This is a genomic window from Antarctobacter sediminis (assembly GCF_019218285.1).
Classification (GTDB): domain Bacteria; phylum Pseudomonadota; class Alphaproteobacteria; order Rhodobacterales; family Rhodobacteraceae; genus Antarctobacter; species Antarctobacter sediminis.
Genome location: NZ_JAHUZG010000008.1, coordinates 57,032 through 113,571, shown reverse-complemented (window position 1 = coordinate 113,571; position 56,540 = coordinate 57,032). Strand labels below are relative to the sequence as shown.

General features: G+C 62.5%; 55 protein-coding genes (2 of these 55 running past the window's edge). 37 read left to right on the top strand and 18 right to left on the bottom strand.

Translation table 11 applies throughout. The features are described from left to right. Window positions 1–628, top strand: the 3' end of a protein-coding gene (gene katG / locus KJP30_RS23580; protein WP_218451996.1) for a catalase/peroxidase HPI. Its footprint begins 1,535 nt before the window's first position; only the last 628 of its 2,163 coding nucleotides appear in the window; its start codon lies off the left edge, out of view; the stop codon is at window positions 626–628. A gap of 70 nt (window positions 629–698) precedes the next feature. Here katG and KJP30_RS23575 read toward each other — a convergent pair whose 3' ends face one another. Then, the gene (locus tag KJP30_RS23575; protein ID WP_218451995.1) at window positions 699–1,316 is read right to left on the bottom strand and encodes a TetR/AcrR family transcriptional regulator; all 618 of its coding nucleotides are present in this window, start codon (window positions 1,314–1,316) and stop codon (window positions 699–701) included. Between the two features lie 139 nt (window positions 1,317–1,455). Between KJP30_RS23575 and KJP30_RS23570 the strand changes: the two genes are divergently transcribed. The 12 genes from KJP30_RS23570 (at window position 1,456) to KJP30_RS23515 (ending at window position 13,659) form a co-directional block, all read left to right on the top strand. After that, window positions 1,456–1,920 carry a (2Fe-2S)-binding protein gene (locus tag KJP30_RS23570; protein ID WP_218451994.1) on the top strand — a complete coding sequence of 155 codons (465 nt, stop codon included), beginning with the start codon at window positions 1,456–1,458 and terminating at the stop codon, window positions 1,918–1,920. Window position 1,921: 1 nt separating this feature from the next. Next, complete coding sequence (locus tag KJP30_RS23565; RefSeq protein ID WP_218451993.1) at window positions 1,922–4,102, top strand: xanthine dehydrogenase family protein molybdopterin-binding subunit; 2,181 nt, start codon at window positions 1,922–1,924, stop codon at window positions 4,100–4,102. A gap of 314 nt (window positions 4,103–4,416) precedes the next feature. Further along, on the top strand, window positions 4,417–5,619 hold the full coding sequence (gene pcaF / locus KJP30_RS23560) for a 3-oxoadipyl-CoA thiolase (RefSeq protein WP_218451992.1): 1,203 nt from the start codon (window positions 4,417–4,419) through the stop codon (window positions 5,617–5,619). Between the two features lie 24 nt (window positions 5,620–5,643). Further along, entirely contained in the window at window positions 5,644–6,621 is a 978-nt protein-coding gene (gene paaA, locus KJP30_RS23555; RefSeq protein WP_218451991.1) for a 1,2-phenylacetyl-CoA epoxidase subunit PaaA, read from the top strand. 98 nt (window positions 6,622–6,719) lie between these two features. Then, the gene (gene paaB, locus KJP30_RS23550) at window positions 6,720–7,013 is read left to right on the top strand and encodes a 1,2-phenylacetyl-CoA epoxidase subunit PaaB (RefSeq protein WP_218452013.1); all 294 of its coding nucleotides are present in this window, start codon (window positions 6,720–6,722) and stop codon (window positions 7,011–7,013) included. After that, window positions 7,013–7,774 (top strand): 1,2-phenylacetyl-CoA epoxidase subunit PaaC, encoded by a 762-nt coding sequence (gene paaC / locus KJP30_RS23545; RefSeq protein WP_218451990.1) that lies wholly within the window; start codon window positions 7,013–7,015, stop codon window positions 7,772–7,774. The genes paaB and paaC overlap by 1 nt, the downstream gene beginning before the upstream one ends. Window positions 7,775–7,780: 6 nt before the next feature. Beyond that, complete coding sequence (gene paaD, locus KJP30_RS23540) at window positions 7,781–8,239, top strand: 1,2-phenylacetyl-CoA epoxidase subunit PaaD (protein WP_218451989.1); 459 nt, start codon at window positions 7,781–7,783, stop codon at window positions 8,237–8,239. A gap of 12 nt (window positions 8,240–8,251) precedes the next feature. Beyond that, window positions 8,252–9,319 carry a 2Fe-2S iron-sulfur cluster-binding protein gene (locus KJP30_RS23535; RefSeq protein WP_218451988.1) on the top strand — a complete coding sequence of 356 codons (1,068 nt, stop codon included), beginning with the start codon at window positions 8,252–8,254 and terminating at the stop codon, window positions 9,317–9,319. Between the two features lie 10 nt (window positions 9,320–9,329). Continuing rightward, window positions 9,330–10,091: a Phenylacetic acid catabolic protein gene (locus KJP30_RS23530; RefSeq protein ID WP_218451987.1), complete on the top strand. Its 762-nt coding sequence runs from the start codon at window positions 9,330–9,332 to the stop codon at window positions 10,089–10,091. A gap of 48 nt (window positions 10,092–10,139) precedes the next feature. Next, window positions 10,140–12,176, top strand: coding sequence for a phenylacetic acid degradation bifunctional protein PaaZ (gene paaZ / locus KJP30_RS23525; protein ID WP_218451986.1), 2,037 nt, complete (start codon window positions 10,140–10,142; stop codon window positions 12,174–12,176). A gap of 18 nt (window positions 12,177–12,194) precedes the next feature. Then, the gene (locus tag KJP30_RS23520) at window positions 12,195–12,965 is read left to right on the top strand and encodes a PaaX family transcriptional regulator C-terminal domain-containing protein (protein ID WP_218451985.1); all 771 of its coding nucleotides are present in this window, start codon (window positions 12,195–12,197) and stop codon (window positions 12,963–12,965) included. Between the two features lie 97 nt (window positions 12,966–13,062). Then, entirely contained in the window at window positions 13,063–13,659 is a 597-nt protein-coding gene (locus KJP30_RS23515) for a TetR/AcrR family transcriptional regulator (RefSeq protein ID WP_218451984.1), read from the top strand. A gap of 3 nt (window positions 13,660–13,662) precedes the next feature. Here the strand turns inward: KJP30_RS23515 and KJP30_RS23510 are convergent, their stop codons facing one another. From KJP30_RS23510 to KJP30_RS23465, 10 genes are all read right to left on the bottom strand, one after another. Further along, the gene (locus tag KJP30_RS23510) at window positions 13,663–14,688 is read right to left on the bottom strand and encodes a Gfo/Idh/MocA family protein (protein WP_218451983.1); all 1,026 of its coding nucleotides are present in this window, start codon (window positions 14,686–14,688) and stop codon (window positions 13,663–13,665) included. Window positions 14,689–14,803: 115 nt separating this feature from the next. Continuing rightward, complete coding sequence (locus tag KJP30_RS23505) at window positions 14,804–15,628, bottom strand: 3-methyl-2-oxobutanoate hydroxymethyltransferase (RefSeq protein ID WP_218451982.1); 825 nt, start codon at window positions 15,626–15,628, stop codon at window positions 14,804–14,806. A 15-nt stretch (window positions 15,629–15,643) separates the two neighbouring features. Beyond that, complete coding sequence (locus tag KJP30_RS23500; protein WP_218451981.1) at window positions 15,644–16,417, bottom strand: TIM barrel protein; 774 nt, start codon at window positions 16,415–16,417, stop codon at window positions 15,644–15,646. Window positions 16,418–16,507: 90 nt separating this feature from the next. Then, window positions 16,508–16,819, bottom strand: a complete 312-nt coding sequence (locus KJP30_RS23495; RefSeq protein ID WP_218451980.1) for a MocE family 2Fe-2S type ferredoxin — start codon at window positions 16,817–16,819, stop codon at window positions 16,508–16,510. Between the two features lie 19 nt (window positions 16,820–16,838). Beyond that, entirely contained in the window at window positions 16,839–17,903 is a 1,065-nt protein-coding gene (locus KJP30_RS23490; RefSeq protein ID WP_218451979.1) for a fatty acid desaturase, read from the bottom strand. A 4-nt stretch (window positions 17,904–17,907) separates the two neighbouring features. Further along, entirely contained in the window at window positions 17,908–18,867 is a 960-nt protein-coding gene (locus KJP30_RS23485) for a sugar phosphate isomerase/epimerase family protein (protein WP_218451978.1), read from the bottom strand. Then, window positions 18,864–19,889: a Gfo/Idh/MocA family oxidoreductase gene (locus KJP30_RS23480; protein ID WP_218451977.1), complete on the bottom strand. Its 1,026-nt coding sequence runs from the start codon at window positions 19,887–19,889 to the stop codon at window positions 18,864–18,866. The genes KJP30_RS23485 and KJP30_RS23480 overlap by 4 nt, the downstream gene beginning before the upstream one ends. 92 nt (window positions 19,890–19,981) lie before the next feature. After that, the gene (locus KJP30_RS23475) at window positions 19,982–20,806 is read right to left on the bottom strand and encodes an ATP-binding cassette domain-containing protein (RefSeq protein WP_218451976.1); all 825 of its coding nucleotides are present in this window, start codon (window positions 20,804–20,806) and stop codon (window positions 19,982–19,984) included. 11 nt (window positions 20,807–20,817) lie between these two features. Further along, the gene (locus KJP30_RS23470) at window positions 20,818–21,873 is read right to left on the bottom strand and encodes an ABC transporter permease (RefSeq protein ID WP_218451975.1); all 1,056 of its coding nucleotides are present in this window, start codon (window positions 21,871–21,873) and stop codon (window positions 20,818–20,820) included. Between the two features lie 96 nt (window positions 21,874–21,969). Continuing rightward, entirely contained in the window at window positions 21,970–22,929 is a 960-nt protein-coding gene (locus KJP30_RS23465; RefSeq protein ID WP_218451974.1) for a substrate-binding domain-containing protein, read from the bottom strand. A gap of 385 nt (window positions 22,930–23,314) precedes the next feature. Here KJP30_RS23465 and KJP30_RS23460 point away from each other — a divergent pair, with 385 nt between their 5' ends. Next, entirely contained in the window at window positions 23,315–24,340 is a 1,026-nt protein-coding gene (locus KJP30_RS23460) for a LacI family DNA-binding transcriptional regulator (RefSeq protein WP_218451973.1), read from the top strand. Window positions 24,341–24,356: 16 nt separating this feature from the next. On the opposite strand, the gene KJP30_RS23455 is transcribed toward KJP30_RS23460, so the two are convergent. Both KJP30_RS23455 and KJP30_RS23450 read right to left on the bottom strand, forming a co-directional pair. Next, the gene (locus KJP30_RS23455) at window positions 24,357–25,382 is read right to left on the bottom strand and encodes a sterol desaturase family protein (RefSeq protein WP_218451972.1); all 1,026 of its coding nucleotides are present in this window, start codon (window positions 25,380–25,382) and stop codon (window positions 24,357–24,359) included. Window positions 25,383–25,426: 44 nt separating this feature from the next. Continuing rightward, the gene (locus KJP30_RS23450; RefSeq protein ID WP_246594723.1) at window positions 25,427–26,455 is read right to left on the bottom strand and encodes a sterol desaturase family protein; all 1,029 of its coding nucleotides are present in this window, start codon (window positions 26,453–26,455) and stop codon (window positions 25,427–25,429) included. A 175-nt stretch (window positions 26,456–26,630) separates the two neighbouring features. Here KJP30_RS23450 and KJP30_RS23445 point away from each other — a divergent pair, with 175 nt between their 5' ends. The 3 genes from KJP30_RS23445 (at window position 26,631) to KJP30_RS23435 (ending at window position 29,450) form a co-directional block, all read left to right on the top strand. Then, window positions 26,631–27,662, top strand: a complete 1,032-nt coding sequence (locus tag KJP30_RS23445; RefSeq protein ID WP_224874746.1) for a LacI family DNA-binding transcriptional regulator — start codon at window positions 26,631–26,633, stop codon at window positions 27,660–27,662. A gap of 94 nt (window positions 27,663–27,756) precedes the next feature. Further along, window positions 27,757–28,530: a FadR/GntR family transcriptional regulator gene (locus KJP30_RS23440; RefSeq protein ID WP_218451970.1), complete on the top strand. Its 774-nt coding sequence runs from the start codon at window positions 27,757–27,759 to the stop codon at window positions 28,528–28,530. After that, complete coding sequence (locus tag KJP30_RS23435; RefSeq protein WP_218451969.1) at window positions 28,527–29,450, top strand: glutaminase; 924 nt, start codon at window positions 28,527–28,529, stop codon at window positions 29,448–29,450. Before KJP30_RS23440 ends, KJP30_RS23435 begins: the two co-directional genes overlap by 4 nt. Here KJP30_RS23435 and KJP30_RS23430 read toward each other — a convergent pair. Further along, window positions 29,420–30,109, bottom strand: coding sequence for a DUF1028 domain-containing protein (locus KJP30_RS23430; RefSeq protein ID WP_218451968.1), 690 nt, complete (start codon window positions 30,107–30,109; stop codon window positions 29,420–29,422). The two genes, KJP30_RS23435 and KJP30_RS23430, sit on opposite strands and share 31 nt — an antisense overlap. 104 nt (window positions 30,110–30,213) lie before the next feature. Between KJP30_RS23430 and KJP30_RS23425 the strand changes: the two genes are divergently transcribed. The 4 genes from KJP30_RS23425 to KJP30_RS23410 all read left to right on the top strand — a co-directional run bounded on the left by KJP30_RS23425 (window position 30,214) and on the right by KJP30_RS23410 (window position 35,718). Continuing rightward, window positions 30,214–31,791, top strand: coding sequence for an ABC transporter substrate-binding protein (locus KJP30_RS23425; RefSeq protein ID WP_218451967.1), 1,578 nt, complete (start codon window positions 30,214–30,216; stop codon window positions 31,789–31,791). 146 nt (window positions 31,792–31,937) lie between these two features. After that, entirely contained in the window at window positions 31,938–32,885 is a 948-nt protein-coding gene (locus KJP30_RS23420; protein ID WP_218451966.1) for an ABC transporter permease, read from the top strand. Next, window positions 32,882–34,765: a dipeptide/oligopeptide/nickel ABC transporter permease/ATP-binding protein gene (locus KJP30_RS23415; RefSeq protein WP_218451965.1), complete on the top strand. Its 1,884-nt coding sequence runs from the start codon at window positions 32,882–32,884 to the stop codon at window positions 34,763–34,765. Before KJP30_RS23420 ends, KJP30_RS23415 begins: the two co-directional genes overlap by 4 nt. Further along, entirely contained in the window at window positions 34,762–35,718 is a 957-nt protein-coding gene (locus KJP30_RS23410; protein ID WP_218451964.1) for an ABC transporter ATP-binding protein, read from the top strand. The genes KJP30_RS23415 and KJP30_RS23410 overlap by 4 nt, the downstream gene beginning before the upstream one ends. A 10-nt stretch (window positions 35,719–35,728) precedes the next feature. On the opposite strand, the gene ygiD is transcribed toward KJP30_RS23410, so the two are convergent. Both ygiD and KJP30_RS23400 read right to left on the bottom strand, forming a co-directional pair. After that, on the bottom strand, window positions 35,729–36,553 hold the full coding sequence (gene ygiD, locus KJP30_RS23405; protein ID WP_218451963.1) for a 4,5-DOPA-extradiol-dioxygenase: 825 nt from the start codon (window positions 36,551–36,553) through the stop codon (window positions 35,729–35,731). A gap of 93 nt (window positions 36,554–36,646) precedes the next feature. Further along, window positions 36,647–37,069, bottom strand: coding sequence for a DoxX family protein (locus KJP30_RS23400; protein WP_218451962.1), 423 nt, complete (start codon window positions 37,067–37,069; stop codon window positions 36,647–36,649). 144 nt (window positions 37,070–37,213) lie between these two features. On the opposite strand from KJP30_RS23400, the gene KJP30_RS23395 reads away from it, so the two are divergent. The 7 genes from KJP30_RS23395 to KJP30_RS23365 all read left to right on the top strand — a co-directional run bounded on the left by KJP30_RS23395 (window position 37,214) and on the right by KJP30_RS23365 (window position 44,583). Next, window positions 37,214–38,110 carry a LysR family transcriptional regulator gene (locus tag KJP30_RS23395; RefSeq protein WP_218451961.1) on the top strand — a complete coding sequence of 299 codons (897 nt, stop codon included), beginning with the start codon at window positions 37,214–37,216 and terminating at the stop codon, window positions 38,108–38,110. 203 nt (window positions 38,111–38,313) lie between these two features. Next, window positions 38,314–39,597 carry a metal-dependent hydrolase family protein gene (locus tag KJP30_RS23390; RefSeq protein ID WP_218451960.1) on the top strand — a complete coding sequence of 428 codons (1,284 nt, stop codon included), beginning with the start codon at window positions 38,314–38,316 and terminating at the stop codon, window positions 39,595–39,597. A 58-nt stretch (window positions 39,598–39,655) separates the two neighbouring features. Further along, window positions 39,656–40,996: a substrate-binding domain-containing protein gene (locus tag KJP30_RS23385; RefSeq protein WP_218451959.1), complete on the top strand. Its 1,341-nt coding sequence runs from the start codon at window positions 39,656–39,658 to the stop codon at window positions 40,994–40,996. Beyond that, window positions 40,993–41,625: an IclR family transcriptional regulator gene (locus KJP30_RS23380; protein WP_218451958.1), complete on the top strand. Its 633-nt coding sequence runs from the start codon at window positions 40,993–40,995 to the stop codon at window positions 41,623–41,625. The genes KJP30_RS23385 and KJP30_RS23380 overlap by 4 nt, the downstream gene beginning before the upstream one ends. 23 nt (window positions 41,626–41,648) lie before the next feature. Beyond that, window positions 41,649–42,395, top strand: coding sequence for an alpha/beta hydrolase (locus KJP30_RS23375; RefSeq protein ID WP_218451957.1), 747 nt, complete (start codon window positions 41,649–41,651; stop codon window positions 42,393–42,395). A 93-nt stretch (window positions 42,396–42,488) separates the two neighbouring features. Then, window positions 42,489–44,120: a GMC family oxidoreductase gene (locus tag KJP30_RS23370; RefSeq protein ID WP_218451956.1), complete on the top strand. Its 1,632-nt coding sequence runs from the start codon at window positions 42,489–42,491 to the stop codon at window positions 44,118–44,120. Window positions 44,121–44,151: 31 nt separating this feature from the next. Beyond that, window positions 44,152–44,583: a GlcG/HbpS family heme-binding protein gene (locus KJP30_RS23365; protein ID WP_218451955.1), complete on the top strand. Its 432-nt coding sequence runs from the start codon at window positions 44,152–44,154 to the stop codon at window positions 44,581–44,583. Here KJP30_RS23365 and KJP30_RS23360 read toward each other — a convergent pair. Next, window positions 44,580–45,227 carry a TetR/AcrR family transcriptional regulator gene (locus KJP30_RS23360; RefSeq protein ID WP_218451954.1) on the bottom strand — a complete coding sequence of 216 codons (648 nt, stop codon included), beginning with the start codon at window positions 45,225–45,227 and terminating at the stop codon, window positions 44,580–44,582. The two genes, KJP30_RS23365 and KJP30_RS23360, sit on opposite strands and share 4 nt — an antisense overlap. Before the next feature lie 268 nt (window positions 45,228–45,495). Here KJP30_RS23360 and KJP30_RS23355 point away from each other — a divergent pair, with 268 nt between their 5' ends. The 8 genes from KJP30_RS23355 (at window position 45,496) to KJP30_RS23320 (ending at window position 55,038) form a co-directional block, all read left to right on the top strand. Continuing rightward, on the top strand, window positions 45,496–46,611 hold the full coding sequence (locus KJP30_RS23355) for a sugar ABC transporter substrate-binding protein (RefSeq protein ID WP_218451953.1): 1,116 nt from the start codon (window positions 45,496–45,498) through the stop codon (window positions 46,609–46,611). Between the two features lie 117 nt (window positions 46,612–46,728). Beyond that, on the top strand, window positions 46,729–47,649 hold the full coding sequence (locus KJP30_RS23350; RefSeq protein WP_246594722.1) for an ABC transporter permease: 921 nt from the start codon (window positions 46,729–46,731) through the stop codon (window positions 47,647–47,649). Between the two features lie 11 nt (window positions 47,650–47,660). After that, window positions 47,661–49,163: a sugar ABC transporter ATP-binding protein gene (locus KJP30_RS23345; protein ID WP_218451951.1), complete on the top strand. Its 1,503-nt coding sequence runs from the start codon at window positions 47,661–47,663 to the stop codon at window positions 49,161–49,163. 7 nt (window positions 49,164–49,170) lie between these two features. Then, on the top strand, window positions 49,171–50,112 hold the full coding sequence (locus KJP30_RS23340) for an ABC transporter permease (RefSeq protein WP_218451950.1): 942 nt from the start codon (window positions 49,171–49,173) through the stop codon (window positions 50,110–50,112). A gap of 10 nt (window positions 50,113–50,122) precedes the next feature. After that, window positions 50,123–51,154 carry a zinc-dependent alcohol dehydrogenase gene (locus tag KJP30_RS23335; protein ID WP_246594721.1) on the top strand — a complete coding sequence of 344 codons (1,032 nt, stop codon included), beginning with the start codon at window positions 50,123–50,125 and terminating at the stop codon, window positions 51,152–51,154. 17 nt (window positions 51,155–51,171) lie between these two features. After that, on the top strand, window positions 51,172–51,735 hold the full coding sequence (locus KJP30_RS23330; RefSeq protein WP_218451949.1) for a hypothetical protein: 564 nt from the start codon (window positions 51,172–51,174) through the stop codon (window positions 51,733–51,735). Window positions 51,736–51,787: 52 nt separating this feature from the next. Then, window positions 51,788–53,290, top strand: a complete 1,503-nt coding sequence (locus tag KJP30_RS23325; protein ID WP_218451948.1) for an aldehyde dehydrogenase family protein — start codon at window positions 51,788–51,790, stop codon at window positions 53,288–53,290. Between the two features lie 143 nt (window positions 53,291–53,433). Further along, window positions 53,434–55,038, top strand: a complete 1,605-nt coding sequence (locus KJP30_RS23320; protein WP_218451947.1) for a GMC family oxidoreductase — start codon at window positions 53,434–53,436, stop codon at window positions 55,036–55,038. A 16-nt stretch (window positions 55,039–55,054) separates the two neighbouring features. Here the strand turns inward: KJP30_RS23320 and KJP30_RS23315 are convergent, their stop codons facing one another. Then, window positions 55,055–55,546: a MarR family winged helix-turn-helix transcriptional regulator gene (locus KJP30_RS23315; RefSeq protein ID WP_218451946.1), complete on the bottom strand. Its 492-nt coding sequence runs from the start codon at window positions 55,544–55,546 to the stop codon at window positions 55,055–55,057. 109 nt (window positions 55,547–55,655) lie between these two features. Here KJP30_RS23315 and KJP30_RS23310 point away from each other — a divergent pair, with 109 nt between their 5' ends. After that, a protein-coding gene (locus tag KJP30_RS23310) for a cytochrome P450 (protein WP_218451945.1) crosses the window boundary here: on the top strand, window positions 55,656–56,540 show its 5' portion. It continues 291 nt past the right edge of the window; only the first 885 of its 1,176 coding nucleotides appear in the window; the start codon lies at window positions 55,656–55,658; the stop codon falls past the right edge of the window.

Sequence of the window (56,540 nt, the reverse complement as noted above, 5' to 3'; positions counted from 1 at the left end):
GCCGATCGCGGCAGAGACCGGTGCCTCGGTTGCGGATGTGATCGTGCTGGCGGGTAACGTCGGTGTCGAGCAGGCGGCCAAGGCGGCTGGCGTCGATGTCGAGGTGCCTTTCCTGCCGGGTCGCGGCGATGCCACGGACGAAATGACCGATGCGGCCTCTTTCGACGTGCTGGAACCGGTGGCCGATGGCTTCCGCAACTGGCTGAAAAAGGACTATGCCGTCACCGCCGAAGAGCTGCTGCTGGATCGGGCGCAGCTTATGGGGCTGACCGGGCCGGAAATGACTGTCCTGCTGGGCGGTATGCGGGCCATGGGCACCAACCACGGCGGCACCGCGCATGGGGTCTTTACCGACCGTCCCGGCGCGCTGACCACGGACTTTTTCGTCAACCTGACGGATATGGCCTATAAATGGGTGCCCGGTGGCGACGGCACCTATGCGATCCAGGACCGGGCCACGGGCGAGACCAGGTTCACCGCGACCCGTGTCGACCTTGTGTTCGGCTCGAACTCGATCCTGCGGGCCTATGCTGAGGTCTATGCGCAGGATGACGCGGCCGGGCAGTTCGTGAACGATTTCGTTTCGGCCTGGACCAAGGTCATGAACGCAGACCGTTTCGACGCCTGATCTGAACGCGGTGAAAGAACGAAGGCGCCTCGGGGGACCGGGGCGCCTTTTGCGTTGGGGTCTGTTGGGGTCAGATCGCCGGTGGTGTCACGCCATAGCGACAAAGCATGAAATCGACGCTGCTTTCGACGATTTCGCCCATACGTTCCTCGCTGACCTGGGTGCCCGTCATGACGGCGGGCCAGAAGGCGCGCGACTTGATCAGGGCAAGGAAGTTGCTGGCGGCATCGTCGGGATCGTCGATGTTCAGAACGCCGTCGGCACCGGCATCCCGCAGAAGTTCGGCAAAAACCGGCGAGTGTTCCAGTTTGCCCTGCGCCTCTGCCGCAAGTTCCGGGCTGCGCAGCGTTTCCGAAATGATCATACGCGCCATGGCGATCACGTCCGGGGTCAGCAAAAGCCGCGCCTCGGCCCAGGCCAGATCAGTCAATTGCTGACGGATCGGGCGCCCTCGCACATAACCGAATTCGCAAAGGCCGCTGAACCGTTCCGACAGTTCCGCGACAATCGAGCGGAACAGGTTTTCCTTGCTTTCGAAATACTTATAGAGCGTCCGCTTTGATACTTCCGAGCGTGCGGCGATACGGTCCATGCTGGCCGCCCCGAACCCCTTTTCCTGGAATTCGGCAACCGCCGCCTCGATGATGGCGGCATATTTTCCGGCATGGGGTTTGAAACAATCACTCATGCGACCAGATATATGCCTGCCTCCGGCCAAGCGCAAATTGGTGTCATAAACTTTTGAGTTTACACCCTGTGGGCGCGTCGCTATGGTAAACGCGCCAGTTTACCAACCGTGGCGAACAAGCGCGAACAGGAGATTTCCAATGGCTTTTACCCTGAAGCTGAATGGCACCACCCACGAAGTGGATGCCGAGCCCGGGACACCCTTGCTCTGGGTGATCCGGGATGAACTCAAAATGACCGGAACGAAATTCGGATGCGGGGTTGCCTCGTGCGGGGCCTGTACAGTGCATCTGGATGGCGCGCCGGTCCGGTCCTGCCAGACCTATATCGAAGACGTCGAAGGTGCCGAGATCAGCACCATCGAGGGCATGGCCGACACCCGTGTTGGCGCGGCGGTCCAGAAAGCCTGGGTCGAGCTGGACGTGGTTCAGTGCGGCTATTGCCAGTCGGGTCAGATCATGTCCGCCGTTGGCCTGCTGAGCGAAAACCCCAAGCCGAGCGTCGACGAAATCGACAATTACATGTGGGGCAACGCTTGCCGCTGCGCCACCTACCAGCGCATTCGCGCCGCTGTTCAGCGCGCGTCTGAAATCCTGGAGGCCTGATATGACCCTGAACACTTCCCGTCGCGGGTTCCTGAAAGGGGCCGCTGCCGCCGCTGCCGTTCTGTACATCGGCGCCCGTCCCGATGGTGCGCTGGCCGCCGGTGGCGAACCGTCGATGCTGACGCCATTCGTCAGGATCGATGCGGATGGCCGTGTGACCGCCATCGTCAAGCATTTTGAAATGGGGCAGGGGCCGTCGACCGGCCTGACCACGCTGATCGCCGAGGAACTGGGCGTGACGATGGAGCAGATCGATTTTGATTTCGCGCCGTCGAACCCCGAGCTGTACAACAACCTGTTCTTCGGCCCGTTCCAGGGCACCGGCGGGTCCACTGCCATGGCGAACTCGTTCACGCAGTATCGCACCGCCGGCGCCGCCGCGCGCGAGATGCTGATTCAGGCCGCCGCGAAGGCATGGGGCGTGGATGCCGGTGAGCTGAGCCTGTCGGAAGGCGTGATTTCCGGCGCGGGTCAATCCGCCCCGCTGGGCGAGTTCGTGGCCGCCGCTGCCGCGATGGAGGTTCCCGCCGAACCGCGCCTGAAAGACCCGTCCGAGTTCACACTGATCGGAAACCCGGCGGTCAAGCGCATGGACAACGGGGCCAAGACCACCGGCAAGGCCATGTTTGCCATGGACATGCAGCTGGACAACCAGATGGTTGCGGTGATCCAGCGCACGCCGCGCATGGGTGGCCTTGCGGTCGGCTTTGACGACAGCGGCGCACAGGGGATCAAGGGCTATATCCGTTCGGCCATCCTGCCGAACAAGGCCGGTGTCGTGGTCTTCGCGGAAACCACCTGGGCCGCGTTCCAGGCGCGCGAGGCGCTGGAGATCGAATGGGACGATTCCGCCGCTGAAATGCGCTCCAGCTCGGAGGTGAAGGACCAGCTGATTGCGGCGGTGAACGCCGATCCGGAATACAACGTGACCGGCGCGGACCTGTCGGTGACCTCGGCGGCGCTGGACGGGGCCGAAACGGTTGTCGACCGGACCTACTATTTCCCGCTGCTGGCCCATGCGCCGATGGAGCCGTTGACCTGTACCATCGAGCCGACAGCCGATGGCGGGGTGATCCTGCACGACGGCGCACAGATGCCGACGGGGCCGCATATGGCGCTGTCGAGCATCCTTGAGCTGCCGATGGACAAGGTGCAGGTGCACACGATGTTCGCGGGCGGATCCTTTGGCCGTCGCGCCACGCCGACGGCGGACTATCAGGTCGAGGCGGCGCTGGCCTTTGCGGTCACCGACCGGACGCGCCCGGTCAAGCTGGTCTGGTCGCGCGAGGATGATGTGACGGGCGGATACTATCGCCCCGCAGTGGCGCACCGCGTGCGCGTGGGTCTGGACGCCGACGGCGGCATCGTCGGCTGGGATCACCGCGTCGCGGCACAGTCGATCATGAAAGGCACCTCGTTCGAAGCGATGATGGTACAGGATGGTGTCGACCATTCGGCGCTGGAAAGCCTGCCGGACACGCCCTATGCGCTGCCGGGCATGTTCGTCGGCCTGACCGATGTGGCCAAGGCGACCTCGGTCCTGTGGTGGCGTTCGGTCGGCAACACCCATACGGCCTATGTCATCGAGACGATGATGGACGAGGCCGCAGCCGCCGCCAACCGTGATCCGGTGGCGTTCCGTCTGGACTATCTGAAAGGCGAGGGTGCCGATCAGCGCCGCGTGGCTGGCGTATTGGAACTGGCCGCCGAAAAAGCGGGCTGGGGGGCTGCGCCCGAAGGCCGTGCGCAGGGCATTGCCGTGCACAAGTCCTTTGGCAGCTATGTGGCCGAGGTGGTCGAGATCTCGGGGTCCGCCGACGACGGTGTGAAGATCGAAAAGGTCACCTGTGCGGTGGATTGCGGCATCCCGGTGAACCCGGACGTGATCAAGGCCCAGATGGAGGGCGGCATCGGCTATGGCATCGGTCACATCATGCGGGACGAGATCACGCTGACTGAAGGCGTGGTGGATCAGTACAACTTCCCCGACTACGAGCCGCTGCGGATCAGCGATATCGGCGCCATCGAGGTGCATATCGTGCCCTCGACCGAGGCGCCTTCGGGTGTGGGCGAACCGGGCACGCCGCCGGCAGGTCCGGCGCTGGCCAATGCCATCGCCGCATCAGGTGGTCCACGGGTGCTGGAACTGCCGATGGTGAACTCCGGCGTCAACTTCGTCTGATACGTTTGCGATTGCTTGAAACGAGGCCCGCCCCTGCGAGGGGGCGGGTTTTTTCGTGGCCGGGGGCGGCGCTCCTCGGCGCTATCGCGCCGATATCGCCCGGCCCACCGTCCCCGGAACGGCGCTGGCGCGCCGTTTGGACTTTGCAGCTCGGGCTTGCGTGAACAGGTTTGGCAGGTCAGCGTGAAAGGAAGGGAGGCGCGCAAAGCGTTACAGAAAATCAAGGTTGGCGAATTGCTGTAACTTTTCCTTGCGCGAATCTCCGGTCTGTCGTATTCCGACCGCATGGTCGATTAATGGGAGGAATGTCGCCTATGGATGCTTTCATCTGTGACGGGGTGCGGACTCCGATCGGGCGCTATGGTGGGGCCCTGTCTTCGGTCCGTGCGGATGATCTGGCGGCCTTGCCGATCGCGGCGCTGATGGCGCGCAACCCGTCGGTCGACTGGAGCGCCGTGGACGAGGTGATCTATGGCTCGGCCAACCAGGCGGGTGAGGATAACCGCAATGTCGCACGCATGGCAGCACTATTGGCGGGCCTGCCCGAGGGAGTGCCCGGCACCACGGTGAACCGCCTTTGCGCCAGTGGCATGGACGCGGTGGGTTTCGCCGCACGGGGGATCAAGGCGGGCGACTATGACCTGACCATCGCCGGCGGCGTCGAAAGCATGAGCCGCGCGCCTTTCGTGATGCCCAAGGCCACCAGCGCCTTTACACGCGCCAATGCGGTCTATGACACGACCATCGGCTGGCGTTTCGTGAACCCAAGGATGAAGGCGATGTACGGCACGGATTCCATGCCCGAGACCGCCGACAACGTGGCCGCCGATTTCAACGTCAGCCGCGCCGATCAGGATGCCTTTGCCGCGCGGTCGCAGGCCCGTTGGGAGGCGGCGCAGGCAGCAGGGCTGTTCGCGGATGAGATCGTTCCGGTCGAGGTGCCGCAGCGCAAGGGCGATCCCCTCATCGTCGACACGGACGAACACCCGCGTCCCGGCACCACGGCGGAAAAGCTGGGCAAGCTGAAGGGCGTGAACGGCCCCGACCTGAGTGTCACCGCGGGCAATGCCAGCGGCGTGAACGACGGGGCGGCGGCGCTGTTGCTGGCCTCGGGCGCGGCGGCGGAGGCTCAGGGGCTGACGCCGATGGCACGCGTGCTGGGCATGGCCTCGGCCGGGGTGGCCCCGCGCATCATGGGCATCGGCCCAGTGCCCGCCAGCCGCAAGGTGCTGGACCGCCTTGGCCTGACCATCGACCAGATGGATGTGATAGAATTGAACGAAGCCTTCGCCAGCCAGGGGCTTGCCACGCTGCGGGACCTCGGCGTTGCCGATGACGACCCGCGCGTGAACGCGCAGGGCGGTGCCATCGCGCTGGGCCATCCGCTGGGCATGTCGGGCGCACGCCTTGTCCTGACCGCGGCGCATCAGCTGAAACGCTCTGGCGGGCGTTATGCGCTGTGTACGATGTGCGTGGGCGTGGGGCAGGGCGCGGCAATCGTGCTGGAACGGGTTTGAGAACACGAGCAGGGAGGCTCTGACATGTACGCACAGATGGTGAAATCCGAAGCGACGCAGGAAGATCCCGAGAAGCTGGCCGCCTTTCAGGCGCGCATCGACGCGGGCGAAAAGATCGAGCCCAAGGACTGGATGCCGCTGGGCTATCGCAAGACGCTGATCCGCCAGATCGGCCAGCACGCGCATTCTGAAATCGTGGGCCAGCTGCCCGAGGGTAATTGGATCACCCGCGCGCCGACGCTGGAACGCAAGGCGATCCTGCTGGCCAAGGTGCAGGACGAGGCAGGGCATGGGCTGTACCTGTATTGCGCGGCGGAAACGCTGGGCGTGACCCGCGACGAGATCACCGAGATGCTGTTGGACGGGCGGATGAAATATTCGTCGATCTTCAACTATCCGACGCTGACATGGGCCGATATGGGCGCGGTCGGCTGGCTGGTCGATGGCGCGGCAATCATGAACCAGGTGCCGTTGCAGCGGACGTCATTCGGCCCCTACAGCCGGGCGATGATCCGCATCTGCAAGGAGGAGTCTTTCCACCAGCGGCAGGGCTATGACATCATGATGAAGATGGCCAAGGGCACACCCTCGCAGAAGAAGATGGCGCAGGATGCGCTGAACCGCTTCTGGTATCCCTCGCTGATGATGTTCGGCCCATCGGACAAGGAATCCGTGCATTCCGAGCAGTCGATGGCCTGGAAGATCAAGATGAACACCAATGACGAGTTGCGTCAGAAGTTCGTCGACCAGACGGTGCCGCAGGCGGAATACCTTGGCCTGACCGTGCCGGACGACAACCTGAAATGGAACGAGGAAAAGGGCGGTTACGACTTCTCCGAGCCGGACTGGTCCGAGTTCTTTGACGTCATCAAGGGCAACGGCCCCTGCAACCGCGAACGGCTGGCCGCGCGGAACAAGGCCTGGGACGACGGCAAATGGGTGCGCGACGGGCTGCTGGCCCATGCCGAGAAAAAGGCCGCACGCAAGGTTGCCGCCGAGTGAGTTTCTGCGCCGGGGCGCAGAGCCCCCGCGATTGATTTTGGGAGGAAGATGACATGAGTTCTCCGAACGCCGCCTATCCGGACACGCCGGAACAAGCCATGAAACCGAAGCGCCATGAATGGCCGCTGTGGGAGGTTTTCATCCGTGGTCAGCACGGCATGAGCCACCGCCACGTCGGGTCGCTGCATGCGCCGGATGCGGAAATGGCGATCAAGAACGCCCGCGACGTCTATACCCGCCGCAACGAGGGTGTCAGCATCTGGGTCGTCGAAGCACGCCATATCGCGGCCTCGTCGCCGTCGGAAAAAGGACCGCTGTACGAGCCGTCCGAGTCCAAGGTTTATCGTCACCCGACCTTCTTCGACATTCCCGAAGAAGTGGGGGCCATGTGATGACCCGAGATCAGGCTTTCTTTGAATTCCTGTGCCGGATGGGGGACAACACCCTGATCCTTGGCCACAGGGTCAGCGAATGGTGCGGCCACGCCCCTGTGCTGGAAGAGGACATCGCGCTGGCCAATACTGCGCTGGACCTGATCGGCCAGACGCAGATGTGGCTGGGATTGGCGGGAGAGGTCGAGGGCGAGGGCCGCTCGGCCGATGATCTGGCGATGCTGCGCGACGCATGGGATTTCCGCAACGTCTTGCTGGCGGAACAGCCGAACGGCGATTTCGGCCAGACCATGATGCGGCAGTACCTGTTCGATCAGGCGCATCTGCTGATGTTGCAGGCGCTGATGGAGTCCTCGGACGAACGTGTGGCCGGGATCGCGGCCAAGGCGGTGAAAGAGGTGACCTATCACGTCGAACGCTCGCGCGATACGGTGATCGGGCTGGGCGACGGCACCTCGGAAAGCCATCGCCGGATGCAGGCGGCGCTGGACCTGCTGTGGCCCTACGTGGGCGAGATGTTCACCGACGATGCGGTGGGCGACGCCATGGCAGAGGCCGGGATCGCGCCGAAACCCTCCAGCCTGCGCGCGGCCTATGACGCGGCAGTGACCGAGGTCATGGCCGAGGCGACGCTGGTCATTCCGGACAGCAATTTCGCCCATTCCGGCGGCAAGACCGGCTTCCGCCATTCGGAACACCTGGGCCACCTGCTGACACAGATGCAGTGGTTGCAGCGCGCCTATCCGGGCGCGACCTGGTAAACCGCCATGACACCGACAGTGGATCAGATCTGGGGCTGGCTGGACGAGGTGCCGGACCCCGAGATCCCCGTGATCTCGGTCGTCGATCTGGGCATCGTGCGCGAGGTCGTGCTGGAGGGCGATACCGTCAAGGTGGCGGTGACGCCGACCTATTCGGGCTGCCCGGCGACCAGCGTGATCTCGATGGATATCGAGACGGCGCTGCGGGATCGCGGCGTGGGCAAGGTGCGGATCGAAACCCGCATCGCGCCACCCTGGACCACCGACTGGCTGTCGGAAAAGGGGCGGGCCAAGCTGGAAGACTATGGCATCGCGCCGCCCCAGCCCGCCGGAGGGCCCGACAAATGCCCGCATTGCGGATCGAAGAACGTGACCCGTGTGAGCCAGTTCGGCTCCACACCCTGCAAGGCGCATTGGCGGTGTAGCGACTGTCTTGAGCCTTTCGATTACTTCAAATGCATCTGAGGAGGGTGGCCGATGCCGCGCTTTCATGAGCTGAATGTCACGGATGTGAAAAAGACCATCCGCGACGCCGTTGTCGTGACCCTGAAACCGGTCAACGGTGGGGATTTCGATTTCATCCAGGGCCAGTACCTGACCTTTCGACAGGAAATCGAAGGTGTAGAACTGCGCCGCTCCTATTCGATTTGCGCCGGCAAGGATGAAGGCATCCTTCAAGTTGGCATCAAGAAAGTCGACGGCGGGGCCTTTTCGACCTGGGCCAACGACGAACTGAAACCGGGAATGATCCTTCAGGCGATGGAGCCGATGGGCTCTTTCCACACGCCGCTGGATGCAGGGGCGCGCAAGTCCTACCTTGGGTTTGCGGGCGGGTCCGGGATCACGCCGGTGCTGTCGATCCTCAAGACGGTCCTGTCCTCGGAGACGGGCTCGGATTTTACGCTGGTCTATGCCAACCGGGGCGTGAACACGATCATGTTCCGCGAGGAATTGGAGGATCTGAAGAACCTCTACATGGGCCGGTTGAACATTATTCACGTGCTGGAAAGTGATGCGCAGGACATCGAGCTTTTCCAGGGGCGCGTGGATGCCGAAAAATGCGCGGCGCTGTTCGACCACTGGATCGACGTGAACGCGGTGGACACGGCGTTCATATGCGGGCCGGAGCCGATGATGCTGGGCATCGCCAAGGCGCTCAAGGACCACGGCCTGAGCGAGGACCAGATCAAGTTCGAACTGTTCGCCAGCGCCCAGCCCGGCCGGTTGGAACGCAAGGCCCGCGACGCCGAGGCGGGCACCGGCGCGGCCCGCACGCAGGCCAGCGTGACGCTGGACGGCACTTCGCGCAGCTTTGAGATGGACAAGGATGTCTCGATCCTTGACGCGGCCTTGGAAAACGCGATGGACGCGCCTTATGCCTGCAAGGCCGGGGTCTGTTCCACCTGCAAATGCAAGGTGTTGGAGGGCGAGGTCGAGATGGTCGCCAACCACGCACTGGAGGACTACGAGGTCGAGCGCGGCTACGTCCTGTCCTGCCAGTCTTATCCGCTCACCGACCGCGTGGTCGTGGACTACGACCAGTAAGGGGGACGTCATGACCGAAGAGATGAACATCGCCGACTATCTCGCTCAGGGGGGGCGGCTGACCAACCCCGCCAACGTGCCGCCGCGCTACCGCGCCGAGTTGATGAAGCTGATGAGCACTTTCGTGGACAGTGAACTGGCGGGTGCGGCGGGTTTTGCCGATGTCATCAACGCCGGACCTGGCATCAAAGAGCGGATCGCCGCCGCGCGGATCGTGCTGGAAAAGACCGACCACGCGGACAAGGTGTTGCGCCTGATGGGCGAATTCGGGGCGAATACGGACCGTTATGCCAACCATCATCCGTGGAGCGACCGCCTGCCGCGCGACACCGCCCCGGGCAGCCAGCGCAACGCGCATGACATGCGGCTTTCCGTCTTCAACTACCCGTTGGACGGCTGGGCCGATGCGGTGGTCATGAACCTTTGCATGGGGCACGCGGTTGCCGTGCAGCTGGAGGATATGAGCCGCAGCTCTTATCAGCCGCTGGCCGAGGCGCTGCGCGAGGTTGCGCCGCGCGAACGGCGGCACACGGAACTGGCCGAGGAAGGCCTTGCGCGACTGACCGAACAGGGGCAGGGCGCGGCGATCGCCCAGAGCCTTGCCTATTGGCGTCCGCGCGTTGCGGCGATCTTTGGCGATCCGTCGGATGATCGAATGGCGCAACTGACGGCCTGGGGGCTGCGGCACGGCACCGCCGCCGAGATGCGCGCCACGTGGGAGGCGCGGCTGGACGCGGCGCTGGGACGGCTGGGCCTGACCGAAGCCGCCTGAACCAACCGAAACAACGCGCCGGCACGATCCGGCAGGACAGGGGACGAGATGAGCCTTCTTGAAGTGAGCAGCTTTGCGGCTGGACAGTGGATCGCGCCGGGCGCCGGTGCGCGCGAGATCGAAAATGCCGTGACAGGCGCCACCATGGCCCGGGCGGGCAATGATGCGCTGGACGTGGCGGCGATGCTGGAGTTTGCCCGCACCAAGGGCGGTCCCGCCCTGCGCGCCATGAGTTTTCACCAGCGGGCCAAGATGCTCAAGGCACTGGGCAAGCATCTGTCGCAGCACAAGCAGGCGCTTTACGACCTGTCCTTCAACACCGGTGCGACGGCCAAGGACCATTTCATCGACGTGGATGGCGGCATCGGCACGTTGATGGTCTTTGCCTCCAAGGGGCGGCGCGAACTGCCTGACGGGCATGTCTACATGGACGGCAACGTAGAGCAGCTATCACGCTCGGGCCAGTTCATCGGCCACCATATCTGCACGCCGCTGCTGGGTGTGGCGGTGCATATCAACGCCTTCAACTTCCCCGTCTGGGGGATGCTGGAAAAGCTGGCGCCGACGCTGCTGGCCGGGGTGCCGGCCATCGTCAAACCGGCGACGGCCACCTGCTATGTCACCGAATTGGCGGTGAAGCTGATGCTGGACAGCGGATTGCTGCCCGAAGGCGCGCTGCAATTTGTGGCGGGCGGTCTGGGTGACATGCTGGACCGGTTGACCTGTCAGGACGCGGTCAGCTTTACCGGCTCGGCCGATACGGCGCTGAAACTGCGGTCGAACCCGCACCTTTTGCAGCAGTCGGTGCGTTTTGTGGCGGAACAGGACAGCCTGAACGCCTCGATCCTTGGGCCGGACGCGGTGCCGGGCACGCCCGAATTTGACCTGTTCATCAAGGAAGTGCACCGCGAGATGACGGTGAAGGCGGGGCAGAAATGCACCGCGATCCGGCGGATCATGGCGCCGGAGGCGCAGGTCGCGGCAGTGATCGAGGCGCTGGGCGCGCGCCTTGGCGACACGACGATCGGTGATCCGCGCGCCGAGGCGACCCGCATGGGGGCGCTGGTTTCCAACAGTCAGAAACGCGATGTTCTGGCCAAGGCCGCGCTGATCGGCAACGAGGCCGAGCGCGTCTTTGGCGACCCGGAGAATTTCGAGGTCACGGGTGCTGAGGCGGACAAGGGGGCCTTTCTGACGCCGATGCTGTTCCATTGCGCCGACCCGGACAAGGCGCAGCGGGTGCATGACACCGAAGCCTTTGGCCCTGTGTCGACCGTCATGGGCTATCGCGACATGGCGCACGCGGTGGAACTGGCCAATCGTGGCGGCGGTTCGCTGGCGCTGTCGGTGATCACCCATGACCCGGCGGTGGCCCGCGAAGTCGCCGTGGGGGCGGGGGCCTTCCATGGGCGGATCTATATCAATGACCGCGTCAGCATGAAAGAAAGCACCGGCCACGGCTCGCCCCTGCCGCATCTGGTCCACGGCGGGCCGGGACGGGCCGGCGGTGGCGAGGAAATGGGCGGCGTGCGCGGCGTGATGCATTACATGCAGCGGACCTCGGTGCAGGGCAGCCCGGCGATGGTCAGCGCGATCGGCAACCGTTGGATCCCCGGCACGCCCGAGGTCGAAGCGCCCGCGCATCCCTTTACCCGCAGCTTCGACGAGCTGGCCATCGGTGAAACGATCCACGCCGGGCCGCGTGTCATCACGCTGGAAGACATCGAACATTTCGCCGAGTTCACCGGCGACACCTTTTATGCGCACATGAACGAAGAGGCCGCGGCGCGAAACCCCTTCTTCCCCGGGCGGGTGGCGCATGGATACCTGTTGCTCAGTTTCGCCGCCGGGCTGTTTGTCGAGCCGAACGAAGGCCCGGTGCTGGCCAATACCGGCCTTGACGGGCTACGGTTCATGAAGCCGGTGGTGGCCGGGGATGCGCTGCACGTCCGTTTGACGGTCAAGCAAAAGACCCGTCGCACCGAGGACTATGGCGAAGTGCGCTGGCACGTGACGCTGACAAATCAGGATGGCGAGGCGGTGGCCGAATACGAGCTGCTGACCATGAACGCCTACAGCGCCTGAGCGCGCAGACGGGGGACGATGGAGGCAGGGGCATTCGAGACGGTGGTCGACGACCTGCGGGGCGATACGCCGCCGCGCGTCTGGTCCCTGCTTGTAACGGTATTCGGTGATCTCGCGCGCGATGGCTCGGCCCTGCCGGGGTCCTTGCTGGGCGAGATCATGTCGCGGATTGGGGTCAAACCCGAAGCCATGCGCGTGGCCCTGCATCGGCTGCGCAAGGATGGCTGGATTGAAAGCCAGCGCAGCGGGCGCAGCAGCCTGTACCGGCTGACACCCGAGGGGCAGGCACAGACGCTGGCCGCGACGCCGCGCATCTATGCGGAAGATCCGCCCGCCGAACGGGCCTATCTGGTGCTGACCGATCCGGCCTCGCCGCTGGAGTGGACGCGCAACGACGTCTGGGTCACGCCGCATGCGGTTCTGACGGCGCATCCGCCCGCCGGTGCGGCGGCCTTTGCCACGCCTCTGGTGCCGGAAAGCGCTTTGCCCGGCTGGATGCGGGACAAGACCTGCGATCCGGTCACAGTGGCCTTGTCGGCGGATCTGGCAAACCGATTAGCGCGGGCCGAGGCGGCGCTGGACCGGGCGGAAGGGGCCGATGCCTTTCAGGTGGCGGCCTTGCGCGTGCTGATCGTGCACAGCTGGCGTCGGATCGTGCTGAAAGTGCCCGAATTGCCGGACTATGTGTTGCCTTCCAACTGGGCCGGTCCGGAATGCCGCGCCCGCACGGCCCGGCTCTTGCTGCGTTTGCCCGCGCCCTCTCTGGCAACCTTGGCAGAGGCTGGGTGATCGGCCGGGTCACATGATGTTGTCACCGACCAAACGGTCAGTTAATTTCGGGCAAAGCCACGGCAGGTCGTCGGGGTGAAGTCAGCGAGGAGAGACCGTGGCCCGCCCCATTGCCAAGGATCATGACGAGAAACGCGCGCAAATTCTGAACTGCGCGGCGCAGGTCTTTGCGGCCGAAGGCTATGACCGCGCCTCGATGAACCAGATTGCCCGGGGCTGCGGCATCTCCAAGGCCAACATCTATCATTACTACGCAGGCAAGGACGCGCTGTTGTTCGACCTGCTGGACAGTTATTTGTCGGCGCTGCACGCGCGGGTCTGCGTCGATCCTGACCCCGGGGCCAGCCCGGAAGATCGTCTGTTGAACACGGTGCGGGCGGTGCTGCGCGCCTATCAGGGGGCGGACGATCACCACAAGGTGCAGATCTCGGCGCTGGAGGCGCTTCCGGAAGACAAGCAGAAGGTGCTGCGCGCCTATCAGCGGGACATGGTTAATCACCTGTCGGCCATCCTTGCCGATATCGCGCCCGAAGAACTGGGACAGGATGCGCGCAAGCTGCGGTCGGTGACCATGTCGGTCTTTGGCATGTTGAACTGGTATTACATGTGGAATGGGGGCGCGGGCAGCGAGGCCCGCGAGGATTATGCGCAGACAGTCACCAACCTGACCCTGAAAGGGGTCCGGGGGCTATAGTGGCTACAGCGTTACGGAACGCCCGGTTTCCGCGCTTTCGCGGGCTGCATCCAGAACAGCCAGAACGCGGGTTCCCTCTGTGCCGCTGACCGGCGGTGGGGTGCCATCGCGAACCGCTTGGGCGAAAGCTTCGTAATAGTCGTGATAGCGGCCCTGTTCCGAGGGGATGCGTGTGGCACCCTCCGCATTGTACAGCGTGCCCCAGTTTGTCTGGGGTTCATAGCCCCAGGTCTCGGGCTCCTCTGCCGGGCGCTTGCCCGCAAAGATCGACTGGGCCTGAACATCCGTTGAATGGCTGACATAGGCGCCCTTGTCACCATAGGCGCGCAATTCCCGAAGGCTGTAATGGTTCAGCTTGGTGGCCGAGACCTCGGACATGGTGCCGTTTTTGTGGTTCAGCGTCAGGGTGAAACTGGCGTTGGTGCGGCCTTCGGGCAGATCGACATGATCGAGATGGGTAAAGACAGACTGCACCGGGCCGTTCAGGTACAGCATCTGGTCGACAAGGTGGCTGCCAAGGTCGCGCAGCAAGCCGCCGGTGGGGCCGGGCTCCAACGTGGCAGGGTCGTCGAAGTCCATGCGGTTGTGAATACGCCAGACGCGGCCCAGCCGACCGTCCGCGATCAGTTTGCGCAGGGTCTGCAGATCGGCGTCAAGCCGACGGTTCTGAAAGACACCAAGTGTCACGCCACGGGCCTCGGCTGCGGCGGTCAGCTCGGCCCCGCCCGCCGCGTCAGGGGCAAAGGGTTTGTCGGCCACCACATGCAGCCCGGCGGCGATCGCCTCCAGAACCAGCGCGCGGCGGGTTTGGGGCGGGGTGGTGATCGTGACCGCGTCGCACAGGCCCGCCGCGATCATCTCGGACAGGCTGGAATAGATGGGGGTGTCCGGCCAATCGGCCCTGACCTTTGCCACGGTTTGCGGCGCGCGGGCGACGATCCCTGCAAGGTGACAGTTCTTGGCGGCAGCGATGAAGGGCGTATGGAAATGCTGCCCGCCGGTGCCGTATCCGACCACTCCGATTTTCATGGCGTTCTCCTGTAGTTCTGATGGCCGGACCACGGCAGGGACGTGCCCCGGACTTGATCCGGGGCCTCGTGTGTGCAGCGGGGGGAGGCCCCGGAACGGGTCCGGGGCCGGGTCACTAGCTTTTGACCGATTGCAGGAAGGCGTCGAATTCCGCGTCCTTGATCGGCACCGTGTGCTCCGCAGCGGGATAGCCGCCGCTGTCCACATCGGCCTTGTATTCCTTGAAGGCGGCGATGCGTTCGGCTTGCAGCCTTTCCAGTTCCGGCGCGAAGTTGCGATAGGCCTTGCCGTGGCGGGGCTTGTGGTTCTTGCCATAGCCGCAGACGTCCTCGGTAAAGAGGTACTGCGCATCGGCGTATTTACCCGCGCCCATGCCCAGCATGACCAGCGAGCTGTTCTCGGTCAGGAACTTGGCCACTCGGTCCGGCACGACCTCCAGTTCGGCGCCAAAAACACCGATCTTTTCCAGCATCTGCGTATGTTTCCACAAGGCCAGCGCCTCATCCGCGGTTTTTCCCACCGCGCGCCAGCCCGTCCATGTGATGTAGGAGGGGATCAGCCCGATGTGACCGACCACCGGCAGGTGGTTGTCACACAGCAGTTTCTGGATGTCGTAGGAGGCGGAGCAGTAATATGCGTCGCCGCCAAGGCCCGCGTAGTGAAAGGCCGCGCGCAAGTAGTCCTCGCCAGTGGCGATGGGGCGGCCTTCGAACCGGCCCCAGCCGCCATAGGGCAGGCCGACCTGCACAAAGCAATCGCCCGCGGCTTCGCGCATCTCGGCGTCAAAGAACTTGCCCTCGATCGACAGCATGTGGATGCCGGCGGCATTGGCGGCGGCGGCCTCTTCGGGGGTGGTCACGAAAAGCATCGAGATCTTTTCGCCGCGCTTCTTCATGTTGCGGATGTCCGACACATGCGGACGGTTGTGATACATGCTCATGGCGTGTTCCTGTGGTCAGAGGGTGAAGGCCGCGCGGAAGGCTTCAAGCGCGACCTCGGGGTCGCCCTTGGCAAAGGCTTCCATGCCGATCGGGCCGTCATAGCCCATGTCGGCCAGCGCACGGGCGATCACCGGATAGTTCATCTCGCCGGTGCCCGGTTCGAACCGGCCCGGGTTGTCGGCAACCTGATATTCACCGATCCACGGCAGGCAGGCCTCGGCCCAGCGGATCACGTCCCCTTCGCCGATCTGGGTGTGATAGAGGTCGAGGTTGATGCGCAACTGCGGGCGGTTCACCGTCGAGACAAGGTTCAGCACGTCCTCGGATGTGTTGAATGGGCAGCCCGGGTGTTCGCGCAGGTTGAGGTTTTCCAGCGTAAAGGTCACGCCTTCTTCCTCGGCCATGTCACAGATCCGGTGCAGCGTGTCGCGGGCGCGCAGCCACATGCCCGGCGCCACATGGGCCATCTGAGGGATCGGAATGCCCATGTCGCCAAGCCCGGTGCCATGCAGGTTCAGCCGGTGCACGCCCAGCCGCTTGCCCACCTGCGCCGTCTCACGCGCTGATTTGAGCAGCATTTCGGCACCCTCGGCATCGGCAAGCCGACCCTCGAGATAGCCGTTCATGATGGTGAAGGTGGCGCCGGTCTTTTCGAGCGCGTCCAGATCCCATGCGGGCCAGTTCCAGAGGCCGACGCCAAAGCCCATTTCCTTGAGCCGGGCGGCGCGCCAGTGGATCGGTTTGTCCTGCCAGAGCATTTCGGCACAGGCGGCAAGTTGGAAAGCCATAGGTGTGTCTCTTGTGATGCCTGTCCCGGGCTTGACCCGGGACCTCTTGGGTGGGGCATGGGCCCCGGATCAGGTCCGGGGCGCGGCGGATCAGATTTCGACGAAGACGCGGCCGTTTTCGACCTTGGTGGGATAGGTGTGCAGGTTCTCGCAGGCAGGGGGCGTTTCGACCTCGCCCGAGGTGCAGTCGAAGATCGAGGAGTGCTTGGGGCATTCGATGGTCGCCTCGACCACCAGCCCGTCCTCAAGGTGCACGTCCTCATGCGTGCACAGCCCGTCGGTGCAATAGTAATTGTCCTGATGGTCGCGGACGATGACAAAGGTCCGCTGGCCGTGGTCAAAGCGGATCACGTCTTCGGCGTCGACGTCATCAAGGGCGCAGGCATCAATCCATTCAGCCATTTGGGGGCTCCTTTCTAGATCAGGCCGCCGGGTTGGGGCGGGGGCCGTCGTGGTAGGGGTTTGCCGTCGCGGGAAGCGGGCGGCGCAGGTAGAAATCCGGGTCGGTGCGCTGCCGCCAGAGGGCGGGCAGCATCTCGGCGAAACCGTCGAGGATCGAGCGGTTGGGCGCCGGGAAGTCATCGGCGCAGACCTTGTGCAGTTCCGGCAGGCGGTAGTAGGGCACCAGCGGGAACATGTGGTGTTCCACGTGATAGTTCATGTTCCAGTAGATGAACCGGCTGACCGGATTCATGTAGACCGTGCGGCTGTTCAGCCGGTGATCCAGCGCATTGTCGGTCAGCCCGCCATGTTGCAGCCAGCCGGTCATGACCATGTGCCAGCACCCGTAGAGGCGGGGCAGGCCGATCAGCAGCAGCGGGATCCACGACTGGAGGGCAAGGGCGGCAAGGACCGTCAGCGCGTAGATCGCCAGCCAGATGCGCGCGGTCAGATAGGTCTTGGGGTAAAAGACCGCTTCTACATAGGTTTTTTCATCCGCCAGCATCCGGCCCGAGGCATGGACGACCATGCGGCGCAGCCCGTCGGGCACGTCCACCAGCCCGATGAGGTTCGAGGCCACGCGCAACGCCACGACCGGCCGCATGATGGCGATTTCCGGATCGCGCCCGACGATGATCGTATCCGAGTGGTGCCGCGCATGGCTGTATTTCCAGCACCACGGGTCGCGGATCATGCAGAAACAGGCGACCTGATAGACCGCCTTGTTCATCCAGCGCGTCTTGAAGGCGGTTCCGTGCCCGCATTCATGCCAGCGTGAGTCCATGGCCGATCCATACAAGACGCCGTAAGCCAGCCAGAAAGGCAGCGCCCACCACGACGGCATCAGCGCAATGGCCGTGCCCGCGAACCCAGCCATGAGACCGAAGAGGATCAGGGTGTCGCGGATGGCAGGCTGATCCGCCCGTTTCATCAGCGCCTTCATCGCCTTGCGGTCGATGGGCGTGCGATACCAATCCTCGGTCACCAGCCCGTCAGCGACGGCGCGCTGGGCGTCCGGTCCGGTCAGGCTGTAGTCGCGGGGCATTTGCCTAGATCTCCTGCGGTTTGAAATCGGCCGGAGCTGAGGGCATGACGTTTTGCAGAAGGGTCACGGATTTTTCCAACCCTTCCAGAGAGTTCAGCAGAACGTCTTCATGTTCGATCGACAGCCAGCCGTCGTAGCCGGCCATTTTCAGGCGGTAACAGAACTGCCGCCACCATTCCTCGCCATGGCCGAAACCCAGCGTGATATAGGACCAGCTGCGCGCGGGAATATCCATCAGCGAGCCGTTTTCCAGCAAAGAGGTCGTCGCCTGCACCGGAGCGTTCAGAAAGGTGTCCTTGGCATGGACGTGATAGACGGCCTCGCCCAGGGCCTCGGCGGCGATCAGGGGATCGGCGCCCATCCACATCAGGTGGCTGGGATCAAGGTTTGCGCCGATGGTCGGCCCCACGGCCTGACGCAGTTTGAACAGGGACGGGACGTTGTAGACGACCTGATTGCCATGCAGTTCCAGCGCGATTTTCTCGACGCCGCTTTCCTGCGCAAGGGCCACGATCTCGGTCCAGAAGGGGATCAGTTTTTCCTCCCACTGGTAGCGCAGGATTTCCTGCGTTTCCGGTGGCCAGCTGGATACGACCCAGTTTGGCATCGTGTCCTTGGCGCTGCCCGCGGGCAGACCGGACATGGTGCAGACCGTCTTGATCCCCATTTCGCCCGCGACGCGGATCGTATCGCGCAGACCCTGCCCCTGTGACGGATCGGTAGGGTGCAGCGGGTTGCCATTGGCGTTGAGCGAGATGATCTCGAGCCCGTGATCCGCGAATTTCCGTTGGAACGCCTTTTGCGCGGCACCGTTGCCCAGCATTTCAGACAGCGGGAAATGCGGCGCAGTGGACCAGCCGCAGGTGTTCACCTCGATGCCGGAGACGCCCATGCGCTGGGCATTGGCCAGCATGTCATCCAGTGACATCGCGCCAAGGCTGTCAGAGACAAAGCCAAGTTTCATGCCGTGATCCCTTTGCCTGTCATATAAAATTCTGGTTTTGCGATCATGTCGACCGCGCATTTCTGACCTGTTTCCAGCGCCTTGACTCCGGTCTGTGCAACCTGTGCGGCGCAATAGCCGTCCCAGCAGTCCGACGCGGTTTCCGGGAATACGCCGGTTTCGACAAAACGCAGAAAGTCGCGGTTCTGACGCACGTAGGCTTCGTGATAGCGGCCGCGCCAGTCGGCATCGTACCGGGTGCTGGAGGCCAGTTTCATGTCGGTGCGGGTGTAGGCCACGTTGTTCATGGCGATGGACCCCGCTTCGCCCACCAGTTCGGCGCGCACGTCATAGCCGTAGGCGGCATTGTTATTGACCTCGATGGTCACAAGCTGGTCGTCATCGGTTTCCAGCACCATGACCACCGGGGCCACAACACTGTCAGAGCGTTTGGGCTGATAGGCGGAAATCGCGCGGTATTCGCAGCCCAGCACGTGCCGGACCACGTCGAATTCATGCGGGGCAGAGTTGGTGATCGCCATGGCGCCGGTGAAATCGGAGGCGGGCGTTTCCACGTTGCGGTGAAAGTTGTGCATCATCAGCGCGCGGCCAAGGGACCCCTTGGACAGGGCATCCTTCATCTCGACATAGGACTGATCGTAGCGGCGCATGAAGCCCAGCATCACGAATTTCGCGCCAGCGGCCGCTTCGGCCTGCATGACCTCGATGCATTCGGTGGGCGATTGCGACAGCGGCTTTTCGCACAGAACACGCTTGCCCGCCGTGATGCAGGCCTTGGACAGGGGCGCATGGGTGAAATCCGGGCTTGCAATGATGACCGCATCCACGTCGTCGCGGGCGATGGCGCCCTCGGGAGAAGTCGAAACATCAACCGCGCCCAGGTCATCGGCGACGGAACGCGCGCGTACCTCATCCATGTCGCAGATCACCTGAAGGGTGGCACCGGGCAGGTCCTCTGCCACGATCCTTGCGTGATCGGCCCCCATCAGGCCCGCGCCGATCACCGCGATGCGAATGCTCATGTCTTGCTCCGTCTTGGCTGGAAGTCTTTGGGCAAAGGCCCGCAAGGAAGGGCGGGCCAAACGCCGCGCGGGCGATCGACCCTTGTAAAGGTTCAATGGGCCGGGGGCGGCACGTGGCCGTCGTGGGTATCCATGTAACCTTCGATATTGGCCTCGAGATCGGCCATGCTTTCGCCCCCCGCCATAAGATCGGCGATTTCCTCACGGGTCTTTTCGCCCTTGCGGAAATCGGCGGCGATGGCCCCCCGGATCAGGACGGCAAAGTGATCGCCTACGGCCATGGCGTGCATGACTTGGTGGGTGATGAAGATCACCGCCAGCCCGCGCCGCTTGGCCTCGTTCACGATACGCAGCACGTGGGCGGCCTGTTTCACCCCCAGCGCGGCGGTGGGTTCGTCAAGGATCAGGACGCGGGCACCGAAATAGACAGCGCGCGCAATGGCCAGCGATTGACGTTCGCCGCCTGACAGGCCGCCAACCAGACGGTCGCCATCGGTGATCCGGGTGATGCCCATCTTCTGGACCTCTTCCACCGCGATGCGGTTGGCCTTGGCGCGGTCGAAGACCTTGAACGGACCAACGCCCTTGGTCGGCTCGACTCCCATGAAGAAATTGCGACCGACCGACATCAGCGGGTAGGTCCCGCCGAACTGGTGCACCGTGGCGATGCCGCGGCTCTGCGCCTCGCGCGGGCTGGAGAAGGACGTCGGTGTCCCATCCATCAGGATCTCGCCGCGTGTTGGCTGATGAACCCCGGCCAAGGTCTTGATCAGGGTGGACTTCCCGGCACCGTTGTCCCCCAGCAAGCAGAGCACTTCGCCCTCGCTCACCTTGAGACTGATTTCGTGGAGCACGTCGATCGGGCCAAAGCTTTTGTCGACCTTGCGGAGTTCGAGGACGGGTTTCTTGTCAGACATGGTCTGTCTCCTCACTTCTTCTTCGAGGTCGACCAGCTGGTCGCCAGGTTACGGAAAGTGTCATTCATCAGGACCGCGATCAGAAGCATCACACCGATGATGAGGAACGACAGGTTGCGGTCGATCTCGGTAAAACCGATGGCCTGCGTCACGATGGACAGGGTCAGCACGCCAAAGACGATGCCCATGACCGTGCCGAACCCGCCCGTCAGCAGCACACCGCCGACCACAACCGAGATGATAGTATTGAAGATCAGGCCAAAGTTCGCCTGGCTGGTGGCCGAGTTGAAGGTGATCACCTGAAGCGCCCCGGCAAAGGCCGCGCAGGTCGAGCAAAGCATGAACAGGCTGATTTTCAGCTTGCGCACCGGGATACCGGCATTCCGCGCGCTTTCCTGATCTCCGCCAAGGGCAAAGACCCAGGACCCCTTGGGCGACTTGTGCAGAAAGAAATAGAACGCCGCCACCAGCGCCAGCCACCAGAAGACCGACGAGTTGAAACCATAGACTTTGCCGCCAAAGAGCGATTTGGCCCAGTCCGGCGCATGGTAGAAAGAGTTGGTGTTGTTGATGAACAGGATCGACAGGTACAGCGTCAGACCGGCAACCGCAAAGAGCGTGGCCAGCGTCACGATGAACGACGGCACTTCGGTCCGGGTTACGATGAACCCGTTGATAAAGCCGACCAGAGCGCCGACGCCAAGCGCCGCCAGAATGCCAACGAGGACCGGAAGGTCATAATGGCCGGACACGATGGCCACCGTCATTGCACCCGCAGGCAGAACCGCGCCGGTCGAAATGTCGAGCTCGCCCGCGATCATCAGAAAACCGACGGGAATGGCAATGATCCCGACCAGAGAGGCAAAGTTCACCCACGTGGTCACGCCCGGGATGGACAGGAAATTGCGGCTGAAGCCAAAGACTGCAAAGACGCAGAAGACAACGACAAAGCCCATGAGAGCACCGGCTGCCGGGCTGCGCAGAAAATCACCGAAGGAAAAGCCCGCCGACATTTCTTCGGCTTTTGGCGTTTCCCCCGAACCACTGGTGGAAGACGTATCGGTCATTTGGGCTGGCTCCTGATGGGGTGCGGCTCTAACCCGGTCGCGGGTGAGCCAAGGGGGACCCGGCCAAAGGCTGGCCGGGTCTTTTTCAGTGACGGCTTAGCGCGCGCCCAGCTTCACGCCGGCAATGGCGGTCGCAACGTTCGATGCATCAACGATGGCCGGGCCGGTCAGAACCGGCTTGGTGGCCAGTTCGGTGCCGAACTTCAGGTTCGAGAACAGCATCGAGGTCGCCAGGAAACCCTGAAGGTAGGGCTGCTGGTCGATCGCCATGGTCTGGGTGCCACCTTCGATGCGGCTCAGGACCGACGCGGACATGTCGAAGGTGCCCAGCTTGACGCTGTCGGTCTTGCCCAGCTGCTCGATGGCCGACGACGCGGCATCGGAGGCCCAGGCGGCCAGGGTGATGACGGCGTCGATCGCGCCGTCACCGATCAGTTCCGCCTTGATGGCCTCCGAGGTGCCGATCATGTCACCGTCGAGGTTGGCCGGAACGCGCAGAATATAGACCTCTGCACCGGCGTCCTTGGCACCGTCCTCGACACCCTTGCAGCGGGTTTCAAGGTTGATCGCGCCGGGGATCTGGATGTGGCACAGGATTTTCGTCGCGCCTTGCTCGGCCATGTATTTGCCGCCCGCGACACCGGCCAGATACTCGTCCGAGCCGAAGTAGTTGAGCGCGTCGTACTTGTCCATTTCGCTCTGACCGGCGTTGTAAGAGATGATCTTGACGCCTTTTTCTGCCGCAGCCTGCAGGGCCGGGGTTTCGGACTCGGGGATCCAGTTCGGGATCGCGATACCGTCCGCGCCCTGCGCAACGGCCTGTTCGATCAGAGTCACGAGGTCGGGGCCAAAGTTGTCGTAGTTCTGGGTCAGCAGGTAGTTGACGGTGCCGCCATTGGCCTCGACGACCAGTGTCGCGTCATCGACACCCTTTTTGACAAGGTTCCAGAAGCCATCCTGGGCCGATCCGCCGATCACGGCGATGTCCTGCGCCATTGCGCCGGTGGACATCAGGGTCGCGACAGCCGTCGCTGCGATGGTCTTGGTGAATTTCATGTCGATTTCCTCCTCTGCATACCCGTCTGTCCGACGGTTCGACATAAATTGGCCTGAACGGCCGGCACGCCTTTCGAGACGCCCGGCGACACGTTCGTGCTTCCGGTGCGGGCCGACTGGCTGGTTTCGCTCGTCTGGTTTGCCCGGCCCCTGCCTTCCAACCGCTGATGCGGTCCCTCCGGAAGCTGGGGCCAATTTCCTCCACTTGCGGCCTCATTATCCTGATTGGCTTCGCATCTGGAAAGGGTTTCGGTGGAAAATTCTGATGCGATTCGCATCAAAGTAGCGGGCGATTGCCCAAAAATGCGGCGCGAACAGTGTTGAATTTTCTTGCCAAGCGGTCGGAAACCAATTTTGATGTTTCTGGCATCAAAATTGGGGCTGCATGATGGATTCATCTTCAAGAACCCGTTGGAAGGGGCCGACAATCCAAGAGATCGCAGATCTCGCCGGGGTCGGATCGGCCTCTGTCGACCGTGTGCTGAACAACCGTCCGGGCGTGCGCGAAAAGACCCGGAAACGGGTAATGGCCGCCTTGGAAAAGTTGACGGAAGAGCAGGAAAGCGGGGCGGAACTCTTTGAGATCAAGATGTTTTGCGAGTCTGGTGAAACCTTCAACAGCGCCATGGCGCAGGCCGCGGATCAGGTGAATCGCTCGATTCCCGGGGTTCAGGTCTCGGGGCATTACGTGTCCACCGACTTGCTTGATCCGGGCATCTTTGCCCGCCGATTCGAGGAAGAGGGCGCCCGCGCTGATGGGGCCGTCATCATCGCGCGGGAACATCCTGCCATCAATCGCGCGGTCCGCAAACTGGTGGGCATGGGGGTGCCCGTGGTTTGTCTGACCACCGATCTGCCCAGTTCGCGCCGCACCGTCTATGTGGGCAACGACCAATACGCCGCCGGCAGTGTGGCGGCTCAACTGATCGGGCAGATCCTGCCGGAGCGGCGCAACAACATCTTGTTGGTCATGTCGGTACCCTTTCGCAGCCAGCAAGAGCGTGAGATGGGGTTTCGCCGTGTCCTGCGCAGCGATTTCCCTCATCTGAGGATCGAAGAACGCCTGATCTCGGATGACCGTCCGGACACCACGCACAAGCAGATGCTGAAATACTTTGAAACCCACGGCCACCCTGCGGCGGTCTACAACGTGGCGGGCGCGAACAGGGGGGTCGCTCTGGCGCTGGAAGAGGCGGGCATCGCGCAGGACACGATCTTTGTCGGGCACGAGTTGACCCGGAACTCGCAGGCTTTGCTTGAGGCGGGGATCATGGATTACGTGATCTCTCATGACTTTTTCCAAGAGTTGAGCGCGGCTGTAAACTGGATCCGCGACTGGACCGAAGGGCAGGCTTCTGCGCCGACACCGACGCAGATCCTTGTGCACACGCGGTACAATTGCGGTCTTTGACAGAGGTGTCCGGGGCTCAGTCGGCCGACGTGCCGCCCTTCAGGGCTTTGGTGCGGGCCTTTTTGGCCCGAAAGCGTGCCTTCATCTTTTCGTCGGCCTCTTTCGTGCCGTCATGCCAGGTGCCGAACAGTGCGTCGAACGGTACGATCCCGTCGCCATAGTTCACTTCGAAATACTTGTGGTGCAGGTAATGGGAATAGGCGTGCATATCGACTGCGCCCCTCTCTCCCAGTTCCATCTTCTCGAACCCGACATGTCCCGGAATGGCGCCAAAGGCGGCGCGGTGCATCTGGAACAGCATGACGAACGGATTGGACGGCAGGATCAGGTGCCATAGGCCGACGCTGAAATACATCAGATGTTCGACCGGGTGCATGGCCAGTGAGGACCATGGCGACGGGTTGATCGAGTTGTGATGCACCGAATGCACGTGTTTGTAGAGAAAGGGCACGTGGATCAGGCGGTGAATGCAGTAGAAATGCGCCTCTTGGATAAATGGCACGAAAAAGATCAGGGCCGCCAGCCACAGCGGGTGATCGGCCCAGGCCAGCCAGGGAACATAGCCGTTGGCATAGGCCCATAGAGCGCCGACCTCCAGCGCGGTCCAGATCGGCACGCCGTGCAGGAAGGTGCGCAGGAAGCCGTCTATCTGCTGATTGCCGAACCAGAACACACCCGAGCGATTGTCCCATGGGAACTTGGGGTTGTACTTGAACCGGTGCCCCTGCGCGCGTTGCATATAGAACCGCAGTTCAAAAGCGCCGTAGAAGACCGCGATGCCTGCGGCATTGATCGCCAGCAGTTTCAGGGTCCAGCCCCATGCAAGGTTCTGCATGGTGTCCACCGGTGGGATCACGACGGCCCAATACAGAAGGGCAGTCAGGAAAAAGGCCATGTTCCACGGGAACAGGTAGTCCTTCAGCCACCGCAGCACCGCCATCGGGCGGGGTGGTAATGCGTAGAAGGGGGCCACTCCGGCAACCGGGTCTTTCGGAGCCCAGTTGCCGCGTTTGTCGCGAGTGCCGTAGCTCAGATCATCCATGACAGTTTCCCTGTTGGTTGCTGCTCGACAGGTTTCCGCGTGGATTATTCCGCAGGGGTGACGTTGGCCTTCCGGGCCTTCATGCGCTCTTTCTTTTTGCGAAAGCGTTCTTTCATGCGCTCGTCGGCTTCCTTGGTACCGTCGTGCCAGAGCCCGAACCACTTATCGAGCGGGACAAGCCCGTCCGCGCCATAGTTCACCTCGAAATACTTGTGGTGCAGGTAGTGGGCGTAGGCATGGCTGTCCAAGGTCGTTTCATCGGTGATCTCCAGTTTGTCGAAACCGATGTGCCCGTTGATCGCGCCATAGCCCACCGCATGGCTGTTGAACATCATCACGATCGGGTTTGACGGGATCAGCAGATGCCAGACGATTTCGCCAAAATAGAGCGTGTGTTCGATCCAGTGCATCGACAGCGACGACCAGGGCGACGGGTTGATCGAATTATGATGCACCGAATGGATGTGCTTGTAGAGGAAGGGTGTGTGGATCAGCCGGTGAATACAGAAGAAATGGATTTCGTGGATCGCGGGCACCAAAAGCGTCAGCGCCACCAGCCACAGCCAGTTGTCCTGCCAGTCGACCCAACCGAAAGCATGAATGCCGTTGCCGTAACACCAGAGCATGAAAACCTCGACCGCGGTCCAGATCGGGATGCCGATAAGAAAGCTGCGCAGGAAATTGTCGAGGTTCTGGCTTTTGAACCAGAACACATCCGAAGGGTTCTCTGAGGGGAACTTGGCGTTGTACTTGAACCGTGTGCCTTGTTTCCGGCGCACGTAGTAGAACATCTCGATCGCGCCATACATCACGAAGATACCTGCCGCGTTGACGGCAAGCAGCCACAGGGGCCACCCCCATGTCAGCGTCTTCAGCGTTTCGGCCTCGGGGATGACCAGCACCCAGTACAGCAGGGCGGTCGCCATGTGAAAGGCGTTCCACGGCCAGAAATACCCGATGATAAAGGCGCCCATCTTGTTCCACTTGCCGCGCCAGAACGGCGCGATGTCCAGCGGTTCGTTCGGGGCCCAGTTGCCGCGTTTGTCGCGGGTTCCGTACTGTAGATCGTCCATGGATGTGTCCTCCCCAATCGCCGGTCGTCCCTTTCGGACAAAAGAACGCGGCCGGTACATGATTTCTTGACGGATTGACCTGGATCAAATCAAGCTTGCGGCGTGTTGCGGGTATGTTTCATATCAAAACGGTTCAGGTGGCTACGGAAATGAATGGAAATGAAAGGCTGCGAAAATGGTGAAGCGACCGACCATCCCCGACCTTGCAGAGGCTGCGGGGGTTTCCGTTTCAACCGTAAATCGTGTCATCAACAAGGGTGACAGCGTGCGTCAGCCAACCCGCGAAAGAGTGTTGCGCGCGGCGCGTGACATCGGGTTTTACGGGCTTGGAACAATTGAACATTCCGTGACCGCGGGCCGCGAAATACACCGTCCGGGCGTGCTGTTGCTGCAAGAGCGCCGACCATTTTACCGTGACTTGGGTGCCGCCTTCCGGCGCGCGGCGGCCGAGCATCTTGACGGGCGCATTGACCTGACGCTGGAGTACCTCGATGATCTGTCGCCTGACGTTGTGGCCAGCCGTTTGAAATATCTCGGTTCAAACTGCGATTCGGTTGCGTTGGTGGCGGCAGAACATCCGCTCATTTCCGATGCCATCGACGCGGTGCTGTCACAGGGGACCCCGGTTCTGGGCCTGATCACGCCGCTGACCGCGCGTGGGAATGTGGGTTTTGTCGGGCTGGACAGTTTCAAGGTCGGGCGCACGGCGGCATGGGCCTTTGACAAGATCTGTCACCAGCAGGGTGAGATCGGCATCCTTGTCGGCAACACCCGCTACCGAAATCAGGATCTGAACGAGAGCGGGTTTCGATCCTATTTCCGCGAGTTCGGATCCGGCTTTACCTTGTTGGAGCCGCGCGCGACCTTTGAGTCGGCCAATGTAGCGCGCGAGATGACAGAGGATCTCTTTGCCAAGCATCCGGACATGTGTGGCCTGTTCATTTCCGGTGGCGGGATCACGGGGGTCCTTTCCGCCTTGCGAGAGGCCAGACGACCGCCGGGTTTTGTGTCTGTCGGGTACGAGCTGATGGATGCGACGCGCATCGCCCTGTTTGACGGAACGCTGACCATGGCCATCTCGCATCCGATCGAGGATCTGGCACGCCAGACTCTTGCAGCGCTGATCAAATCGAAACGGTCGGGGCCGGACGCGGGCGCGCAGAACGTGACGTTGGATTTCGACATTTATACCTCGGAAAACATCTGAACCGGGAATGCAGGGGGGGGCAGGTGGACATGGGCCTTGAATCCATCATGATGAATTGCTTGCATCGGGACATGCCAAGACGATCCTGCCTGCCATGACGAATCTGACCAGCCCCGGCCCCCTGACAGAGGATCGCGCCCGCCGGTCGCGTCCGGTGCGCGTGGCGGATGCCATCAAGGACTGGGTTGTGGAACACGGGCTGCAACCGGGGGACCGTCTGCCGGGCGAGGCCGAGATGATCGCGCAATTCGGCATGTCCAAGGGCACGATCCGCGAGGCGATGCGGCTGTTGCAGGCACAGGGACTGGTGGTGACCAAGACCGGTCCGGGCGGGGGCAGCTTTGTAGGCGAGGTCAGCAAGGACCGGGCACATGCCCTGCTGGGCAATTACTTTTACTTCCGCAATATCTCGATCGACGACATCTATCAGGTGCGGATCGCGCTGGAACCGGAGCTGGTCGCCTCATTGGCGGGGCGGTTGACCGAGGACCAATTGGGCGACCTGCAAGAAATCATGTCCTCCTATGCCGAACCGGCAAAGGACGCCGAGGAAGAGCGGGCGCAACACGTGGCCTCATTGGTGTTTCATGCGCGGCTTGCCGAGTTCGCGGACAATGCGTTGCTGGGGTTCTTCATAGGGTTCATGGCGCAGATCCTTGCCGATCTGACGGTCTACAAACGGCTGTATTCCAAACCCAACCATGAGCTTTGGAAGCAGGGCAGGGATCATCAGGCGGGGTTGGTCGAGGCGCTGCGGCGTGGCGATGCGCAGGGCGCGCGGGCAATCATGCTGGAACATATGCAAATGGCGCGCCGCCTGATGGAGGATCAGGAGGCCGTGGTCATGAAACGGTTCATGGCGGAATGACCGGCGCGGCGCTGGCCGGGGAATTGCAGCGACTGGTGGCCGAGGCGCGCAAGGCGGGCGACTGGGGCAAGCCCGCCGACTACATCCCCGAACTGGCCAAGGTCGATCCCGCGCAGTTGGGGGTTGCTGTCTGTCTTGCCGATGGCAGTGAGATCGGCGCGGGCGATGCCAAGACCCCCTTTTCGATCCAGAGCATTTCCAAGGTGTTTTCACTGGCCGCCGTTCTGGGTCGGCTGGGCGATGATCTTTGGCGGCGCGTCGGGCGTGAGCCCTCGGGTACGGCCTTTGACAGCATCTTTCTGCTCGAGCAGGAAAATGGGCGGCCGCGCAATCCTTTCATCAATGCGGGCGCTCTGGTGACCACGGATGCCCTGCTGGGCGGCCGTGAGCCGCGTCAGGCGCTGTCCGAGATTATGCATCTGGTCCGCGCCGCCGCAGAGGATGATGCGATCCACATTGACCGTGCCGTGGCCGAATCCGAAAAGGCGACAGCCAGCCGGAACATGGCCCTGCTGCATTACCTGCAATCGCATGACAACCTGCTGAACCGGCCGGAAATGGTCATGGGCACCTATGCCCACCAATGCGCGATCGAGATGACCTGTCACCAACTGGCGCGCGCCGGGCGGATGCTGGCCATGTTGCCGGGGGTGCCATCAATGATTTCGCCGCTGCGCGCGCGGCGGATCAATGCCCTGATGATGACCTGCGGACAATATGACGGGTCTGGCAATTTCGCCTTTCGGGTCGGTCTGCCGGGAAAAAGCGGCGTTGGGGGCGGTATCCTTCTGGTGGCACCGGGCAAGGCTTCGATCGCGGTCTGGTCGCCCGGGCTGGACGGATACGGCAATTCGCAGGTGGGAACCTGGCTGGCGGAACGGATTGCCGGCTACACCGGCTGGTCGGTCTTTGCGCCGTAGGGACGGGCGCGCTCTGGGTCGTTCAACGTCGGCACCATGACGGCCCATTCCGCGTAGCTGCCCTGTGTTGCGCGGCCATGCAGGGCGCGCAGGTCGGCCAGCGGTGTTTCCGAATGGTCGATCCGCAGGGTCAGAGGGGCCATATCGCGCCCGACGATCAGCAGCGCGGCAGACAAGAGTCCGCGGCTGTCTCCGCCGGCTTCCGCTGCGGCATCCAGAGCCGCAAGCAGGCGCAGATCAAAAGCCCCTTCGGCGGCAAGAAAACCATCCAGCATCGCTTGCAGCACGTCCTCGGAGGATAGCAGGTTGCCGGTAACAATCACCTTGTCGGCCAAGCGCGCGCCCGCGGCCGGTATGCTGTCATTGCCGGTAAAGCTGGCGGTGCGGCCCTGCGGGTCCAGCGTGGCCAGTTGGCGCTGGCCCCGTCCGGTGTCGGCCCCGGTGACATGATCGACCGCTTCTTGCGCTGAGGCACCCGCCTTCATCAACTCCAGCGTATGCGTGCCCCACATGGTCGAGGGCAGCGACCCCTGAGAGGCGGACATCCCCGATTCGGCGTCTCCGCGCAGGACCCAGCCACCGACACAGAGACTGCCCGTGGTGGCCGCTCCGCCGTAGCGGCCTGATTTTTCATCGTATGCAAGGATCGAGATCGTCACCGGGGGGCCTCCTCATCATGAGGGTTGAATTTATCATGAAAATTTGGCCTCATGCAATTTATCATGAAAAATAAAAAATCATGGACAACAGCGGAGGTATCGCAATGTCTCTTTTTTCCTTCACGCGTCGCAGCGTGCTTGCTGCCGGGACGGCGCTTGCGCTGACGCTTGGCAGTTTCACCGCCGCCGAGGCGCAGACGCCGCCGGGCGTGCTGATCGTGGGGCAGATCGCCGAGCCCAAGGCGTTGGACCCGGCCGCGGTGACGGCGGTCAATGACTTCCGCATCCTGATGAACGTCTATGACGGTCTGGTGCGCTACAAGGACGGCACGTTGGAGGTGGAGCCGGCGCTGGCGACCGGTTGGACGATCAGCGAGGACGGCACCGAATACACCTTTACCCTGCGCGAGGGTGTGAGCTTTCACGATGGCAGCCCCTTCGACGCCGAGGCGGTCAAGTTCAACTTTGACCGGATGCTGAAAGAGGATCACCCCTATCACGACACCGGTCCCTTCCCGTTGGCCTTCTTCTTCTCGGCGGTCGAAGAGGTCGAGGTGGTGGACGCAACGACGGTGAAATTCACGCTCAACGCGCCCTATGCGCCGTTTCTGTCGAACCTCGCCTATCCGACCGGGCTGATCGTTTCCCCTGCGGCGGTGATGCAGCACGGCGCGGAGTTCGGGCGCAATCCCTCGGGCACCGGCCCGTTCAAATTCGCCGAATGGCGGTCGAACGAGGCGGTGGTGATCGAGGCCAACCCAGATTACTGGGACGGCGCCCCCGGGCTTCAGGCAGTGGTGTTCCGCCCGATCACCGATGCCAATACCCGCACCGCCGAGATGCTGGCGGGCGGCATCGATCTTATGGTCGAAGTACCGCCGGTGGCCCTGTCCGAATTTCAGGGCGCGGATTATGCCGTGCATGAACAGGCCGGCCCGCATGTCTGGTTCCTGATCCTGAACGCCAAGGATGGCCCCTTTGCGAACAAGAAGGTCCGGCAGGCGGCCAATTACGCGATCAACAAATCCGCCATCGTCAACGATGTGCTGGAAGGCACCGCGGCGGTGGCCGCCGGACCGACGCCGCCGGCCTTTGCATGGGCCTATAACGAGGATCTGGAACCCTATCCCTATGACGCCGACAAGGCGCGCGCACTTTTGGCCGAAGCCGGGGCCGAGGGGGCGGAACTGACCTTTTTCGTGACAGAGGGCGGTTCGGGTATGCTGGATCCGATCGCCATGGGCACGGCGATCCAGGCCGATCTGGAGGCGGTGGGATTCGACGTCAAGATCGAGACCTATGAGTGGAACACGTTCCTTGGTGAAGTGAACCCCGGCCTTTCGGGCAAGGCGGACATGGCCGAGATGGCGTGGATGACCAATGACCCCGACACGCTGCCGTTCCTCGCGTTGCGCACGGAGGCCTGGCCGGACAAGGGCGGCTTTAACTCGGGATATTATTCCAACCCGAAGGTCGACGAATTGCTGGAGGCGGCCCGTGTGGCCACCGATCAGGCGGAACGCGCGCGCCTGTACAAGGAAATGCAGGTGATCGTGCAGGACGACGCGCCCTGGGTCTTTGTGGCGAACTGGAAACAGAACGCGGTGACCAGCGCGCGGGTCGAGGGGTTTTCTTTGCAGCCGTCCTTCTTTCTGTTGCTGGATGACGTGGTCAAGAACTGACGAGGCGGACGGTCGGGGCCGGGCATCGAGCCCGGCCCCGACCGCCGGGGGCTCTGCCCCCGATTGTGCGCCCGACGGCGCACACCCCCGGGATATTTTCGGACAGAAGAAGACCTGAGGGTTTGAATCCTTGAAAGGGGGCCTGCATGGGGCGCTACATTCTGGGGCGGTTGATCTCTGCCGTGCCGGTCCTGCTGGGGATCACGGTGATCGTTTTCCTGATCATGGCGCTGATCCCGGGAGATCCGGCGACGGCGATCCTTGGCAGCTATGCCTCGCCGGAGAATGTCGAGAAGCTGAACCGGGATCTGGGTTTGGACAAGCCGCTGGTGGCACAGTATTTCATCTGGCTGGGCAATATGCTGACCGGGGATTTCGGCACCAGTTTCTCGCTCAACCGTCCTGTGATCGACGAGGTTCTGGAGCGGTTCAATGGCACGCTGATCCTTGCCGGGACGTCATTTGTCCTGTGTTCGGTGCTGGGCATCATGGCGGGGGTTGTTTCTGCCGCCAACCAGTATGGTTGGGCAGACAAGGCGATCACCTTTGTCGTGCTGTTGGGCATCTCGATCCCGAGTTTCTTTCTGGGCATGATGATGATCCTTTATTTCGCGGTGAACCTGCGGTTGTTTCCGGTTTCCGGCATGTGGCCGATTTATGGGGCGCGGGACATCTGGGCCCTGCTGGATCACCTGATCCTGCCGGCAAGCGCGCTGGCGGTGGTGGCCACGGGTGTGATCGCGCGGCTGTCGCGGTCTGCCATGCTGGAGGTGTTGCGGCAGGATTTCATCCGCACCGCGCGCGCCAAGGGGGTGCATGAGCGCGGCGTGATCTGGCGCCATGCGCTGAAGGCGGCCATGGTGTCGATCATCCCGGTGCTGGGGATTCAGGCGGGGTTCGTCCTGTCGGGGGCGGTCTATATCGAGATCGTGTTCCAGTGGCCGGGCGTGGGTCGCATGCTGGTTGATGCCATCCTCAAGCGGGACATCCTGTTGGTGCAGGGGGGCGTTGTCTTTGTCGCCGCCTGTTACGTCTTGTTCAATATCGTCGTCGACGTGGCGCAAAGCCTGTTGGATCCGAGGATCAAGACATGATCGGGTTTCTGAGATTGCTGGCGCGCAACCGGCTGGCGCTGGCCGGGGGCATCGTGTTGAGTCTGGTGGTGTTGTTGGCGCTGGTAACCCCCCTGTTGCCGCTGGCCGAACCGAATGTGACCAATACCGCCGCGCGGTTCCAAAAGCCTTTTTCCAAAGGGGCGCTTTTGGGAACGGATCACCTTGGGCGGGACCTGCTGTCGCGGCTGTTGTGGGGCACGCGGTTGAGCCTTGCGGTGGGATTTGCCGCCGCCGTGGTGGCGGCGACGCTGGGGGCGGCCATCGGGATTGTCGCCGGGTTCTACGGCGGGCGGACCGACAACCTGATCATGCGGGGTGTCGATATGTTGATGGCCTTTCCCTATATCCTTTTGGCGCTGGCCATTGTCGCGGCGCTTGGCCCGGGGCTGTTCAATGCGCTGATCGCCGTGGCGGCGGTGAATGTGCCGTTTTTCGCCCGCAACATCCGGGGCATCACCGTGGGCATCGCGCATAAGGAATTTGTCGATGCGGCGCGGCTGGCCGGTCTGTCGAACGGTCGGATCATCCTGACCGAGATTCTGCCCAACGTAATCCCGGTCATCGTGATCGCCATGTCCACGACCATCGGCTGGATGATCCTCGAAACCGCGGGCCTGTCCTTTCTTGGGCTGGGATCGCAGCCGCCGCAGGCGGACCTTGGTTCGATGCTGGGTGAGGCGCGTTCGGCGCTGATCACCAATCCTCATACCTCGGTTGTGCCAGGGGTGATGATCCTGATCATCGTCATGTCGATCAACCTGCTGGGGGATGGTGTGCGCGACGCTTTGGACCCGAGGTTGAAGTCCGGCGCGCTGTCGCGCCCTATGGCGGCAACCATGGTTCGGCGGCGCGAACAGGTGCCGGCGGCCGAGGGGCGGGGCTTGCTGGAGGTGCAGGACTTGCAGACCCAGTTCCACGTAAAGGACCGCATCTATCGCGCCGTGGGCGGTGTGTCGCTGCATGTGGAGCCGGGCGAGTGCCTTGGGATCATTGGCGAAAGCGGGTCAGGCAAATCGGTGACGGCGCTGTCGGTCATGGGGTTGGTCGCCTCTCCCCCCGGGGTCATCACGGGCGGGGCGGTGCGCTATGACGGCGAGGATCTGATCGGCGCGCCTTATCGCCGCCTGCGGGATATGCGGGGGCGCAACGTGGCCTATATCTTTCAGGATCCGCTGGCGACGCTGCATCCGCTTTACAAGGTGGGCGACCAGTTGATCGAGGCGATCCGTGCCCACCGTCCGATTGGCCGGGCCGAGGGGCAGGCGCGGGCCATCGAGTTGCTGAAGTCGGTGCGCATTCCCAACGCGGAACACCGGATCACTGATTACCCGCACGAAATGTCGGGCGGGATGCGCCAGCGCGTGGGCATAGCCATGGCGCTGGCCAATGACCCGGATATCATCATCGCCGATGAACCGACCACGGCGCTGGACGTGACCGTTCAGGCGCAGATCCTGTCGCTGCTGGATGATTTGCGGCGGTCTCGCGGGTTGGGGATTGTCTTTATCACGCATGATTTCGGCGTGGTGGGGCAGCTTTGTGACCGGGTGGCGGTCATGTACGCGGGCCGCATCGTCGAGGAGGGGCCGACGCAATCGGTTCTGGAAGCGCCGAGGCATCCTTATACGGCGCGGCTTATGGCCTGTGTTCCGGAACTGGGCGAGGGTAGGCGACGGCTGGAGGCGATCCCGGGCCTGCCGCCGGTTGTGGACAGGTTGCCCGCAGGCTGTGCCTTTGCAGATCGGTGCGACCGGGCGCAGGCGGATTGCCGGACAGGCGAGATCGCGCTTGACCGCAAAGGGCTGCGCGCGGTGCGTTGCCTGCATCCCGTGACGCCACTGACGGAGGCTGCTGAATGACCGAGGCGTTGAAACTGACCGGCTTGTCCAAGAGCTTTCCGGTGGGTGGCGGGTTGTTTTCCGCTGCCAAGCGATCGGTCAAGGCGGTGCATCCGATTTCGCTGACCGTGAACAAGGGAGAGACGCTGGGCATCGTCGGGGAATCCGGCTGTGGCAAATCCACCTTGGCGCGGATGCTTGTGGGGTTGCTGGAGCCGACGACCGGACAGATCGAGATCGAGGGCGCGGCGCTGGACAATGCCGATCCGGCGATTTTTGGCAAGCGCATCCAGTATGTCTTTCAGGATCCGATCTCGTCCCTGAACCCGCGCAAGACCGTGCGGCAGATCATGGAGGCCCCGCTAAAGCGTTTGCACGGTCTGGCAAAACCCGAACGCGACCGACGCATTGCCGAGATTTTTGCCAGCGTGAACCTGCGCGAAGAGTTCCTTGACCGCTATCCCCACGAATTTTCCGGCGGGCAGGCGCAGCGGATCGGGATCGCGCGGGCCTTGGCGGCTCAGGCCGGCATCCTGATCCTGGACGAACCCGTTTCGGCGCTGGATGTTTCGGTTCAGGCGCAAGTGCTGAACCTGTTGGCGGACCTGAAGCAGCAATTTGGCTTGACCTACCTGTTCATCAGCCATGACCTTGCGGTGGTCGAGGCGGTCAGTGACCGGATCGCGGTGCTGTATTTCGGCTCTGTCGTGGAATTGGGCCCCGCCGAAGAGATATTTGGCGCGCCGCGCCATCCGTATACCAAGCTGTTGGCCGATAGTGCGCCTGTGGTGGGGCGCCCGCTGACTCCGCCGGAAGCGAAGGAAACCGAATTGCCCGATCCCTTGAACCCGCCGCCGGGCTGCGCCTTTGCGGCGCGCTGTCCGCGTGCCAGCGAACGGTGCCGCAAAGAGGTGCCGCAACTGGACGGAGGATCGGTGCAGGTGGCCTGTTTCCATCCGCTGGACGCGGGCTGATGGCGGGGCGTCACGCCGCGTGGAATACAAAAGACCGCATCGAAACCGAACCGAGGTCGATGCTGTCGGTCATGAAAGTCAGCGCGTCCTTTTCATCCGATGCCCCCGCAACCGTCAGGGCCGGCAGGTAGTGATCGACCGACGGGTGTGCGGCGGTCAGCAGCGCCCCAAGGGCGTCGCGGTCCACAAGGGCGTCAAGATCCCGGTCGGTCAGGCGGTCGGTGAACAGCGAGTCGAATTCGGCCGCAAAGTCCATCGGCTGGGCACCGGGACGCATGGCGCGCAGGTTGTGGACGATATTGCCCGAGCCAAGGATCAGAACGCCGCGGTCGCGCAAGGCCATAAGGGCGCGGCCAACCTCAAGCTGGTGATCCAGCCCGCGGCTCATGTCGATCGAGACCTGAAAGACCGGCACATCGGCCCCGGGATAGAGGAATTTCAGAACCGCCCATGCACCGTGGTCAAGGCCCCAGCGGTCGTCTTCCTCGGCGTGGTGGCTTTGCAGCAGGCTGACCACTTCGCGGGCCAGATCCGGCTGCCCTTTGGCGGGATAGTCAACTTGGTACAGCGGTTCGGGAAATCCGTAAAAGTCATAGATCATGCGCGGCACGGCAGAGACATCCACCAGCGTGGTGCCCTTGGTCATCCAATGCGCGGACACCACGAGGATGGCTTGCGGTCGGGGCAGGCTTTGTCCCAGCTCGGACCAGGCCCGGCTATAGGCATTGTCTTCGATCACGTTCATCGGGCTGCCATGGCCGAGAAAGACCAGAGGCATCCGGTCAGAGGTCTTCAGGCTATCCTTCAGGGCGGCAAGATCGCGTGCAACGGACATGTTGTTTCCTTTTCGCGGGCAAGGTGCCCTTTGACAGCAGGACGGCCCGCCGATGCCACTTGGGTCGACGGGCCGGGTGGGATCATAGCGCGATCAGGCGAACTGACCCAGCGAGCGTTGAAGGGCCGGAACCCGCAGGGCAAAGGCTCCAGCGCCAAGCAGCGCAACGGTGCCCTGAACAACGGCCCAGAACAGCGGGAATTCCCAGCCGCCGCCTTCGCTGGAGAAGGTCCAGCCAAAGCCGGAGTGCGCCCAGACAGCGCCCAGCAGCACGGGGATCAGCGCCAGCGACACAAGGCGGGTCGCCACGCCAAGGATCAGCGCCGCGCCACCGGCCAGTTCTGCGAAGATCGTCAGATAGGCCAGCAGGCCGGGCAGGCCAAGGCTTTCGAAATAGGCGACGGTGCCGGGGATGGTGAAGACGCTGACTTTGAGCCAGCCATGGGCAAGGAAAAGCGCACCGGTCGAAAGACGCAGGGCGGCGGCGGCATAGTCGGATGAGGCTTGCGTGGTCATGGGAAACTCCTTTGAGACCTTGTGGCCGGTGAGGGCGTTTGCCCGGTCGGCTTGACGTTGTGAGGCCAAATTAGGGCTTGCCGAGTGTCAACAAAATGGAGAATTTATTGTATGACTATCCTCAAAACGTTCTGAATTGACGATATGGACATCACCGACGAATTGCGCGCTTTCGTGGCCACGGCACAGACGGGCTCTTTCACGGCCGCGGCGGACCGGCTGGGCGTATCAAACCGGTTGACGTCGAAATATGTGGCCGAATTGGAGGCACGTCTGGGGGTACGCCTGTTCCAGCGCACTACGCGCAAGGTTGGCCTGACCCCGGCGGGGGCAGATCTGTTGGCGCGCGCACCTGCGCTGTTGGACGATCTGGATGACCTTCTGGCAGAGGTGGCAGAAGGGTCGCGCGGGTTTGCCGGGGTGATCCGGGTCTCGGCTCCGGTCACTCTGGGTGAAATCTATCTTGCCGCGATGCTGGGGCGTTTTGCCGAGGCAAATCCGGGTCTGAGCCTTGATTTGCGGCTGTCGGACAGTTTCGCCGATCTGGCCAGCGAAGGCATCGACCTTGCCTTTCGCATCGGGCAGTCCGAGATGCTGTCGCTAAAGGCGCGCAAGCTGGGCGAGTCCCGCTCCTTGCTGGTGGCCAGCCCATCCTATGTCGCGGCGCATGGCGCGCCAGAGGCACCCGAGCAGTTGTCGGCGCATAGCTGTATCGTGGATACCAACCGGCGCATTCCGCGGCGGTGGCGCTTTCTGCGCGACGGGGCCGAGCACGTTGCCCATGTCGAGGGGCGGTTTCACGTCAACTCTGCCCGTGCTGCGGCGGAACTTGCGCTTGCAGGACAGGGATTGGCCTATGCGCCGCGGTTTGCGGTCTGGTCGGAACTGGCAGCGGGGAGGCTGGTGCCGGTCATGACCGCCTACGAAGGTGAAGCCGGGGCGTTGAGCGCGGTCTATCTGGAAGGGCGCGTCTTGCCGCGAAAAGTGCGGGCGCTGATCGACTTTGCCCTTCGGGACATAGGGTCCGCCGGAATTCTCTAGGCCCAATCACCTGACAGGGGCGTCCTATAGCAATCCGACCATGTTGCATGGGGTTGGTGGTTGGCAGGTGCCATTTATCGGATTAGTCCAAATTATGGTGAAACTTACCTTGGCTTTTCTTCCTCCGGAGGCTGTCGCACGGCAGGCTTGAAGAAAACGTGACGGCATCAACTGCCGCGCCCGCAATCAAGTGGAGGAGAATGATGGCGGACATTGTAATCAAGGGCGCCCGCGTCTGGGATGGCACATCCGGCGCAACACAAGACGCAACGGTCACCATCCGAGGGAACCGGATCGCCGACATCGCCAAGGCCGGCAGCACTGTACATCCAGACGATGCCCGGATCATCGATGGCAGCGGCTGTACCCTGATGCCCGGATTGGTCGAGGGGCATTGCCACCCCAGCTTTACCGGCATCACCGATCCGGCTGAACTGGGCCGGGTCAGCCCGGAACAACATATGTTGCTGACCGCGCAGAACCTGCGCCTGCTGTTGAGCCACGGTTTCACGTCGATTTTCGAGGCGGCCTCGGCCAAGCCCATGTTGGGGGTCACGGCCCGCAACGCCATCGACGACGGCTTGATAGATGGTCCCCGCATGTTGGCGGGCAGCCCCGAGATCACCACGACGGCCGGTCTTGGGGATGAAAGGATGCGCCACATCCATCAGGAAAGTTTCGGCCTTGTCGCCGACGGCCCGGATGAATTCCGCCGCGTGGCCCGTGAATGTATCCGTGATGGTGTCGACGTGCTCAAGATCAACATTTCGGGCGACGAGTTCGTATCACACGCACGGGCCGAAATTACGCCAACAGAGCCCGAGGAAATCGAGGCGCTGGTGCGCGTGGCCCATGCCTTTGGCAAGAAAGTTGCGGCACATGCGCGGTCCTCCGAAAGCGTCAAGCGGGCGATCCGTGCCGGGGTCGACTGTATCTATCATTGCGATTTTGCCGATGAAGAAGCGCTGGACATGCTGGAAGCGGCCAAGGACCGGATCTGGGTCGGCCCAGCCTTTGGGCTCGTGCATAATTGCACCAAGGAGGGCGATGCGGCGGGCATCACTTCCGAGGTGGCCGAAGATTTGCACCTGTTCCGCAAGTTCGATGCAACCTGTGCCACGTATCACGAAATCCGCAAGCGCGGCATTCGTGTGGTCGTGGGCGGCGACTACGGTTTCGCCGTCACTCCTATGGGGCAAAACGCCCGGGACATCGAACATTTCGTGCGCTTTTTCGGTTATGATCCCATCGACGCGCTGAAATGCGCCACGAGCGTGGGGCAAAGCCTGATGGGGCGCAGCGGGGAGTTGGGAGAGGTGCGTGAGGGCTTTGTTGCGGACCTCTTGCTTGTGCGGGGCGATGTCACGCAGGATGTCAGCCTGCTGCAACATCAGGAAAACCTTGCGATGATCATGAAGGACGGTGTTCTGTTCAAGGATCCCCTGCACGGCATACGGGCCGACGGCCTGATCCGGGCTGCAGGGTGAGGCGGCGCCTGGCAGACAGCGAGGGTTGCGCGCCCAATGCCTTGGGTCGGGCATGAGAATGCTGGATCACACGTCGAATATCGCTCGGATTGCCGCGATCCTCAAAGGCTTTGACAATGCCAATACGCCACGCCGCACACATGAGATCATCGACAGTATCGGAGGCTCCCGATCGACCGGTTTTGGCCTGCTGCGGGCGATGACCGTGGCGGGCTGGCTGGAACGTGTGGACCATGGCCTGTTGCGGCTTGGACCGCGTAGCCGGGCGTTGGCATTCTCGGGGCTGGAACCGCCGGTGAAGCGTGGCGGTCGCAAACTGGCGGTGCAACGGCATTCCGGCGAGGACGCAGCGCGCCCGGTCGCCTTCGAATGGGATCCGCGTCTGGTGCGGGTGGTCGAAACTGCGGGATTTCGCCGGCCGGCACCTTGGCGCATCGGGTTTTCCAACGCGTCGACCGGCAATGCGTGGCGGCGTGCGTTGCTGGAAAGCATGTCCTACGCCCGCAAGATCGCCCAGCCCCAGATTGCCGAATTGATCCATCTGGATGCCGGGGATGACCCGGATCGCCAGTGCCGCCAGATCGACTCGCTTGTCGAAGCGGGCGTTGATCTCTTGCTGGTCTCGGTTGCCTCTGTCACCAATGCGGCGCTCAGCGCGCGACTGCGTGACCTTGCCGATGGCGGTTTGCCGATTGTTGCCGTCGACAGGCGCCCGAACGAGCGCGGTTCGCTTGTGTCCTTCGTGACGGCCAGCGACCATCGCATCGGGCGGACCAGCGCCTTGTGGATCGCCGAGCGGCTGGGCGGTCAGGGCACGGTCTGGATGTTGTCCGGGTTGGAAGGGGCCAGCCCGGTGCTGCGCAGGCAGCAGGCTGCACTTGCAATATTCTCCGAGTTTCCCGGCATCCGGGTCGAGAACGTCAGCTATACGAACTGGACCGAAGATGGGGGCCACGCGGCGGCAGCAAAACTGCTGGCCGAGGCGGGGCAACCGCCGGACGCGGTCTGGTGTGACAGCGGGCTTCAGGGGGTGGGGTCGGTTCGGTTGTTCCTTGAGGAAGGCCTGCCGGTCCCGTTGCACACCGGGGGCGACCTGAACCGCATGTACAAGCTGTGTTTGCACAACAAGGTGCCCATGGCGGCCCTTGATTATCCCGCAAGCATGGGCGCGCGGGCAATCGAGGTGGCCATCGACGTGCTTTGCGGGGTGCCTGTTCCTCAGCGGGTCGAAGTGCCCGTTCAGGTGGTCCTGCCACGTGGGCAGGAAACCGCCTCGGTCAAGGCTGATCTTTGGGCAGAGCGCCATGTGGCATGGGATCTTGGCGATGATGCCATCCTGTCCCAAGGTCCGGCATTGCGTGGCGGGACGGTCCGACAGGGAAGGGTGGCCGGATCATGACACGCACCCCGTATGACAAGGCCGTCGAACAATTCGATGCATTGATGAGCGCCCCCCGGCAAGAGGCCTGTCCGACCCCGGCCAGCCTGATCCAGAAGGCGGACATGCCGTTAAGTTCCGGCTATCGCCACGTGGCGAACCTTGAGGCCGAGTCATTCCTGCGGCGGGATGTGACCGGTGTCTACCTGCCGGGAAGCGCCGCGCTTGGAAGTGGGCTCAAGGCCTTTGGCGCGGGGGATCTGGCGCCTAGGATTCCGCCGGTGCTTTTGGGATTGCGGCAGGCCACGCAGCATACGTCCTTTGTGGCGATGGTCTGTGGATCAGAGCTTGTTCTGGGGCCCTATTCGTTGGGGCGGTTGACAGAGAACACCGTGCTGGGGCTTGCGTACTTGCTGGTGAACGTGGACCGCAAGGTGCCGCGCCAGAGCTTTGCCGCTGATCTCTTGCCAAAGGCAAGCGAGACTGGGCGGCGGTTGTCTGTCTGCCTTTGCCCTGCCACGCAGGCCGGCAGATGGCAGGTGATGCTGGGTCTGGTGCGCGCCAGCGGGCGCCGCCCGGAAACCGATCTGACAGAAGCGCTGCAAACTGCCGTACACCGTTTGACTGAAAACGAAGAGGACATGCAGTGACAGAGGATTTCTGGAACCGCCAAATGCAATTTTCGACCATTTTGCCAGAGTTCGCAGCCTATCTGGACCGAATGGCAGCGGAAAGCGCCGAATATTCGCTAGGGCGGGCCTTTGACCGCAAAGCCTATGGGCAGGAAGCTCGTCAATGGGTGGAATGGACCCATGGCAGTGGCACAGGGGACTTGTTGCCCGTCGTGATCCACGGCGGCTATTGGCGGGCACTGCGAGCAGAGGATCATCGGTTCATGCTGGCTGGCTTCGGCGCGCTGGGCGCGACGGTTGCCAATCTGGAGTACCGACTGATGCCCGGGGTGCGGCTGGATCATTGCGTGCGGGACGCGCAGGACGGCTTGCGCTGTTTGGCAGAGCGGTTCGTGGGCAAGCGGCTGGTTCTGATCGGTCATTCCGCCGGTGCGCATCTTGCTGTGTCGTCGCTGGCCGATCCCGGTATAGCGGCGCGGACAGCCGGGGTTATTGCGTTGAGCGGTGTCTATGATCTGCGGCCCGCCGCGCAGTCCTTTCTACAGGCGGAACTGAACCTGACGGAGCAGGAGGTGGCGACCCACAGCCTTGCCCCCAGGGCCGGACGCCCGCCGGTTCTCTATGTCAATGGATCGGCGGAAACCTATGAATTCCTTCGCGGATCGGCATTGATGGCCTCTGCGGGACGGGCAGGGTGGCGGGTTTTGCCGGATGCAGACCACATGACGCTGACATGGGCCGCGACCGCGCATGCAAAGGCCCTGTGCGCCGAAATGCTTGCGCTCTGACAGCGTCCGTTTGCTGGATCGCGATATCCTTGACACGGAGGGCTTGCGCGGCGTAGCTGTAAGTAACTGTATGGTTACAGCAGGGAGGGGACGGTGGAGTTTGACTATGTGATCGCGGGCGGTGGATCTGCGGGCTGCGTCCTTGCGGGACGGCTGAGCGAGGATCCCGGGGTGCGCGTCCTCCTGCTGGAGGCCGGGGGCCGCGATCGCAACCTGTTGTTCCACTGGCCCGCCGGTTTCGCAAAGATGACCAAAGGCATCGCCAGCTGGGGATGGAGCACCGTTCCGCAAAAGCACATGCAGGGCCGCAGCATCTGGTTCACGCAGGCCAAGGTCATCGGTGGCGGGTCTTCGATCAATGCGCAAATCTACACGCGCGGCCATGCCTTGGATTATGATGCCTGGGCCGGGGAACACGGCTGTGACGGATGGGGCTATCGTGATGTCCTGCCCTATTTCAAAAGGGCCGAAGGCAATGAAAGGTTCAATGACACCTACCACGGTATCGACGGACCTCTGGGCGTGTCGATGCCGCGCGCGACCCTGCCGGTCTGTGATGCGTTCATCCGGGCGGGGCAGGAGTATGGATTGCCCTATAACCCCGATTTCAACGGGGCCTTTCAGGAAGGTGTCGGTTACTACCAACTGACCCAGCGCGATGTCCGGCGGTCCTCGGCGGCGGTTGCCTATCTGGCCCCCGCCGAAACAAGGTCGAACCTTATCGTTATGACCGGCGCGCAGGCGCTGCGGGTGCTGGTCGACAAGGAACGCGCAACCGGGTTGGAATATCTCAAGGACGGTCGCCGGGAACAGGTGCGCGCCGGGCGCGAGGTGATCCTTTCCTCTGGCGCGATCGGATCGCCGCGCCTGTTGATGCTGTCGGGTATCGGACCGGCGGATCACTTGCGGGATCTGGGGATTGATATCGTCCATGATCTGCCCGGCGTGGGTGCCAACTTGCAAGATCACATCGATCTGTGCGCCATTTCCGAACTGACCGGCCCGCACAGCTATGACGGCTGGGATCGCCTGCACAAGACGGCGTGGGCGGGACTGCAATACATGCTGTTTCGGTCGGGGCCGGCGGCGGCCTCGTTGTTCGAAACGGGCGGTTTTGCCTATGCCGATCCGGCGGCACGGTCCCCTGACATCCAGTTTCATCTTGGGCAAGGGTCGGGGATCGAAAAGGGGATTGCCAAAATCAACGGCGCGGGGATCACGCTGAACAGTGCATTCATGCGGCCCCGATCACGGGGGAGCGTCCGGCTGGCCAGCGCCGATCCCTTGGCCGCACCGCTGATTGATCCGAACTACTGGGCCGATCCCTATGACCTCGACATGGCGCTCAAGGGGCTGGAGATGGCGCGTGAGATTCTGGCGCAACCCGCGCTTAGCGGTTTCGTCCGCAAGGAGGTGTTGCCGGGTCCGGCAATCCGGGACCGGTCCGCGCTGTTCGAATACGCGTGCAAAATCGCCAAGACGGACCATCATCCGGTCGGCACCTGCCGCATGGGACAGGGAGCTGATGCCGTCGTGGACCCGCAGTTGCGGTTGCATGGACTTGACGGGCTGCGCGTCTGCGACGCTTCGATCATGCCGGCGATCAATTCGTCCAATACCAACGCACCAACGATCATGATCGGCGAAAAAGGTGCCGATCTGATCCGAGGGCAAGGGCTGTTTCCTCCCTCGGCTCTTGCCCCTTCGGACCTTGTGAGCGCCTGACCGGCGCATCCGTACCTGCCAGGAGAACATTATGGATAAAACCGTCACGCGCCGCATCGTTTCACCCGAGGCTGCGCAGGAAATCACGGCTGCCGCAATTGCTTATGCGAAGGCGCAGGGGTGGGAGATCGCGGCGGCCGTCGTCGATCCCTTTGGCGGGCTCGTGGCCTTTTCGCGGACGGCCGGCGTGGCCGCGCCAATCGGGGATTTCGCGCAGGACAAGGCCTATACGGCTGGAACGCTTGGCAAATCCTCCAAGGCGTTCGGAGAGCGGATGGCCAGCGGCGAGACCCTGTCGCTGGGCTTGTCGACACGCCATCGGCTGCTGACATGGGGCGGCGGCGTCGCGATCCTTGACGGCGATACCTGCATCGGAGGTCTTGGCGTGTCCGGTGCGCAGGAACACGAAGACATCGCCTGCGCCGAGGCGGCGATCCGCGCCGCCGGGCTGGAGCCGCGTTAACCTTCGGGGTCGATGCAGACGGTGCGCATGATGGTTTCAAGGTTGAAGGCGATCCGCGCATCCAGCGCGTCCTTGTCCATCATGTCCCGTTCGAACAACAGCGCGCCGGTGTAACGGTTGGTCAGGTAGTAATAGTTGACTGCCGCGATGGTGATGTTGAGCTGGACCGGGTCGATCCCGTTGCGAAACACACCTTCCTCGACGCCCCGGGCCAGAATTTCCTCGACCATGCCAACAAGACGCCGCTGCGCCGGTCCGACGCGTTCGGATTTCTTCAGGTGCCGTGCCCGGTGAAGGTTCTCGCTGTTGACGAGAGTGATGAACTCGGGGTTCTTGAGGTAGTATTCCCAAGTGAAGCGAACAAAGGTTTCCAGCGCTTGCTTGGCTGGTAGGTGTTCCAGGTCCAGCTTTTGCTCGGCGGCGCGAATGTCCAGATAGGCCTCTTCGAGGACGATGCGGAACAGGTCCTCCTTGTTGCCGAAATAGTGGTAGATCATCCGCTTGTTGGCCTTGGCGCGATCGGCGATCTCGTCGATGCGGGCGCCACCCAGACCGTTTTTGGCAAATTCCTTCTTGGCGGCCGCAAGGATGCGGGCGCGCGTCGCTTCGGCGTCGCGTTGCCGTTTTTCGGGTTTTTCGGTCATCGGTCTTCTTGCCTGCGGGATCCAGCGTTGTCCGGTCCTAACGCATTCCGGCGGGGATGGTCAAAGTTCATGTTTCCGCACTCCAGTCCAGATTGTGGCGAGAGTCAGTCTGCTTTTCTATTGACGTTCTCGCAACCAATAAAGTAACTAGTTAGTGCGTTACGCCGGAATCGATCCGGAGGCCGCACCCGTCGGAACCGTGGGAGACGATGCCGATACTGTGGGTGCGAAGGCAGCAAGATCACGTTGCTTCAAGGGAGGACTACCAATGTCGACGTTCATCAAGGACTTCATCGAGAAAGAAAAACTGAGCCGCCGGAATTTCCTTCTGGCGTCGGCCTACGGCATTTCCGGTGCCGCGGCGGCCAAGATGTTCGGCCCGTCGCCGGTAATGGCGGCGACCTACTCCGATCCGACGATCGCATGGTCCTATCGGAACCGCACCAATCCCTACTGGAACGAAATCGTTTCTGGTGGCGAGGCTTTCGTCGAAAGCCTTGGCAAGTCCAAGGACGCTCTCACGCACCTGATCAACGAAGGGTCGTCCGAGAAATCGCTGGGCGACGTGAAGTCGCTCCTGGCTAAGACCAATGGCGAACTGGCGCTGGCCATCGACACCAACGATGCGCCGAACTGCCGCCCTGTTGTTGAAGCCGTGGCAGAGGCCGGCGGCTATGTCTCGACCATCTGGAACAAGACCGACGACCTGCATCCGTGGGATTTCGGCGACAACTACGTCAGCCACATGACCTGGTCGGACGAAGGCCCGGCCGAACAGACCGCGCGCATCCTGCTGGAGGCGATGGGCGGCAAGGGTGGCGTTGTCCACCTTGGCGGGATTGCTTCGAACAACCCGGCAATCGAGCGTCTGCAAGGACTGAAGAACGCGCTGAAGGATTATCCCGACATCGAACTGCTGGCCGCCGAGCCGGCCGATTGGGATACCCAGAAAGCGAACCAGGTCATGAGTGCTTTCCTCACCCGTTTCGGCGACGAGATCACCGGCGTTCACTGTGCGAATGACACCATCGCCTATGGTGTTCTGGAAGCATTGCGTGCCGAAGGTATCGACGACATGCCCATCGTATCCTACGACGGCAACCCTCAGGCTGTGGGCCTGGTGGCGGAAGGCAAGATCCTTGCCACCGTCTTTACCAACCCGCATTGGGGCGGCGGTATCACCGCGGCGCTGGCCTATCATGCCGCCATCGGCAGCTTCAAACCTTCCGAAGAGCCGCATGAGCACCGCGAATTCTATGGGCCGACCATCCTGATCACGCCCGAGGATGCGGCAGAGTTCAAGGCCAACTACCTTGACAGCGTTCCGACCTATGACTGGAACGACTTCTGGGGGCCGACCAACGGTCAGATCCAGTACAAGTAAGGCCTTGCGAGGCGGCTGCCCGCCGGCCGCCTCACCCCCTTTCCCCGACTGCAAATCCATCGGAGGTGCCTCTTGTCCGGCAATCTCTCCCGGGAGGCCCTTGTCAAATGGGCCCCGTTGATCGTCCTATTGGTCCTGATCGCCTTCTTTACAGTGCTGGAGCCGCGCTTTTTCTCGGTGCGTAACCTTGCCCGGATTGCGATCTCGTCTTCGCCGGCCCTGATGGTGGCGATTGGCGTGACCTTCATCATCATCATGGGGTCCATCGACCTGTCGATGGAAGGCACGGTTTCCGTGTCTGCCGTGGTTTTTGCCTTCGCCTTCATAGGTTTGGGGGGCACGGTTCTGGGCTTGGGGATCCTTGCCCTGCCTCTGGCCATCCTCGTCGGTGCCGCGATCGGGCTGATCAACGGGTTGGTCCACGTCAAGCTTAAGATCCCGTCATTCATGGCGTCGCTGGCCATGGGGTTCGTCGGAACCGGGTTTGCCCTGCTGCTGACCGGCGGCGACCGCATCCGGGTCGAAGACGAGGTGTTTCGCGGCCTGCTGACCGAACGCTGGTTCGGCTTTCCGGTGATGGTCTACGTGGCCGGGTTGTTCGTGCTCATTGCGTGGTTCATCCAGGCGCGCACCACGCTTGGCCGCAACTTTTACGCCGTGGGCGGCGGTGAGGAACTGGCCCATGCCTCGGGTCTGAACGTGAACAAGGTGCGCGTTCTGGGCTTTATGCTGGCGGGGATGTTCTATGCGGTCGGCGCGCTGTTGGCGGTGGGTCGGATCGGCATCGCCGAAACGGCGACGGGCAACAATTTCATGTTCATGTCGATCACCTCGGTCGTCGTCGGCGGCACCGCGCTTTGGGGCGGCATAGGCGGGGTCTGGAACACGCTGGTCGGCGTGCTGATCGTCAATGTCATCGGCAATGGCATGGTTGTCATCGGCCTGCCCGGATACGTGCAGGACGGCGTTCTGGGCGCGCTGGTCATCGCGGCGGTGGTCCTGTCGACCGACCGCAAATCCATCGCCTTTGTGAAATAGGGGAGGGGACCATGTATCAACTCAGCAAGGTCGACAAGAAATTCCCCGGGGTGCACGCGCTGAAAGCCGTGGATTTCACCATCGGCCGCGGCGAGATCGTCGGTCTGGTGGGCGAAAACGGCGCTGGCAAATCCACCCTGATGAAGGTGATCTACGGTGCCTATCAGCCGGATGGCGGCACGATCACCATCGACGGCAAGGCGGTGCGGTTCCAGAACCCCCGACAGGCCATGGAGCACGGCATCGGCATGGTGTTCCAGGAGCAAAGCCTGATCACCAACCTGACGGTGATGGAAAACATCTTTCTTGGTTTCGAAAAGCAGTTCGTCAATTTCGGGGTCATCGACTGGAAGAAGATGGCCGCCGCAGCGAAAAAGCAGTTGGCCAAGGTCAAGCTGGACATCGACCCCTCGACCGTAACGGCAAAGCTGTCCTTTGCGCAGCGTCAGCTGGTGGAACTGGCCAAGGTGCTGACACTGGAAGAGCGCGTCGATGGAGATCTGGTGATCCTGCTGGACGAGCCGACCTCGGTTCTGGCGCGCGAAGAGGTGGAACTGCTTTTCTCGCTGGTGCGGGAATTGACCAAGCGGGCCTCGTTCATCTTTGTCAGTCACCGGATGGACGAGGTGCTGGAACTGTCCGACCGGGTCTATGTCATGAAAGACGGCGAAGTGGTCGACGTGGTCGACCATGACAACGCCCAGGTCGATGCAATCCAGCACAAGATGGTCGGTCGCGACGTCGACAAGGAATACTATCGCGAGCAAAAACAGAAGCCGCACGGTGAAGAGGTACTTGTCCGCTTCGAAAGTGTTTCTGTCGAGGGTAAGTATTCCAATGTCAGTTTCGACCTGCACCGGGGCGAAGTGCTGTGCCTTGTCGGCACCGAAGGCTCGGGCCGCGAGGCGATCCTGAGAACGATCTTTGGCCTTGAAAAGCCGACCGGCGGCACCGTGGTCATCAAGGATCAGACCGCCAACCGGCTCAACGCGCAAGGCAGCGTGGCGGCGGGCGTCGGTTACGTTCCGCGTGAACGCAAGATCGAAGGCATCGTCGGCGGAATGAACGTCTACGAGAATATGACCCTGAGCCAGATGCGGAACTATTCCGGCGGCGGCGTTCTACGCATCGGCGCGGAAAAGGCGCTGGCCGAGGATTGGGTCAAGCGCCTGAAGATCAAGACGCCGAATGTCTACAAGGATTGCGGCGGCCTGTCCGGCGGCAACCAGCAAAAGGTCGTTCTTGCCAAATGGCGGTCCGGCGGGTCGGACATCATCCTGTTGGACCACCCGACGCGAGGCCTTGATATCGGGGCCAAGGAAGACGTCTACGACATGGTCCGCGAAATGTGCGACGACGGCGCGGGGATCATCCTTGTGGCGGACACGCTGGAAGAGGCCATTGGCCTGTCGCACACGATCCACGTCCTGAAGGACGGCGAAACGCAACAGGTCTTTCACGGGCGCCCGGGCGACAAGCCCAGCCTTTATGACCTCGTTCACCACATGACCTGAGGACGCCATGAGCATCGAACGCATCAAGCCGCATCTGCCCTGGATCACCCTTTTGATCCTCGTGGTGATCGTGGGCATCGCCGACGCCAATTTCCTGCGCCCGCAGAACCTTGTTTCGATGGTGGCGGACATCATGCCGCTGTTCATCATGGCGCTGGGTCTGACTTTTGCCATCTACATCGGCGGTATCGACCTGTCGGCGCAATCCGTCGCAAACATGACCACCGTCGTTGCCACCGTGACCCTGCCGACACTGGGCATCGGCGCGGCGGTGGTCTGTATTCTGGGCGGGCTGGTCGTCGGCGCGCTGTCGGGCTTTATCACCACGAAACTGTTGGTCCCTTCCTTCGTTTCGACCCTTGCGGTGGGCGGGGTGGCCTATTCGACCGCGCAGTATCTTTCCGGCCAGCGTGCGCTGTATATGGATGCCACGCTGCGTGACGCCTCCTTTGGGTGGATGGTCGGGGAAAGCTTTGGCATCCCGCATGAAATCTTTGTTGGGGCCATTCTGCTGCTGGCCATGTTGTTCGTGCAGAGCCGCACAACCTTTGGCCGAGCGCTCAAGGCGGTCGGCGCGGGCGAACTCGCGGCTGTGGCCTCGGGGCTGAACGTGACCCGCATCAAGATCATGGCCTTTGCCCTTTCGGGGATGCTGGCAGCGATTGCGGGCTTGCTGTTCTCGGTCAAGCTGTCGGGCGGTGCGCCGACGCTGGCCAACGGGTTTCTTCTGCCCGCCATCGTGGCGGTGCTGGTCGGGGGCACGCCTTTGACCGGCGGTGTGGGTGGCGTGGTCAATACGCTGATCGGCACGCTGATCGTTGCGGTGATCCGGGCTTCGATGCTGTATTTCGAAATCGACGCCACCATGCAGCAGATGGTCTTTGGCATCATCCTGATCGTTGCCATCGCCCTGACCATCGACCGGTCCAAGCTGCGGATCGTCAAGTAAGGGGGCGGTGATGGAGATGATGAAAGCCGCAGTTCTGACCCGTCCCGGGCATTTCGAGATCGAAGACCGCCCGATCCCGAAACCCGGCCGGGGCGAGGTGCTGATCCGGATCGCCCGCGTCGGGGTCTGCGGCACCGACATGCATATCTTTCACGGCAACTATGCGGCGGACAGCCTGCCCATGGTGCCCGGGCATGAGTTTACCGGCACGATCCAGGCGCTTGGTGCGGATGTCACGGGACTGACGCTGGGTTCCAAGGCGGTGGTCGATATGAACATTGGCTGTGGCGCATGCTATTGGTGCCGCCGCAACGAGATCCTGAACTGCCCCGAAATGCAACAGATGGGGATCACCATGGACGGTGCGTTTGCCGAATACATGGTGGTGCCTGCGCGGCTGGTCATCCCCGCGCCGGCCCATGTGGCGGACGAGGTTCTGGCCCTGACCGAACCATTGTCTTGCGTGGTGCGCGCCGCGCGCAAGGCGCAGATCACATTTGGCCAGTCGGTCTTGGTCATGGGCGCGGGGCCGATCGGCAACCTGCACGTCCAGTTGCTGCGAACCATCGGCGCGGCGCCGATCATCGTGACCGACCTGTCGGCAGAGCGCGTGCAGATGGCACTGGATTGCGGGGCGGATATCGGGGTGAGCGATCCCGCGCGTCTGAAGCAGGCCGTCATGGACGCCACCGAAGGCCGCGGCGTTGATATTGTGATCGAAAGCGTCGGCTTGCCCGCGCTTTACAGGCAGGCGCTGAAACTGATGCGTAAGGGTGGTCATCTGGCGGCCTTTGGTCTGACCGGCGCCGAAGAGACGCTGGCCCTGCCGATCCTCGATACGATCCTACAAGAGAACTCGGTCAAGGGATCTGTCGCGGGCATGGGGCAGGATATGCACGATGCCCTGAGCCTGCTGGTGCATGGCCGCATCAAGACAGAAGCCTTTACCGGGGCCAGTTATGCGCTGACCGACATTCAGGCCGCTTTCGATACATTCGCCGACCGGCCACTGGATTTGAAAACACAGATCGTCATGACCTGAGACGAGGAGTACAAGCCATGACCACCGAAGCCTATACGTCCAAGCCGCAAGGCAAGATCCCCAACAGCCGCTTTCCCCTGCTGGTTCACCGCAACGCCGTTCCCGGCGGCGGTACCGAAGCGGTGAAACGGCGGTTCCGCGAAAATGGTTGGGGCAACAATTGGGAATATCCGGGCGTCTATCACTACGCGCATTTTCATTCGACCAGCCACGAATGCCTTGGCTGTGCGCAGGGCTGGATGGAATTCAACCTGTCCGTCGGCGAAGGCGGCTGGACCCGCGTCCGCATCGAAGCGGGGGGCGTGATCGTCATGCCGGCGGGCGTCAGCCATGAACATGTGGATGCCTCGGACGATATCATGATGTGCGGCGGCTACGCCGGTGGGCGCGACTGGGACAACATCCAGGAAGAGTTCCTGTCGGACGATCTCTACTACGTCGCCTGCAAGAACATCATGAGCCTGCCGATCCCGGACAAGGATCCCGCCACCGGACAGGTCATGCACCAGTGGCACGATGCGCCGTCCTCGGTCGATGGCGGCTGGAATGATTGGCGCGACGGGCTGGACGCTTCCAGCTGAGCGCACCCATAGCAGGCCGCGCCATTCGCCGCGCGGCCACAAGGAGAGAAAAATGGACCAGATGAGCAACAGGTTGTCGCCGCCCGAGCAGGCGCGCGAATTTGGCTTTTACGTTGATGGCGCGGTTGTCGCGGCAGGCGACCGCGAGGTTTTCGAACGCCGCTCGCCCGGTCATGACGTGCCGGTGACCCTTATCCCGAAATGCACCAGCGCGGATCTGGACATGGCAGTGGATGCCGCGCGCCGCGCCTTTGACGACCGTCGCTGGTCCGGGTTGAACGGGCAGGCGCGTGCGGCCGTTCTGCTGAAGGCAGGGGCTTTGATCCGCGAGCGTCTTGATGAAATCGCCTATTGGGAAACGCTGGAGAACGGCAAACCGATCAGTCAGGCCCGCGCCGAAGTCGGCGGATGCGCCGATATGTTCGAATACGCCAGCGGACTGGCGCGGTCGCTGCATGGCGACAGCTTCAACAATCTCGGGGACGGGATGTTCGGGCTGGTCACGCGCGAACCCGTGGGCGTCGTGGGTATCATCACGCCGTGGAACTTTCCGTTCCTGATCCTGTGCGAACGGGTGCCCTATGTCCTTGCGTCGGGTTGCACGATTGTTGCCAAACCTTCGGAAGTGACCAGCGCCACAACGCTGATCCTTGCCGAGATCCTGACCGAGGCGGGCTTGCCGGCGGGCTGCATGAACGTCGTCACCGGTTCGGGTTCCAGCATCGGGCAGGCGCTGCTGGAACATCCGCGTGTTGACATGTTGTCCTTCACCGGGTCGACCGCCGTGGGTCGCCGCGTGGTCGAAGCCGCGGGCCGTACCAACTTCAAGAAGCTTGGGTTGGAACTGGGGGGCAAGAACCCGCAGATCGTCTTTGCCGATGCCGATCTCGAGGATGCCGCCGATGGCGTGGCTTTTGGAATCGGGTTCAACACCGGTCAGTGCTGCGTGTCGGGCTCGCGCCTGATCGTGGAACGCTCGGTCGCGGATCAGTTTGCCCAGATGGTGCAGGACAAGTTCGCCAAGGTCCGCGTGGGTGATCCGCTGGATGAGAGCACCCAGATCGGGGCCATCACTACGGATGCACAGAACAACACGATCATGTCCTACATCGAAAAGGGCAAGGCCGAAGGTGCGCGCCTGATCGCGGGGGGCGAACAGCTGGATTTCGGTCGGGGTCAGTATATCGCGCCGACGCTGTTCGGCGACGTTACCAGCGACATGGCCATTGCCCGTGAAGAAATCTTTGGCCCGGTGCTGACGATCATGCCTTTTGATACCGTGGACGAGGCGATCACCATCGCCAATGATACGGAATACGGTCTTGCGGCTTCGGTATGGACAAAGAACATCGACAAGGCGCTGATGGTGACACGCCGCGTGCAGGCGGGCCGTTTCTGGGTAAACACCACACTTGCCGGTGGGCCCGAACTGCCTCTGGGCGGGTTCAAGCAGTCCGGCTGGGGCCGCGAGGCGGGTATGTACGGCGTCGAGGAATACACGCAGGTCAAATCGGTTCACATCGAGATCGGCAAACGCACACCCTGGATCGAGTAAGAGCCCTCAAGCAGAGTAGCGGTAGGGTAAACCAAAAGCCCTCAAGCAGCGTAGCGGTAGGGCAAACCAAAAGCCCTCAGGCAGCGTAGCGGTAGGGCAAATTAAAAGCCCTCAGGCAGCGAAGGGCGACAATAGGAGCGGAGATGGCAGAGGGATACGATTACATCATCGTCGGCGGCGGATCGTCGGGCTGTGTGCTTGCGAACCGGCTGACACAGGACCCCTCTTGCCGTGTTCTGCTGCTGGAGGCGGGCGGCAAGGACAACCACCCGCTGATCCACATGCCCGTGGGCTTTGCCAAGATGACGACGGGGCCCCATACGTGGGGCCTTGTCACCGCGCCGCAGGAACATGCCAACAATCGTGAAATTCCCTATGCGCAGGCGCGGGTAATCGGCGGTGGGTCTTCGATCAATGCCGAGGTCTTTACCCGCGGCAACCCGGTGGACTACGACCGGTGGGCCAATGATGAGGGGGCCGACGGCTGGTCCTTCAAAGAGATCCAGAAGTATTTCCTGCGCTCCGAGGGCAACACGATCCTTTCGGGCGACTGGCACGGGACGGATGGCGAACTGGGCGTGTCCAATATTCCGGACCTGCAACCGATGACGCGGGCCTTTGTGCAGGCCTGCCAGGAACGCGGGCTGCCATATAATCCGGATTTCAATGGCGCTGTTCAGGAAGGCGCAGGCGCCTACCAGACCACGACAAAGAACGGGCGACGCTGTTCGGCGGCGGTGGGCTATCTGCGCCCGGCGATGAAACGCGCGAACCTGACGGTGAAAACCGGAGCCTTGGTGCGCCGCATCGTGATCGAGAATGGCCGGGCGGTTGGCGTTGAATATGCCGATAAATCAGGCGCGCACAGCGCCCGCGCCGAAAGCGAGGTTCTGCTGACCTCTGGCGCCATCGGGTCGCCCAAGATGATGATGCTGTCCGGCCTTGGTCCGGCGGCGCATCTGCGTGACCATGGAATCGACGTCATCGCCGACCTGCCCGGCGTGGGCGAAAACCTGCATGACCATTTCGGCATCGACATCGTGGCGGAACTGACCGGGCATCAAAGTCTGGACAAATACAACAAGCTGCACTGGATGGCTTGGGCCGGTGCGCAGTATTACCTGTTCAACTCCGGCCCTGTGACCTCGAACGTGGTTGAGGGCGGCGCGTTCTGGTACGCGGACCGGTCACAGCAGGTGCCTGACCTGCAATTCCATTTCCTAGCCGGGGCAGGGGCCGAAGCCGGGGTGCCAAGCGTACCCAAGGGATCGTCCGGCATCACGCTGAACAGCTATACCCTGCGGCCGAAATCGCGCGGCACCGTACGCCTGCGGTCCGGCCGGCCCGAGGATCTGCCAGTGGTGGATCCGAAGTTCCTGTCGCACCCGGATGACCTGAAAACCTCTGTCGAGGGGGTCAAGATCAGCCGCGAGATCTTTGAGCAGGCCAGCCTGCAAAAGCACATCAGGCAGATCCGCTTTCCCGATGACACTGTGAAGACGCAAGCCGAGTACGAGGCCTATGCCCGCCAGTATGGCCGCACATCCTATCATCCGACCTGCACCTGCAAGATGGGCGCAGAGAGCGATCCGATGGCGGTGGTCGACCCGCAACTGCGCGTGCGCGGGGTGGACGGGCTGCGGATCTGCGACAGTTCGGTCATGCCGAGCCTTGTCGGATCGAACACCAACGCGCCGACCATCATGATCGGCGAAAAGGCGGCCGACCTTGTGCGGGGCAATCGCTGAAGGCCAGATCGGTCGTTCAGGCGAGCCTGTCGAGGTTTTCAAGCAACCGCCGCAGGTGGCCGGTGAATTCCGTGACCTCCTGCGGTGAAAACCCGCTCAGCAATTCCTTTTGCCGTTCCAGCGCGGTTTTCAGAATGCGATCATGCAGGTCGCGGCCCTTTGGTGTCAGGGTCCAGTTTTTACGGCGTTCGTCGTTTCCTTCGCTTTCCGCAAAGGCGAGACCCGAGTCTTCCAGCCGCGCGAGGCTGCGGCTGACGGCGGCCTTGTCGATGCCGATGGTGCGGCTGGCTTGGGCTGCGCTGCACCCCGGTGCGCGGGTCAGCATCACCAGCATCCGCCAGTCCATCGCCCCGATACCGAAGTGATCCTGATAATAGCGCGATGCATTTCGCGTGAACCGGTTGGCAGCAAAGGTTAGCAGTACGGTCGGAGACCGGGAAAAGCTGAGCGTCGCCGTATCGCCGCCGTCGGGGGCGACAAGGAACATCTCGTCAGGCAGGTCGGTCATGTAGGGCTGTGCCTATTTTTTCGGTTGCAGGCAGACTAGGCGGAAATGTGTTGACATGACAACTCGATTTCCTGTGTTGTCATGTCAACACGCTGGGAGGAGCCGTGCCATGTCCAATGCGCCAATCATTGAAATCGACCCGATCAGTTTTTGGCGGGACCCGTATCCGGTGCTTGCGCACCTGCGCCGGGACGCGCCCGTGGCCTATGTGCCGCAACTGGGGGCGACGCTGATGACACTCCGAAACGATATTTTCGAGAATGAGAAAAAGATCGACGTGTTTTCCTCGGACCAGCCTGACGGTTTGATGACCCGCCTGATGGGGCAGAACATGATGCGCAAGGACGGCGCGCCGCACATGGCAGAGCGCAAGGCGATCTTTCCCACGGTTTCACCCAAGACGGTCAAGACCACGTGGAAGGCGGCCTTCGACCGCATGACTGACGCAGTGCTGAAGGAACTCGCGCTGCAGGGGCAGGCCGACATGGTGCGCGACATCGCCCGGCGGATCTCGGGCGAGGCGCTGTGCATCATCACCGGCCTGACCAACATGACATGGCAAGACATGGACCGCGTCAGTCAGGGTATGATCGACGGTATTGCAAATTATGCGGGTGATCCGGAGGTCGAGGCGAACTGTCGTGCCTGCACGGATTTCATCGAAGACAGCATTGCCGCGCGCCTTCCTGACCTGACGGCGGCACCGGACAGCAGCCTTTTGTCGGTACAGGTACAGGCAGGACTGCCACCGGAGCAGGTCATCGCCAATGTCAAGCTGGCCATTTCAGGAGGGCAGAACGAGGTCCGCGACGTGATCGCAGGGCTTGTCTGGGCCTTGCTGACGCACCCGAACCAGATGCAGCGGATTCTGGATGGGCATAACACCTGGATGGAGGCTTTTGACGAATACACGCGGTGGATCTCTCCCATCGGGATGTCACCGCGCAGGGTCGCTCGGCGCTACGAGGTGCATGGCGTGACGTTTGAACCGGAC

Coding starts and splice junctions, on each gene's coding strand:
- KJP30_RS23575 (WP_218451995.1), bottom strand. CDS start 1,316: ATGAGTGATTGTTTCAAACCCCATGCCGGAAAATATGCCGCCATCATC.
- KJP30_RS23570 (WP_218451994.1), top strand. CDS start 1,456: ATGGCTTTTACCCTGAAGCTGAATGGCACCACCCACGAAGTGGATGCC.
- KJP30_RS23565 (WP_218451993.1), top strand. CDS start 1,922: ATGACCCTGAACACTTCCCGTCGCGGGTTCCTGAAAGGGGCCGCTGCC.
- pcaF (WP_218451992.1), top strand. CDS start 4,417: ATGGATGCTTTCATCTGTGACGGGGTGCGGACTCCGATCGGGCGCTAT.
- paaA (WP_218451991.1), top strand. CDS start 5,644: ATGTACGCACAGATGGTGAAATCCGAAGCGACGCAGGAAGATCCCGAG.
- paaB (WP_218452013.1), top strand. CDS start 6,720: ATGAAACCGAAGCGCCATGAATGGCCGCTGTGGGAGGTTTTCATCCGT.
- paaC (WP_218451990.1), top strand. CDS start 7,013: ATGACCCGAGATCAGGCTTTCTTTGAATTCCTGTGCCGGATGGGGGAC.
- paaD (WP_218451989.1), top strand. CDS start 7,781: ATGACACCGACAGTGGATCAGATCTGGGGCTGGCTGGACGAGGTGCCG.
- KJP30_RS23535 (WP_218451988.1), top strand. CDS start 8,252: ATGCCGCGCTTTCATGAGCTGAATGTCACGGATGTGAAAAAGACCATC.
- KJP30_RS23530 (WP_218451987.1), top strand. CDS start 9,330: ATGACCGAAGAGATGAACATCGCCGACTATCTCGCTCAGGGGGGGCGG.
- paaZ (WP_218451986.1), top strand. CDS start 10,140: ATGAGCCTTCTTGAAGTGAGCAGCTTTGCGGCTGGACAGTGGATCGCG.
- KJP30_RS23520 (WP_218451985.1), top strand. CDS start 12,195: ATGGAGGCAGGGGCATTCGAGACGGTGGTCGACGACCTGCGGGGCGAT.
- KJP30_RS23510 (WP_218451983.1), bottom strand. CDS start 14,688: ATGAAAATCGGAGTGGTCGGATACGGCACCGGCGGGCAGCATTTCCAT.
- KJP30_RS23505 (WP_218451982.1), bottom strand. CDS start 15,628: ATGAGCATGTATCACAACCGTCCGCATGTGTCGGACATCCGCAACATG.
- KJP30_RS23500 (WP_218451981.1), bottom strand. CDS start 16,417: ATGGCTTTCCAACTTGCCGCCTGTGCCGAAATGCTCTGGCAGGACAAA.
- KJP30_RS23495 (WP_218451980.1), bottom strand. CDS start 16,819: ATGGCTGAATGGATTGATGCCTGCGCCCTTGATGACGTCGACGCCGAA.
- KJP30_RS23490 (WP_218451979.1), bottom strand. CDS start 17,903: ATGCCCCGCGACTACAGCCTGACCGGACCGGACGCCCAGCGCGCCGTC.
- KJP30_RS23485 (WP_218451978.1), bottom strand. CDS start 18,867: ATGAAACTTGGCTTTGTCTCTGACAGCCTTGGCGCGATGTCACTGGAT.
- KJP30_RS23480 (WP_218451977.1), bottom strand. CDS start 19,889: ATGAGCATTCGCATCGCGGTGATCGGCGCGGGCCTGATGGGGGCCGAT.
- KJP30_RS23475 (WP_218451976.1), bottom strand. CDS start 20,806: ATGTCTGACAAGAAACCCGTCCTCGAACTCCGCAAGGTCGACAAAAGC.
- KJP30_RS23470 (WP_218451975.1), bottom strand. CDS start 21,873: ATGACCGATACGTCTTCCACCAGTGGTTCGGGGGAAACGCCAAAAGCC.
- KJP30_RS23465 (WP_218451974.1), bottom strand. CDS start 22,929: ATGAAATTCACCAAGACCATCGCAGCGACGGCTGTCGCGACCCTGATG.
- KJP30_RS23460 (WP_218451973.1), top strand. CDS start 23,315: ATGATGGATTCATCTTCAAGAACCCGTTGGAAGGGGCCGACAATCCAA.
- KJP30_RS23455 (WP_218451972.1), bottom strand. CDS start 25,382: ATGGATGATCTGAGCTACGGCACTCGCGACAAACGCGGCAACTGGGCT.
- KJP30_RS23450 (WP_246594723.1), bottom strand. CDS start 26,455: ATGGACGATCTACAGTACGGAACCCGCGACAAACGCGGCAACTGGGCC.
- KJP30_RS23445 (WP_224874746.1), top strand. CDS start 26,631: ATGGTGAAGCGACCGACCATCCCCGACCTTGCAGAGGCTGCGGGGGTT.
- KJP30_RS23440 (WP_218451970.1), top strand. CDS start 27,757: ATGACGAATCTGACCAGCCCCGGCCCCCTGACAGAGGATCGCGCCCGC.
- KJP30_RS23435 (WP_218451969.1), top strand. CDS start 28,527: ATGACCGGCGCGGCGCTGGCCGGGGAATTGCAGCGACTGGTGGCCGAG.
- KJP30_RS23425 (WP_218451967.1), top strand. CDS start 30,214: ATGTCTCTTTTTTCCTTCACGCGTCGCAGCGTGCTTGCTGCCGGGACG.
- KJP30_RS23420 (WP_218451966.1), top strand. CDS start 31,938: ATGGGGCGCTACATTCTGGGGCGGTTGATCTCTGCCGTGCCGGTCCTG.
- KJP30_RS23415 (WP_218451965.1), top strand. CDS start 32,882: ATGATCGGGTTTCTGAGATTGCTGGCGCGCAACCGGCTGGCGCTGGCC.
- KJP30_RS23410 (WP_218451964.1), top strand. CDS start 34,762: ATGACCGAGGCGTTGAAACTGACCGGCTTGTCCAAGAGCTTTCCGGTG.
- ygiD (WP_218451963.1), bottom strand. CDS start 36,553: ATGTCCGTTGCACGCGATCTTGCCGCCCTGAAGGATAGCCTGAAGACC.
- KJP30_RS23400 (WP_218451962.1), bottom strand. CDS start 37,069: ATGACCACGCAAGCCTCATCCGACTATGCCGCCGCCGCCCTGCGTCTT.
- KJP30_RS23395 (WP_218451961.1), top strand. CDS start 37,214: ATGGACATCACCGACGAATTGCGCGCTTTCGTGGCCACGGCACAGACG.
- KJP30_RS23390 (WP_218451960.1), top strand. CDS start 38,314: ATGGCGGACATTGTAATCAAGGGCGCCCGCGTCTGGGATGGCACATCC.
- KJP30_RS23385 (WP_218451959.1), top strand. CDS start 39,656: ATGCTGGATCACACGTCGAATATCGCTCGGATTGCCGCGATCCTCAAA.
- KJP30_RS23380 (WP_218451958.1), top strand. CDS start 40,993: ATGACACGCACCCCGTATGACAAGGCCGTCGAACAATTCGATGCATTG.
- KJP30_RS23375 (WP_218451957.1), top strand. CDS start 41,649: ATGCAATTTTCGACCATTTTGCCAGAGTTCGCAGCCTATCTGGACCGA.
- KJP30_RS23365 (WP_218451955.1), top strand. CDS start 44,152: ATGGATAAAACCGTCACGCGCCGCATCGTTTCACCCGAGGCTGCGCAG.
- KJP30_RS23360 (WP_218451954.1), bottom strand. CDS start 45,227: ATGACCGAAAAACCCGAAAAACGGCAACGCGACGCCGAAGCGACGCGC.
- KJP30_RS23355 (WP_218451953.1), top strand. CDS start 45,496: ATGTCGACGTTCATCAAGGACTTCATCGAGAAAGAAAAACTGAGCCGC.
- KJP30_RS23345 (WP_218451951.1), top strand. CDS start 47,661: ATGTATCAACTCAGCAAGGTCGACAAGAAATTCCCCGGGGTGCACGCG.
- KJP30_RS23340 (WP_218451950.1), top strand. CDS start 49,171: ATGAGCATCGAACGCATCAAGCCGCATCTGCCCTGGATCACCCTTTTG.
- KJP30_RS23335 (WP_246594721.1), top strand. CDS start 50,123: ATGGAGATGATGAAAGCCGCAGTTCTGACCCGTCCCGGGCATTTCGAG.
- KJP30_RS23330 (WP_218451949.1), top strand. CDS start 51,172: ATGACCACCGAAGCCTATACGTCCAAGCCGCAAGGCAAGATCCCCAAC.
- KJP30_RS23325 (WP_218451948.1), top strand. CDS start 51,788: ATGGACCAGATGAGCAACAGGTTGTCGCCGCCCGAGCAGGCGCGCGAA.
- KJP30_RS23320 (WP_218451947.1), top strand. CDS start 53,434: ATGGCAGAGGGATACGATTACATCATCGTCGGCGGCGGATCGTCGGGC.
- KJP30_RS23315 (WP_218451946.1), bottom strand. CDS start 55,546: ATGACCGACCTGCCTGACGAGATGTTCCTTGTCGCCCCCGACGGCGGC.